Source organism: Streptomyces sp. NPDC102279, assembly GCF_044766365.1.
Classification (GTDB): domain Bacteria; phylum Actinomycetota; class Actinomycetes; order Streptomycetales; family Streptomycetaceae; genus Streptomyces.
In genome coordinates this window covers 172,181-224,447 of sequence record NZ_JBIWLU010000009.1, presented here as the reverse complement: position 1 = coordinate 224,447, position 52,267 = coordinate 172,181, and the positions used below count along the sequence as shown (strand labels likewise).

General features: G+C 70.1%; 44 protein-coding genes, 1 tRNA gene and 3 pseudogenes (1 of these 48 only partly in view). 28 read left to right on the top strand and 20 right to left on the bottom strand.

All coding sequences use genetic code 11. The annotated features are described in order from the left end of the window. Positions 1-145 precede the first annotated feature (145 nt). Complete coding sequence (aceE, locus tag ACIRQH_RS24320) at positions 146-2,893, bottom strand: pyruvate dehydrogenase (acetyl-transferring), homodimeric type (RefSeq protein ID WP_404226988.1); 2,748 nt, start codon at positions 2,891-2,893, stop codon at positions 146-148. A gap of 466 nt (positions 2,894-3,359) precedes the next feature. Between aceE and ACIRQH_RS24315 the strand changes: the two genes are divergently transcribed. From ACIRQH_RS24315 to ACIRQH_RS24290, 6 genes are all read left to right on the top strand, one after another. Further along, positions 3,360-3,788: a DUF3052 domain-containing protein gene (locus ACIRQH_RS24315; RefSeq protein ID WP_081217087.1), complete on the top strand. Its 429-nt coding sequence runs from the start codon at positions 3,360-3,362 to the stop codon at positions 3,786-3,788. A 212-nt stretch (positions 3,789-4,000) separates the two neighbouring features. Further along, a complete protein-coding gene (locus tag ACIRQH_RS24310; RefSeq protein ID WP_358818078.1) occupies positions 4,001-4,459 on the top strand; it encodes a peroxiredoxin in 459 nt (152 codons plus the stop codon). Positions 4,460-4,574: 115 nt separating this feature from the next. Continuing rightward, on the top strand, positions 4,575-5,150 hold the full coding sequence (locus ACIRQH_RS24305) for a TerD family protein (RefSeq protein WP_351427918.1): 576 nt from the start codon (positions 4,575-4,577) through the stop codon (positions 5,148-5,150). A gap of 100 nt (positions 5,151-5,250) precedes the next feature. Next, positions 5,251-5,826, top strand: a complete 576-nt coding sequence (locus ACIRQH_RS24300; RefSeq protein ID WP_081217084.1) for a TerD family protein — start codon at positions 5,251-5,253, stop codon at positions 5,824-5,826. Positions 5,827-5,959: 133 nt separating this feature from the next. Beyond that, positions 5,960-7,108 (top strand): DUF475 domain-containing protein, encoded by a 1,149-nt coding sequence (locus tag ACIRQH_RS24295; RefSeq protein ID WP_388864776.1) that lies wholly within the window; start codon positions 5,960-5,962, stop codon positions 7,106-7,108. Between the two features lie 122 nt (positions 7,109-7,230). After that, positions 7,231-7,968, top strand: coding sequence for a Tellurium resistance (locus ACIRQH_RS24290; protein ID WP_358818080.1), 738 nt, complete (start codon positions 7,231-7,233; stop codon positions 7,966-7,968). A gap of 43 nt (positions 7,969-8,011) precedes the next feature. On the opposite strand, the gene ACIRQH_RS24285 is transcribed toward ACIRQH_RS24290, so the two are convergent. Continuing rightward, positions 8,012-8,917 carry a TerD family protein gene (locus tag ACIRQH_RS24285; RefSeq protein WP_404226987.1) on the bottom strand — a complete coding sequence of 302 codons (906 nt, stop codon included), beginning with the start codon at positions 8,915-8,917 and terminating at the stop codon, positions 8,012-8,014. A gap of 194 nt (positions 8,918-9,111) precedes the next feature. Here ACIRQH_RS24285 and ACIRQH_RS24280 point away from each other — a divergent pair, with 194 nt between their 5' ends. Genes ACIRQH_RS24280 through ACIRQH_RS24270 form a run of 3 tightly spaced genes read left to right on the top strand, consistent with a single transcriptional unit; the run spans position 9,112 to position 13,711 of the window. Beyond that, the gene (locus ACIRQH_RS24280; RefSeq protein ID WP_358818082.1) at positions 9,112-10,281 is read left to right on the top strand and encodes an HpcH/HpaI aldolase/citrate lyase family protein; all 1,170 of its coding nucleotides are present in this window, start codon (positions 9,112-9,114) and stop codon (positions 10,279-10,281) included. 44 nt (positions 10,282-10,325) lie between these two features. After that, positions 10,326-12,875, top strand: a complete 2,550-nt coding sequence (locus ACIRQH_RS24275) for a phosphoribosyltransferase (RefSeq protein ID WP_404226986.1) — start codon at positions 10,326-10,328, stop codon at positions 12,873-12,875. A gap of 8 nt (positions 12,876-12,883) precedes the next feature. Continuing rightward, complete coding sequence (locus ACIRQH_RS24270; RefSeq protein ID WP_404227041.1) at positions 12,884-13,711, top strand: HAD family hydrolase; 828 nt, start codon at positions 12,884-12,886, stop codon at positions 13,709-13,711. Between the two features lie 205 nt (positions 13,712-13,916). Here the strand turns inward: ACIRQH_RS24270 and ACIRQH_RS24265 are convergent, their stop codons facing one another. Further along, positions 13,917-14,144: a zinc ribbon domain-containing protein gene (locus ACIRQH_RS24265; protein WP_388864782.1), complete on the bottom strand. Its 228-nt coding sequence runs from the start codon at positions 14,142-14,144 to the stop codon at positions 13,917-13,919. Between the two features lie 447 nt (positions 14,145-14,591). Between ACIRQH_RS24265 and ACIRQH_RS24260 the strand changes: the two genes are divergently transcribed. Further along, positions 14,592-16,559 carry a transglycosylase domain-containing protein gene (locus ACIRQH_RS24260; protein WP_404227040.1) on the top strand — a complete coding sequence of 656 codons (1,968 nt, stop codon included), beginning with the start codon at positions 14,592-14,594 and terminating at the stop codon, positions 16,557-16,559. A gap of 93 nt (positions 16,560-16,652) precedes the next feature. After that, the gene (locus tag ACIRQH_RS24255) at positions 16,653-17,954 is read left to right on the top strand and encodes a hypothetical protein (RefSeq protein WP_388864784.1); all 1,302 of its coding nucleotides are present in this window, start codon (positions 16,653-16,655) and stop codon (positions 17,952-17,954) included. Positions 17,955-18,255: 301 nt separating this feature from the next. On the opposite strand, the gene ACIRQH_RS24250 is transcribed toward ACIRQH_RS24255, so the two are convergent. Together ACIRQH_RS24250 and ACIRQH_RS24245 are read right to left on the bottom strand one after the other, a co-directional pair. Beyond that, positions 18,256-19,593, bottom strand: a complete 1,338-nt coding sequence (locus ACIRQH_RS24250) for a hypothetical protein (RefSeq protein WP_388864786.1) — start codon at positions 19,591-19,593, stop codon at positions 18,256-18,258. A gap of 422 nt (positions 19,594-20,015) precedes the next feature. Then, the gene (locus tag ACIRQH_RS24245) at positions 20,016-20,804 is read right to left on the bottom strand and encodes a DUF4097 family beta strand repeat-containing protein (RefSeq protein ID WP_388864788.1); all 789 of its coding nucleotides are present in this window, start codon (positions 20,802-20,804) and stop codon (positions 20,016-20,018) included. Positions 20,805-21,027: 223 nt separating this feature from the next. Here ACIRQH_RS24245 and ACIRQH_RS24240 point away from each other — a divergent pair. Next, positions 21,028-21,102, top strand: a tRNA-Val gene (locus ACIRQH_RS24240). Between the two features lie 92 nt (positions 21,103-21,194). Here the strand turns inward: ACIRQH_RS24240 and ACIRQH_RS24235 are convergent. Further along, on the bottom strand, positions 21,195-22,232 hold the full coding sequence (locus tag ACIRQH_RS24235; protein WP_404226985.1) for a tyrosine-type recombinase/integrase: 1,038 nt from the start codon (positions 22,230-22,232) through the stop codon (positions 21,195-21,197). A 504-nt stretch (positions 22,233-22,736) separates the two neighbouring features. Here ACIRQH_RS24235 and ACIRQH_RS24230 point away from each other — a divergent pair. The 4 genes from ACIRQH_RS24230 (at position 22,737) to ACIRQH_RS24215 (ending at position 25,243) form a co-directional block, all read left to right on the top strand. Beyond that, complete coding sequence (locus ACIRQH_RS24230) at positions 22,737-23,138, top strand: hypothetical protein (protein ID WP_389860867.1); 402 nt, start codon at positions 22,737-22,739, stop codon at positions 23,136-23,138. 492 nt (positions 23,139-23,630) lie between these two features. Then, on the top strand, positions 23,631-24,155 hold the full coding sequence (locus ACIRQH_RS24225) for a hypothetical protein (protein WP_404226984.1): 525 nt from the start codon (positions 23,631-23,633) through the stop codon (positions 24,153-24,155). Then, positions 24,152-24,643, top strand: a complete 492-nt coding sequence (locus tag ACIRQH_RS24220) for a hypothetical protein (RefSeq protein ID WP_404226983.1) — start codon at positions 24,152-24,154, stop codon at positions 24,641-24,643. The genes ACIRQH_RS24225 and ACIRQH_RS24220 overlap by 4 nt, the downstream gene beginning before the upstream one ends. Positions 24,644-24,961: 318 nt before the next feature. Further along, positions 24,962-25,243: a hypothetical protein gene (locus ACIRQH_RS24215; RefSeq protein WP_404226982.1), complete on the top strand. Its 282-nt coding sequence runs from the start codon at positions 24,962-24,964 to the stop codon at positions 25,241-25,243. Positions 25,244-25,890: 647 nt separating this feature from the next. On the opposite strand, the gene ACIRQH_RS24210 is transcribed toward ACIRQH_RS24215, so the two are convergent. Both ACIRQH_RS24210 and ACIRQH_RS24205 read right to left on the bottom strand, forming a co-directional pair. After that, positions 25,891-27,666: a pentapeptide repeat-containing protein gene (locus ACIRQH_RS24210; protein WP_404226981.1), complete on the bottom strand. Its 1,776-nt coding sequence runs from the start codon at positions 27,664-27,666 to the stop codon at positions 25,891-25,893. A gap of 701 nt (positions 27,667-28,367) precedes the next feature. After that, positions 28,368-28,820, bottom strand: a complete 453-nt coding sequence (locus ACIRQH_RS24205; RefSeq protein ID WP_404226980.1) for a hypothetical protein — start codon at positions 28,818-28,820, stop codon at positions 28,368-28,370. 523 nt (positions 28,821-29,343) lie between these two features. Between ACIRQH_RS24205 and ACIRQH_RS24200 the strand changes: the two genes are divergently transcribed. Both ACIRQH_RS24200 and lepB read left to right on the top strand, forming a co-directional pair. After that, a complete protein-coding gene (locus ACIRQH_RS24200) occupies positions 29,344-29,742 on the top strand; it encodes a hypothetical protein (protein ID WP_404226979.1) in 399 nt (132 codons plus the stop codon). Between the two features lie 113 nt (positions 29,743-29,855). Then, positions 29,856-30,746: pseudogene (gene lepB, locus ACIRQH_RS24195) on the top strand (signal peptidase I); the annotation flags it as partial. Between the two features lie 303 nt (positions 30,747-31,049). Here lepB and ACIRQH_RS24190 read toward each other — a convergent pair. Both ACIRQH_RS24190 and ACIRQH_RS24185 read right to left on the bottom strand, forming a co-directional pair. After that, a complete protein-coding gene (locus ACIRQH_RS24190; RefSeq protein WP_388864796.1) occupies positions 31,050-31,343 on the bottom strand; it encodes a DUF1330 domain-containing protein in 294 nt (97 codons plus the stop codon). A gap of 289 nt (positions 31,344-31,632) precedes the next feature. Further along, a complete protein-coding gene (locus ACIRQH_RS24185) occupies positions 31,633-32,193 on the bottom strand; it encodes a carboxymuconolactone decarboxylase family protein (RefSeq protein ID WP_388864798.1) in 561 nt (186 codons plus the stop codon). A gap of 69 nt (positions 32,194-32,262) precedes the next feature. Here ACIRQH_RS24185 and ACIRQH_RS24180 point away from each other — a divergent pair, with 69 nt between their 5' ends. Both ACIRQH_RS24180 and ACIRQH_RS24175 read left to right on the top strand, forming a co-directional pair. Continuing rightward, the gene (locus tag ACIRQH_RS24180) at positions 32,263-32,622 is read left to right on the top strand and encodes a winged helix-turn-helix transcriptional regulator (RefSeq protein ID WP_388929902.1); all 360 of its coding nucleotides are present in this window, start codon (positions 32,263-32,265) and stop codon (positions 32,620-32,622) included. Positions 32,623-32,659: 37 nt separating this feature from the next. Beyond that, a pseudogene (locus ACIRQH_RS24175) lies at positions 32,660-32,816 on the top strand (IS5/IS1182 family transposase); the annotation flags it as partial. A gap of 33 nt (positions 32,817-32,849) precedes the next feature. Here the strand turns inward: ACIRQH_RS24175 and ACIRQH_RS24170 are convergent. From ACIRQH_RS24170 to ACIRQH_RS24160, 3 genes and pseudogenes are all read right to left on the bottom strand, one after another. Further along, the gene (locus ACIRQH_RS24170; protein WP_404226978.1) at positions 32,850-34,148 is read right to left on the bottom strand and encodes an alpha/beta hydrolase family protein; all 1,299 of its coding nucleotides are present in this window, start codon (positions 34,146-34,148) and stop codon (positions 32,850-32,852) included. 236 nt (positions 34,149-34,384) lie between these two features. Beyond that, positions 34,385-34,667, bottom strand: a pseudogene (locus ACIRQH_RS24165) (MFS transporter); the annotation flags it as partial. Positions 34,668-34,811: 144 nt separating this feature from the next. Further along, positions 34,812-35,150 carry a hypothetical protein gene (locus ACIRQH_RS24160; protein WP_358822030.1) on the bottom strand — a complete coding sequence of 113 codons (339 nt, stop codon included), beginning with the start codon at positions 35,148-35,150 and terminating at the stop codon, positions 34,812-34,814. 171 nt (positions 35,151-35,321) lie between these two features. On the opposite strand from ACIRQH_RS24160, the gene ACIRQH_RS24155 reads away from it, so the two are divergent. The 3 genes from ACIRQH_RS24155 to ACIRQH_RS24145 are packed head-to-tail and all read left to right on the top strand — an operon-like array spanning position 35,322 to position 37,830. Continuing rightward, entirely contained in the window at positions 35,322-35,786 is a 465-nt protein-coding gene (locus ACIRQH_RS24155) for a MarR family transcriptional regulator (RefSeq protein ID WP_358822031.1), read from the top strand. Beyond that, a complete protein-coding gene (locus ACIRQH_RS24150) occupies positions 35,786-37,240 on the top strand; it encodes an MFS transporter (RefSeq protein WP_388865138.1) in 1,455 nt (484 codons plus the stop codon). The genes ACIRQH_RS24155 and ACIRQH_RS24150 overlap by 1 nt, the downstream gene beginning before the upstream one ends. A 2-nt stretch (positions 37,241-37,242) precedes the next feature. After that, positions 37,243-37,830 (top strand): hydrolase, encoded by a 588-nt coding sequence (locus tag ACIRQH_RS24145; RefSeq protein WP_358822033.1) that lies wholly within the window; start codon positions 37,243-37,245, stop codon positions 37,828-37,830. 89 nt (positions 37,831-37,919) lie between these two features. Here the strand turns inward: ACIRQH_RS24145 and ACIRQH_RS24140 are convergent, their stop codons facing one another. Then, positions 37,920-38,834 carry a ketopantoate reductase family protein gene (locus ACIRQH_RS24140; protein ID WP_404226977.1) on the bottom strand — a complete coding sequence of 305 codons (915 nt, stop codon included), beginning with the start codon at positions 38,832-38,834 and terminating at the stop codon, positions 37,920-37,922. A 145-nt stretch (positions 38,835-38,979) separates the two neighbouring features. Here ACIRQH_RS24140 and ACIRQH_RS24135 point away from each other — a divergent pair, with 145 nt between their 5' ends. After that, positions 38,980-39,210, top strand: a complete 231-nt coding sequence (locus ACIRQH_RS24135) for a DUF2277 domain-containing protein (protein WP_358822497.1) — start codon at positions 38,980-38,982, stop codon at positions 39,208-39,210. Positions 39,211-39,222: 12 nt separating this feature from the next. On the opposite strand, the gene ACIRQH_RS24130 is transcribed toward ACIRQH_RS24135, so the two are convergent. From ACIRQH_RS24130 to ACIRQH_RS24110, 5 genes are all read right to left on the bottom strand, one after another. Then, positions 39,223-39,855 (bottom strand): DedA family protein, encoded by a 633-nt coding sequence (locus ACIRQH_RS24130; RefSeq protein ID WP_388929898.1) that lies wholly within the window; start codon positions 39,853-39,855, stop codon positions 39,223-39,225. A gap of 248 nt (positions 39,856-40,103) precedes the next feature. Next, the gene (locus ACIRQH_RS24125; RefSeq protein ID WP_358822495.1) at positions 40,104-40,559 is read right to left on the bottom strand and encodes a DoxX family protein; all 456 of its coding nucleotides are present in this window, start codon (positions 40,557-40,559) and stop codon (positions 40,104-40,106) included. An 85-nt stretch (positions 40,560-40,644) separates the two neighbouring features. After that, the gene (locus tag ACIRQH_RS24120) at positions 40,645-42,594 is read right to left on the bottom strand and encodes an FAD/NAD(P)-binding protein (RefSeq protein WP_404226976.1); all 1,950 of its coding nucleotides are present in this window, start codon (positions 42,592-42,594) and stop codon (positions 40,645-40,647) included. Positions 42,595-42,774: 180 nt separating this feature from the next. Further along, positions 42,775-44,433, bottom strand: coding sequence for an alkaline phosphatase D family protein (locus ACIRQH_RS24115; protein ID WP_388864813.1), 1,659 nt, complete (start codon positions 44,431-44,433; stop codon positions 42,775-42,777). A 148-nt stretch (positions 44,434-44,581) separates the two neighbouring features. Next, positions 44,582-45,226, bottom strand: a complete 645-nt coding sequence (locus tag ACIRQH_RS24110) for an HNH endonuclease family protein (protein WP_355877195.1) — start codon at positions 45,224-45,226, stop codon at positions 44,582-44,584. Between the two features lie 573 nt (positions 45,227-45,799). Between ACIRQH_RS24110 and ACIRQH_RS24105 the strand changes: the two genes are divergently transcribed. Beyond that, positions 45,800-46,381 (top strand): TMEM165/GDT1 family protein, encoded by a 582-nt coding sequence (locus ACIRQH_RS24105; RefSeq protein WP_404226975.1) that lies wholly within the window; start codon positions 45,800-45,802, stop codon positions 46,379-46,381. 624 nt (positions 46,382-47,005) lie between these two features. Further along, positions 47,006-47,674: an HAD-IA family hydrolase gene (locus ACIRQH_RS24100; protein ID WP_388864816.1), complete on the top strand. Its 669-nt coding sequence runs from the start codon at positions 47,006-47,008 to the stop codon at positions 47,672-47,674. 189 nt (positions 47,675-47,863) lie between these two features. On the opposite strand, the gene ACIRQH_RS24095 is transcribed toward ACIRQH_RS24100, so the two are convergent. Next, positions 47,864-49,093 (bottom strand): peptidoglycan-binding protein, encoded by a 1,230-nt coding sequence (locus ACIRQH_RS24095; RefSeq protein ID WP_404226974.1) that lies wholly within the window; start codon positions 49,091-49,093, stop codon positions 47,864-47,866. A gap of 166 nt (positions 49,094-49,259) precedes the next feature. On the opposite strand from ACIRQH_RS24095, the gene ACIRQH_RS24090 reads away from it, so the two are divergent. Together ACIRQH_RS24090 and ACIRQH_RS24085 are read left to right on the top strand one after the other, a co-directional pair. Further along, entirely contained in the window at positions 49,260-51,497 is a 2,238-nt protein-coding gene (locus ACIRQH_RS24090) for a DHA2 family efflux MFS transporter permease subunit (RefSeq protein WP_404226973.1), read from the top strand. Positions 51,498-51,726: 229 nt separating this feature from the next. Then, on the top strand, positions 51,727-52,267 hold the 5' portion of the coding sequence (locus ACIRQH_RS24085; RefSeq protein ID WP_388864822.1) for a hypothetical protein. The gene runs 152 nt beyond the window's last position; 541 of the gene's 693 nt are visible here — the first part of the coding sequence; its start codon is at positions 51,727-51,729; its stop codon lies off the right edge, out of view.

Below are 52,267 nucleotides of genomic sequence, written 5' to 3'. Positions count from 1 at the left end.
GCCCGGGGGTGCTGGGGGGGGGGGCGGTGTGTGGGTCGCCCCCCCGGGGGGGGGCCTTTTTGTTGGGCGCGCCGCTCTGGGTACAAAAACGGGGGGGGGGGGGGGCGGCCCCCCCCCCCCCCGCCCCTCCCTTGCCCACGAACCCCTACGCGTCCCCGCCCGCTGCCCCCGGGTCCGCCGCCGCGACGTCGAGGAGCTGGTAGCGGTCGACGGCCTGCTTCAGGACCGACCGGTCCACCTTGCCCTCACGGGCCAGCTCGGTCAGCACCGCGACCACGATCGACTGAGCGTCGATGTGGAAGAACCGCCGGGCCGCGCCGCGCGTGTCCGCGAAGCCGAAGCCGTCCGCGCCGAGGGACTGGTAGGTGCCGGGCACCCAGCGCGCGATCTGGTCCGGAACCGAGCGCATCCAGTCCGAGACGGCCACGAACGGGCCCTGGGAGTCGGACAGCTTCCGCGTCACGTACGGGACGCGCTGCTCCTCCTCGGGGTGCAGCAGGTTGTGCCGCTCCACGTCGACGGCCTCGCGCCGCAGCTCGTTCCAGGAGGTCGCCGACCACACGTCGGCCCGGACGTTCCACTCCTCGGCGAGGATCCGCTGGGCCTCGACGGCCCACGGGACGGCGACACCGGAGGCGAGGATCTGCGCCGGGATCGTGCCCGATGTGCCCGCGGCGTAGCGGTGGATGCCCTTGAGGATGCCCTCGGCGTCCACGTTCTCCGGCTCGGCCGGGTGCTGGATCGGCTCGTTGTAGACGGTGAGGTAGTAGAAGACGTCCTCGCCGTGCGGGCGTTCCTCGGTCGAGCCGTACATGCGGCGCAGGCCGTCCTGCACGATGTGCGCGATCTCGAAGCCGAACGCCGGGTCGTAGGCGACACAGCCCGGGTTCGTCGAGGCGAGCAGCTGCGAGTGGCCGTCGGCGTGCTGCAGGCCCTCGCCGGTCAGCGTCGTCCGCCCGGCGGTCGCGCCCAGGACGAAACCGCGCGCCAACTGGTCGGCCATCTGCCAGAACTGGTCGCCGGTGCGCTGGAAACCGAACATCGAGTAGAAGACGTAGACCGGGATGAGCGGCTCGCCGTGGGTCGCGTACGCCGAGCCCGCCGCGATCAGCGAGGCCGTGCAGCCGGCCTCCGAGATGCCGTCGTGCAGCATCTGGCCGGTCGGCGACTCCTTGTAGGCGAGCAGCAGTTCACGGTCGACCGACTCGTACTGCTGGCCGAGCGGGTTGTAGATCTTCGCACTCGGGAAGAACGAGTCCATGCCGAAGGTGCGGTACTCGTCGGGCGCGATCAGCACGAACCGCTTGCCGATCTCCTTGTCCCGCATGAGGTCCTTGAGCAACCGCACAAAGGCCATGGTCGTCGCGATGGACTGCTGACCCGAGCCCTTCTTCACGCTCGCGTACGTCTTGTCCTCGGGCAGCGTCAGTGGCTTCGACCGCACGACACGCGTCGGGACGTACCCGCCGAGCCCCTTGCGGCGGTCGTGCATGTACTGGATCTCCTCCGAGTTCCGGCCCGGGTGGTAGTACGGCGGCGCGCCGTCCTCCAGCTCCTTGTCGGAGATCGGCAGGTGCAGCCGGTCGCGGAAGCCCTTGAGGTCGGCGACCGTCAGCTTCTTCATCTGGTGCGTGGCGTTGCGGCCCTCGAAGTTCGGCCCGAGCGTCCAGCCCTTGACCGTCTGCGCGAGGATCACGGTCGGCTGGCCCGCGTGCGTCTTGGCCGCCGAGAACGCCGCGTAGATCTTCTTGTGGTCGTGCCCGCCGCGGCCCAGGTGCAGGATCTGGTCGTCGGTCATGTTCTCGACCATGGCGCGCAGCCGGTGGTCGTCACCGAAGAAGTGGTCGCGGATGTACGCGCCCGTCTCCGTGGCGTACGTCTGGAACTGGCCGTCCGGCGTGGTGTTCAGCCGGTTGACCAGCACGCCGTCGCGGTCCTGAGCGAGCAGCGGGTCCCAGGTGCGGTCCCAGACCAGCTTGATCACGTTCCAGCCGGCGCCGCGGAACTGCGACTCCAGCTCCTGGACGATCTTGCCGTTGCCGCGCACCGGGCCGTCGAGGCGCTGGAGGTTGCAGTTGACGACGAAGGTCAGGTTGTCCAGGCCCTCGCGCGCCGCGATCGACAGCTGGCCGAGCGACTCCGGTTCGTCCATCTCGCCGTCGCCGAGGAACGCCCAGACGTGGGACTTGGAGGTGTCGGCGATGCCGCGCGCCTCCATGTAGCGGTTCATCCGCGCCTGGAAGATCGCGCCGAGCGGGCCGAGGCCCATCGAGACGGTCGGGAACTCCCAGAAGTCCGGCATCAGCCGCGGGTGCGGGTACGAGGACAACCCGTAGGGCGCCTTCGACTTCTCCTGGCGGAACGCGTCGAGCTGCTGCCCGGAGAGCCGGTCCAGGAGGAACGCACGGGCGTAGATGCCCGGCGAGGCGTGCCCCTGGAAGAAGATCTGGTCGCCGCCGTCGCCCTCGTCCTTGCCGCGGAAGAAGTGGTTGAAGCCGACGTCGTAGAGCGAGGCGGAGGAGGCGAAGGTCGCGATGTGGCCGCCCACGCCGATGCCGGGGCGCTGCGCCCGGGAGACCATCACGGCCGCGTTCCAGCGGGTCGCGTTCAGGACCTTGCGCTCGATCTCCTCGTTGCCGGGGAAGAACGGCTCGTCCTTGGTGGCGATCGTGTTGACGTAGTCCGTGCTGCGCATCTCGGGCACGGCCACGCGCTTCTCGCGGGCCCGCTCGATCAGCCGCAGCATCAGATAGCGGGCGCGCTCACGGCCGCGCTGGTCGACGGCGGCGTCGAGGGAGTCGAGCCACTCCTGAGTCTCCTCAGGGTCGAAGTCCGGGACCTGGCTGGGAAGGCCGCCAATGATGACCGGGTTGCGATCGGATCCGGAAGCCACGCTGTTCCTTCGCTGTCGGAGGGCTGTCTGCGGTGGGTTTCCCCTGTATCCGCACCGTTCCCCATCGTGTACCTCGGGAACGCGTACGTCATCTCTACTTAGGGGTAACCGAGAGGCTCATGCAGACCGCGGGACGGGCCCGACCAAAACGCAACGATACGCTCAGTACGTGACGCGTTCCGCAAAGCCGTTCGGTTCTCATAGGCTCCAAGGGTTCCGAAGTTCATAAATGGGGCAGAAGGGTGTGGTGCGCGTCACGCGGCCTGATGAAGGCCCACCGGGAGTTGCGTCGGCACTGCCAGGATCGTCACCGTTTCGGCGGTCTCGACGGCCGGGTACTTGCGCGATCCGCTCCGCCCGTGTGGACTACGGCCAATGCTTCGCGCACGCGCGTGGCTGAGACTCCCCCGAGCTCTGGACGAGCGGGGGGAGACCCCAATCCCGAAACATGATCAGGAGGCAAGCCGTGAGCGCGACCGCGGACCACGCGGAGGAGCGGACCAACCCGGCCGCCAGGCTGGGGTTCGAGCCCGGACAGGTGGTCCAGGAGATCGGCTTCGACGACGACGTTGACCACGAGCTCCGTGAAGGCATCGAATCGCTGATCGGCCAGGATCTGGTCGACGAGGACTACGACGACGTCGCTGACGTGGTGCTGTTGTGGTTCCGGGACGAGGACGGCGATCTCACGGACGCACTGGTGGACGTCATCGGTCTCCTTGAGGACGGCGGCATGATCTGGCTGCTGACTCCGAAGACCGGCAGGGACGGTTACGTCGAGCCCAGCGACATCAGCGATGCCGCACAGACAGCCGGCCTCTCCCAGACGAAGAGCATCTCCGTCGGCAAGGAGTGGTCGGGCACCCGCCTGGCCACCCCCAAGTCGAAGCGCTGAGCTGCAGCCCCGTCTGCAAGCAGAGCATCCGTGAGGCCCCCGCCGAGCCACCTCGGCGGGGGCCTCACGCTTGCCCCGGACCCGGGCGGCGTCCGTCAGTACGCCCCGCGGGCCACCCCGCGCGCACCCGGCGGGGCCGCACCGGAGCCGCGGCGATCACTGCGTACGCTGGTCGTCACCCGAACGGACCCTTGGAAGGGAAGCGAGTGAGCATGACCGTCGACGTCGGCACCAAGGCCCCGGACTTCGAGCTGAAGGACAACCACGGCGCCACCGTGAAGCTCTCCGACTTCCGTGGCGAGAAGAACGTGGTGCTGCTCTTCTACCCCTTCGCCTTCACCGGGGTGTGCACCGGCGAGCTGTGCTCCCTGCGTGACAGCCTGCCGCAGTTCACGGAGCGCGACACCCAGCTGCTCGCCGTCTCCAACGACTCCATCCACACCCTGCGCGTCTTCAGCGAGCAGGAGGGACTGGAGTACCCGCTGCTGTCGGACTTCTGGCCGCACGGCAACGTCTCGCGCGCGTACGGCGTCTTCGACGAGGACAAGGGCTGCGCGGTGCGCGGCACGTTCATCATCGACAAGGAGGGCGTGGTCCGCTGGACCGTCGTCAACGCCCTGCCCGACGCGCGGGACCTGAACGAGTACGTCAAGGCGCTCGACACCCTGTGATTCTTCGGTTCCAAGCCCTGCGGCGCACGGGAACCCGTCACTAGGATCGAATCGTTGATCCGATACCGACGCATCTACGGGGCATCACCGCCCCCGAACACCATTGGGAGGACTCGTGGGAGTCAGCCTCAGCAAGGGCGGCAATGTCTCGCTGTCGAAGGAAGCCCCAGGACTGACCGCGGTCATCGTGGGTCTGGGATGGGACGCCCGGACCACCACCGGCGTCGACTTCGACCTCGACGCCAGCGCCATCCTGACGAACGACGACGGCAAGGTCAGCAGTGACCAGAACTTCGTGTTCTTCAACAACCTGAAGAGCCCGGACGGCTCGGTCGAGCACACCGGCGACAACACCACCGGCGAGGGCGAGGGGGACGACGAGCAGATCAAGGTCAACCTCGCCACCGTCCCGGCCGAGGTCCAGAAGGTCGTGTTCCCGGTCTCGATCTACGACGCCGAGAACCGCCAGCAGTCCTTCGGCCAGGTCCGCAACGCCTACATCCGCGTGGTGAACCAGGCAGGTGGCGCCGAGATCGCGCGCTACGACCTCTCCGAGGACGCGTCGACGGAGACCGCGATGGTCTTCGGCGAGCTCTACCGCAACGGCGCGGAGTGGAAGTTCCGCGCCATCGGCCAGGGCTACGCCTCGGGCCTGCGCGGCATCGCGCAGGACTTCGGCGTCAACGTCTGAGCCCTCGGGCCTCAGCCGTACGGCCCGGCGCCGCACCTCTTCGGTGCGGCGCCGGGCCTGCTGTACCAAGTGAAGATCGACCTCGGGGAGGACCAGCATCATGGGTGTCACGCTCGCCAAGGGGGGCAATGTCTCCCTCTCGAAGGCCGCGCCGAACCTCACACAGGTGATGATCGGGCTCGGCTGGGACGCACGCTCCACCACCGGAGCCGACTTCGACCTCGACGCCAGCGCCCTGCTGTGCAACGGCGGCCGGGTGCTCGGGGACGAATGGTTCATCTTCTACAACCAGCTCAAGAGCCCGGACGGCTCCGTCGAGCACACCGGTGACAACCTCACGGGCGAGGGCGAGGGCGACGACGAGTCGATCCTGATCGACCTCTCCAAGGTCCCGGCCAACGTCGACAAGATCGTCTTCCCGGTCTCCATCCACGACGCGGACAACCGAGGGCAGACCTTCGGCCAGGTGAGCAACGCCTTCATCCGTGTCGTCAACCAGGCCGACGGCCAGGAGCTCGCCCGTTACGACCTGTCCGAGGACGCCTCGACGGAGACGGCGATGATCTTCGGCGAGGTCTACCGCTACAACGCCGAATGGAAGTTCCGCGCGGTCGGCCAGGGGTACGCGTCGGGGCTGCGAGGCATCGCCCTCGATTTCGGGGTGAATGTTTCCTAGGCCCGCCTGTATCGGTCGCAGGCCGCCCTCTACACTTCGTGGTCAACAGTAGGTAAAGACGAGTGCGGCGCGGGGGAGCCCTCCTCCGAGTGACCGCTGGGGGTGCCCCCACCACACGATGATTGGGTAGCCAGTGCTTCTGAAAACCTTCGGCTGGTCGTTCGCGATTACCGCGCTCGGTCTGGTCGCAGCGGTCTTCTACGGGGGGTGGACCGCCTTCGGCATCGTGGCGATCCTGGCCGTCCTGGAGATCTCGCTGTCCTTCGACAACGCGGTGGTCAACGCCGGAATCCTGAAGAAGATGAGTGCCTTCTGGCAGAAGATCTTCCTCACGGTCGGTGTCCTGATCGCCGTCTTCGGCATGCGCCTGGTGTTCCCCGTCGTCATCGTCGCCATCAGCGCCAAGATCGGCCCGATCGACGCGGTCGATCTCGCCCTGAACGACAAGGACCAGTACCAGCAGCTGGTGACCGACGCCCACCCGTCGATCGCCGCCTTCGGTGGCATGTTCCTGTTGATGATCTTCCTCGACTTCATCTTCGAGGACCGGGACATCCAGTGGCTGCGCTGGATCGAGCGGCCGCTGGCCAAGCTCGGCAAGGTCGACATGCTGTCGGTCTGCATCGCCCTGATCGTCCTGCTCGTCACCTCCTTCACCTTCGCGGTCCACGCCCACCAGCACGGCGGCGGCCACGTCGACAAGGCGCAGACGGTACTGGTCTCCGGCATCGCCGGCCTGATCACGTACATGGTCGTCGGCGGGCTCTCCGGCTACTTCGAGGACCGTCTCGAAGAGGAGGAGGAGCGCGTCCACGAGGAAGAGGAGGAGGCCGACCGGAGCGGCAAGAAGAAGCCGGCCGTCGTCCTCGCGGGCCAGGCCGCGTTCTTCATGTTCCTGTACCTGGAAGTGCTGGACGCGTCCTTCTCCTTCGACGGTGTCATCGGCGCCTTCGCCATCACCAACGACATCGTGTTGATGGCGCTCGGTCTCGGCATCGGCGCCATGTACGTCCGGTCGCTCACCGTCTACCTGGTCCGCCAGGGCACCCTCGACGACTACGTCTACCTGGAGCACGGCGCGCACTACGCGATCGGCGCCCTCTCGGTCATCCTCCTCGTCACCATCCAGTACGAGATCAACGAAGTCATCACCGGCCTCGTCGGCGTCGTCCTGATCGCCTGGTCCTTCTGGTCCTCCGTGCGCCGCAACAAGGCGCTCGCCGAGGCCGAGGGAAAAGCCCCGACCTCGGACGAGAAGGCTGAGGTCTCGTCCGGGGTGTGACACCCCTCCGCCATCCGGGGTGTGACACGCCCCCGGTTGAGGAACGCTCTGAGCGGGGCGGCCGTAGAGGACAGGTCCTCTACGGCCGCCCCGTCGCACACCGAGGAACGTGGGGGGCGGAAATGGGCATCTGGCAGGACCTGTGGCGGGGGCGCTCGGCGGACTTCGACTCCGGCAGCGCGGCCACCAACTCCATCGAGCTGACCAAGCGCAACCACACGGTCTCGCTCACCAAGCAGGGCGCGGCCACCGGCAACCTGCGCATCAACCTGTCCTGGCGGATGCGCACCTCCGACATCGGCGGGCCGCAACGCGAGAGCCTGCTGCGCCACCCCTTCCGCACCTTCAAACCGGAAGTGGTCCAGGCGCACACCCAGAGCATGGTGAACGTCGACCTCGACCTCGGGGTCATGTACGAGCTGACGGACGGCACCAAGGGCGTCGTCCAGCCGCTCGGCGGCTTCTTCGGCGAACTCAACGGCCCGCCGTTCGTCAAGCTCAGCGGCGACGACCGCTTCGGTTCGGGTTCGGGCGAGACGGCCTTCGTCAACCTCGACCACCGCGACGACATCAGGCGGCTGCTGGTCTTCGTCTACATCTACGACCAGACCCCGGCCTTCGACCGCACCCACGCCATCATCACGCTCTACCCGAGCAACGGCCCGCGCATCGAGATCGGCCTCGACGAACGTCATCCGCAGGCCCGCTCCTGCGCCGTCGTCATGATCGAGAACAACAAGGGCGAGGTGACCGTGCGCCGCGAGGTGAAGTTCGTCTACGGCTTCCAGGCCGAACTCGACCGGCTCTACGGCTGGGGCCTCCAGTGGGGCCGCGGCTACAAGTCGAAGGTCGAGCGGTAGGGCGCCCCGAGCCCCCTGCGGAGCCCGGCGGGCGGTGCCGGGCTCAGCGGCCGATGAACTGCGGCCCCTGCGGCGGCAGCCGGAAGTCCGGGTCCGGGCCCGAGCCCACGGCCTGCGGGAAGCCGTACGCGGGCGGCGCGGCGGGCGCCGTCTGGGGCTGCGGATAGCCGTAGGCGGACTGGCCGCCCTGCTGACCGGCCGGCTGCGGATATCCGTACGCCGGCTCCGTCAGGGCCGCCGCGGCCGGCTGCGGATAGCCGTACGCGGGCTGCTGCGGCACCGGGGCCGGCTGCTGGGGGAGTGGCGGGACCTGCTCGGGCGGCAGCGGCACCGAGGTCTCCGGAGTGCCGGCGGGCGCCGCCCAGGTGCTCGCCTCCGGAGCGGAACCGGCCGCGGCCGCCGCCTCGGACTCGTCCACCGAGATACCGAAATCGGTCGCGAGACCGACCAGACCGTTCGAGTAGCCCTCGCCGAGCGCCCGGAACTTCCAGCCCTCGCCGCGCCGGTACAGCTCGCCGCAGATCAGCGCGGTCTCCGCGCCGGTCTCCGGCCTGACGTCGAAGTACGCCAGCGGTTCACCGTCCCCGACGGCGGCGTCGTACAGCAGAATGCGCAGATCACGTACGCGATCGAAGGTGACGTCATCCGCCGATGCGACCAGGAGAATCTGTCCGACTCCGGACTCGACACCCGCCAGATCTGTCTGGATCGTGTCGGTGAGGCCCTCGGCGCCACGCTTCTTGCCGAGCCGCCACACCTTGCCCGACGGATGGCGGGGCTGGTTGTAGAAGACGAAGTCCTCGTCGGATCGCACACGACCGTCGGGGCCGAGGAGCAGCGCCGAGACATCGACATCGGGGACACCCTGCCCGGGCGTCCAGCACAGGACGGCGCGCACCGCTGTGGCGTCCAGCGGGACGTTCGACCCCTTCAGCATGGCGTGCGTCATACGGCCATCCTGCCCTCTCGGTCCTGGTCACGACAATGCGGGGTCGACCCGGAACCGGCGAGTGTTGGACACGGCCGAGTTACCTGAACTTCACGCCGGGTGGGAACCCCTGACATTGATCCATACGTACTATTACCGGCCACATCACATCCGGCCCAGCAGCCGCAGCCCACGAGCCGCCACGGGGGAGTCTCATGCGTCATTTCGGTCACATCACCCCGGAAGAGCGGCAGCGTCTCTTCCACCGGGAGCCCGGCGTCTTCACGGCCGACTCACCGGCCAGAGTGCTCGCCACCGCCCTCGGGGCGACGCTGTACAGCCCGGCCACCCGGCCGCTGCTCGCCGACGACATCGTCAAGCAGACCGCGCGGGGCGTGGTCTCCATGGTGCTGTGCCTGGAGGACTCGATCGACGACTCCGAGGTCGTGGGCGCCGAGGAGAACCTGGTCCGCCAGTTCGCCGACCTCGCCGCGCGCCCCGACGCCGGAGAGCCCCCGCTGCTGTTCGTGCGGGTCCGCCACCCCGAACAGATCCCCGACCTCGTGCAGCGCCTCGGCCCCGCCGTCCGGCTGCTGTCCGGATTCGTGATGCCGAAGTTCACCGAGGAACGCGGCATGCCGTTCCTGGAGGCCCTCGCCTCCGCCGAGGCGTCCAGCGGCCGGCGGCTCTTCGCCATGCCGGTCCTGGAGTCCCCCGAGCTGCTCTACCGGGAGTCGCGCGTGGAGACCCTGGAGGGCATCTCCCGCGCCGTCGACAAGTACCGCGACCGCGTCCTCGCCCTGCGCCTCGGCGTCACGGACTTCTGCTCCTCGTACGGACTGCGCCGGGCCCCCGACATGACGGCGTACGACGTGCAGGTGGTCGCCTCCGTGATCGCGGACGTGGTGAACATGCTGGGCCGGGCCGACGGAACCGGCTTCACCGTGACCGGACCTGTGTGGGAGTACTTCCGGGTCCAGGAGCGCATGTTCAAGCCGCAGCTGCGCCGCAGTCCCTTCCTGGAGGGGCAGGCGGAGGAACTGCGCGCGACACTGATCGAGCACGCCATGGACGGTCTGCTGCGCGAGATCGCTCTCGACCAGGCCAACGGCCTGATGGGCAAGACCTGCATCCACCCGTCGCACGTGCTGCCCGTGCACGCGCTGTCCGTGGTCAGTCACGAAGAGTTCAGTGACGCGCAGGACATCCTGCGACCGGAGCGCGGCGGCGGAGGCGTCCTGAGGTCGGCTTACACGAACAAGATGAACGAGGTGAAGCCGCATCGCGCCTGGGCGGAGCGCACCCTGCTGCGCGCCGAGGTCTTCGGGGTCGCCCACGAGGACATCGGCTTCGTCGAGCTGCTCACCGCCGGACTGCCGGAGTGAGGTCGCCCGGCCGGGCGACGCGGAAACCGATCACCGAGGACTCGATGAAGACCCCTGCGCAGGACCCGAACGACCCCGTACGCCCGAACGAGCCGGACGCACCGTGCCCGCCGTCCGCGGTGAGCGCCCCGGACGGCGCGCAGGGCCCGGGCGCCGTGCCTGACGCGCCCTGGACGGGCTCCTGGGTCGCCGAGCGGCTCGGTGTCGAGCTGGTCGGCGACGAGAGGCTCAGCGGGATGCTCGGCCTCGCACTGCGGCGCAACCCCAAGCGCGCCCACCTGCTCGTGTCGAACGTGCTGGGCAAGCACGTGCCGCAGTCGCCGTCCGTCGTGCACGGCCAGGGGGTCGCCCTGGGCCGGCGCGTACGCGACCTGCTGGGCACCGAGGAAGCCCGCGAGGCCGTCGTCCTCGGGTACGCCGAGACGGCCACCGGGCTCGGCCACTCGGTCGCCGACGGGGTGGGCGTCGCCCCCTACCTCCACTCCACCCGCCGCCCCGTCCCGGGTGTCGCGCGGGCCGGCGGTTTCGAGGAGGCCCACTCGCACGCCACCTCGCACCTGCTCCTCCCCGAACACCCGGACCTGCTCGCGGGCCCCGGACCGCTGATCCTCGTCGACGACGAGTTCTCCACCGGCAACACCGTCCTCAACACGATCCGCGACCTCCACGAGCGCTACCCGCGCGAGCGCTACGTCGTGGTGGCACTCGTCGACATGCGGTCGGAGGCGGACCTGGCCCGCTTCGACCGGTTCGCCGCCGGGATCGGCGCCCGCGTCGACCTGATCGCGGCCGCGTCGGGCACGGTGCGCCTGCCCGAGGGCGTCCTGGAGAAGGGGCAGGCGCTGGTCGCCGAGCACGAGCGGAGGGCGTCGGACGCCCCCGCCACGCAGAGCGCCGGCCGGGCCGTGCGCGTCGACCTCGGCTGGCCCCGCGGGCTCCCGGACGGCGGCCGGCACGGATTCACGCCGGGACAGCGAATACGCCTGGACGGCGCCCTGCCCGCCATGGCCGCCCGGCTCGCCGAAGCCCTGCCGGACGACGTCGGCCGCGTGCTGGTGCTCGGCTTCGAGGAACTGATGTACGCGCCGCTGCGGCTCGCCCGCGAGCTGGAGCAGGTGGTGCCCGCCGAGGTGCGCTTCTCCACGACGACCCGGTCCCCGGTCCTCGCGCTCGACGACCCCGGCTACGCGATCCGCAGCCGCATCGTGTTCCCGGCACACGACCACCCGGACGACGGGCCCGGCCCCCGCTTCGCCTACAACGTCGCGGGCGGCGGCTTCGACGCCGTCGTGGCGGTCGTCGACTCCACGGCCGACACCCCCGAACTGCACGCCCCCGACGGCCTGCTGGCCCGGCTCGCGGCGCACACCCCGAGCGTCCTGCTCGCCGTCGTCCCGTCGTACGTCCCCGCACGGCCGTCCACCGAAAGGCCCTCCATGCTGCCCGAGCCCCTCCGCGGCCCCGCCTTCTCCTCGTACGCCCCCGACGAGGTCGGCTGGCTGCTCCAGGACCTGTCGGACGTGACGCTGGAGGCGCCGACCGAGGAGCGCGAGGAGGCCATCCAGAGCGGCGGCGCCCACTACGCGGAGTCGCTGCCGGTGGAGTACCAGCCGAGCACCCAGTACCAGGAGCTGTTCCACGCGGCCCTCACCACCTCGGCCGCCCGGATCGCCGAGGCCGTCGGCGCGGTCACCGAGGTCGTCCTCGCCGAGCGCTCCCCGAGACCCGTCCTCGTCTCCCTGGCCCGCGCCGGCACACCCGTCGGCGTCCTGATGCGCCGCTGGGCCCAGCACCAGCACGGCCTGGACCTGCCGCACTACGCCGTCTCCATCGTCCGCGGCCGCGGCATCGACGCCAACGCGCTGCGCTGGCTCGCCGCCCACCACGACCCGGCCGACGTCGTGTTCGTCGACGGCTGGACGGGCAAGGGCGCCATCACCCGCGAACTCGCCGACGCCGTCAAGGAGTTCGAGCAGGCCGAGGGTGTCTCCGGCTTCGACCCGGAGATCGCCGTGCTCGCCGACCCCGGTTCGTGCGTACGGACGTACGGCACCCGCGAGGACTTCCTCATCCCCTCCGCCTGCCTCAACTCCACGGTCTCCGGGCTCATATCGCGAACGGTGCTGCGCTCCGACCTGGTCGGCGAACACGACTTCCACGGCGCGAAGTTCTACCGCGAACTCGCCGGATCCGACGTCTCCGTCGAGTTCCTGGACGTCGTCGCCGCCCACTTCCCCGACGTCGCCGAGTCCGCCCGCGACCGGGCGAAGGAACTGCTCGCCGCCGACCGCACCCCCACCTGGGAGGGCTGGGCCGCGGTCGAGCGCATCAGCGAGGAGTACGGCATCCACGACGTCAACCTCGTCAAGCCGGGCGTCGGCGAGACCACCCGGGTCCTGCTGCGCCGGGTGCCCTGGAAGATCCTGGCCCGCGCCGGAGCCGGCGCCGACCTCGACCACGTCCGGCTGCTCGCCGGACAGCGCGGGGTGCCCGTCGAGGAGGTCGGCGAACTCCCGTACACCTGCGTGGGGTTGATCCACCCGAAGTTCACGCGCGGCGCGACCGGTGCCGACGGCAAGGCGGTGACCGCCTGATGTCCGCTATGTCCGCGCCCAAGGTGCTCGTCGCCAGCGACCTCGACCGCACGCTCATCTACTCCTCGGCCGCCCTCGCCCTGACCATGCCGGACGCGCGGGCGCCCCGGCTGCTCTGCGTCGAGGTGCACGAGAGCAAGCCGCTGTCCTACATGACGGAGACGGCCGCCGGGCTGCTCACCGAACTCGGCGACCTCGCGCACTTCGTGCCCACCACGACCCGCACCCGCAAGCAGTACCAGCGCATCAACCTGCCCGGCCCGGCCCCCGAGTACGCGATCTGCGCCAACGGCGGACACCTGCTCGTCGACGGGGTCTCCGACCCCGACTGGCACCGGAGCGTCACCGACCGGCTCGCCTCCGAGTGCGCGCCGCTCGCGGAGATCCGGGAGCACCTCGCGAACACCGCGGACCCGCTGTGGGTGCGTAAGCACCGGATCGCCGAGGACCTGTTCGCCTACCTGGTGGTCGAGCGCGAACTCCTCCCCGAGCAGTGGGTGAAGGACCTGGCCGTCTGGGCGGAGAACCGCGGCTGGACGGTCTCGCTGCAGGGCCGCAAGATCTACGCCGTGCCGAAGCCGCTCACCAAGAGCGCGGCCGTACGGGAGGTCGCCCGCCGTACCGGCGCCGTCCTCACCCTGGCCGCCGGTGACTCGCTGCTCGACGCGGATCTGCTGCTCGTCGCGGACCGGGGCTGGCGTCCGGGCCACGGCGAACTCGCCGAAGCGGACTGGGCGGCACCGGCGATCACCGCGCTGCCCGAGCGGGGCGTCGCGGCGGGGGAGCGGATCCTCCGCGAGTTCGTGCACGCCTGCGCAGAACCCCAATTCGCCTGATACGTACGGGTGTGCCCCGGACCGTCCGGCCCGGGGCACACTCATGTCGTCGTCGGCTTCCCGAGGGGCCGGGTCGGCGCCCGGACCGTCGGCACTGCCCGGATCGCCCCGCTCTGGCAGGTTTGTCGAATCCGAACGTGCCGCGTCTCACACCATGGTGCACGCTTCGGGCATACCTGAAGATCTCCTGAGAAATCTCCCCGGATCAGCCGCAGCAACCTCCGCCGCAACACCCGCCTCCGCCGCCGCCCGCACCGGGCGCGGGGGCCGGCGCGGACGCCGAACCGCCGGTGGTGACGGCGACCGTCGACAGGAGTTTGACGGTGTCGTCGTGACCGGCCGGGCAGGCCGCCGGAGCGGCCGATTCGGCCATCGGACGGCTGAGTTCGAAGGTGTCGCCGCAGGTCCGGCAGCGGTACTCGTAGCGAGGCATGCCGACAGATTAGCCGGAACGGGCCTGCTTCCGGGGTGTCTCGCGGCCCTGGTTCCGCGCGGTCGCGCCAGCCCCCGACCGTCCGTCCGCGACCGGAACGAGGTCGATTCGTGCCCCGTCCGTCACTCGGCTCTCTTGGCCTCTGTGCTTTTTTGTCTGGTCGCTGATCGAAGCGATCCCTGAGGTCGCTGATAATTTAATAGCGCCGCGACGAGCCGCAAGGTCGGGGATGGGGGGCTCGCAGCCGCGTGAGCGGCCGCTGCATCTACCCGTGCGCGCAATTCAGAAGTGCGGAGGGAGACGCAGTCGTGACCCAGACTTGGCATCGCAACGATGCCCGGCATCCCTTGTCCTCGGGACGGCCACGCACCGGAGCGCGCCGTGGTTGACCCGATCGGATCGCACCGCGCCGGCGGCACCCGCCGCAAGCCTCCGCAGCCCTCCGCGATGTCCCGCCGGGCCGCCCGCCTCGCGCCCTTCGCCCGCCGCCTCAGGCCCGCCTACCCGCGACCGGGCCGGGTGGGCTGGCGACGCTGGCTGCCCTCCTGGCGCCAATGGCTCGGCGCCCTCGCGCTCTCCATCGGCCTGAGCGGCTCGCTGCTGGTCATCGCCTACGCGGCGACGGACATCCCGCAGAACCTCAACACGTACGCGACCCAGCAGGACAACGTCTACTTCTGGGCGGACGGCACCCCCATGGCCCGTACCGGCTGGGTGCGCCGCCAGGCCATGCCGCTCAAGGACATTCCCCCGGACGTCCGCTCGGCCGTCCTCGCGGCGGAGAACGAGAGCTTCTACTCCGACCCCGGGATCTCCGTCAAGGGCATCACCCGCGCCCTGGTGCGCACCGTCGGCCAGGGCGACACCCAGGGCGGCTCCACGATCACCCAGCAGTACGTCAAGAACGTCTACCTGAACCAGAACCGTTCGGTGAGCCGCAAGTTCACCGAGGCCATGATCTCCCTCAAGCTCGACAACAAGATGAGCAAGGACAAGATCCTTGAGGGCTACCTCAACACCAGCTGGTTCGGGCGCGGCACCTACGGCCTCCAGCGGGCCTCCCAGGCCTACTACGGCAAGGACGTGAGCCGCCTCAACGCCAGCGAGGGCGCCTTCCTCGCCTCGCTCCTCAAGGGAGCGGGCCTCTACGACCCCACCCTGAGCGAGGCCAACCACAAGCGGGCCGTGGAGCGCTGGTCCTGGATCCTCGACCGGATGGTCAAGACGGGCAAGCTGTCGGCCTCCGAGCGGGCCACGTACACGAAGTTCCCCGAACCGCTCAAGCAGGGCCGGGCGTTCGACACCGGAAAGCAGAGCGACTACCTCGTCGAGCTGGCGACGCAGTACGCGAAGAAGGCCGGCCACATCTCCGACCGGGACTTCGACCTCGGCGGCTACCAGATCTACACGACCTTCGACCGCAAGCGGGAGAAGGCACTCACCAGCACCGTCACGGCGGCCCGTGCGAAGGCGAAGAAGGACGACTCGGACAGCGCCAAGAACGCCCACTACGGCGCCGCCTCGATCGCCACCGACGGACGGATCCTCGCCGTCTACGGCGGACCCGACCACCGTACGCAGGGCTACAACGAGTCCAACGCGACCACCGTGCCCGCCGGTTCGGCCTTCCTGCCGTTCGTCTACGCGGCGGGGTTGGAGCACGGTGTCCACAAGACCCGCGAGGGCGCGGCCACACCGGTCACCCCCGAGTCCGTGTACGACGGCAACGACGGCGTCCCGGTCAGCACCCCGGAGGGCCCCTACTGGGACCGCAGCGGCAAGAAGGTCGCCGCCCACAACGACGGCAACAAGGACTACGGACAGGTCACGCTGCGGCAGGCACTCGCCTCGTCCGTGAACACCCCGTTCATGCAGCTCGGCATGGACACCGGCCTGGACAAGCTGCGGGCGACCGCCGAGGCGTCCGGCCTGCTCTCCTCCAGCATCGGACCGCAGGTACCCACACTGTCCCTGGGCAACTCCACGCCGAGCGCGATCCGCATGGCCAACTCGTACGCCACCTTCGCCGCGGGCGGGACGCACACCGAGCCGTACTCCGTGCGCCGCGTCACCCGCAACGGCTACCGCGTCACCCTGGACACCCCGGCGCCCCATCGCGCGATGCGCGCGGAGGTGGCCCGCGAGGTCACGGAGGCGCTCTCCGACTCCTTCCGCACCGCCCACCCGGGCGCGGCACCCGCGACGGCACAGGTGGCGGGCAAGAAGGGCACCACACAGGACGACAAGGCGGCCTGGTATGTCGGCACGAACCGCTCGGTCTCGACCGCGGTGGTCCTCTACCGCATCGACCTGTCCAAGAGCCTCGAACCGCTTCCCCTCGAAGGGATCGCCGGCACACCCCAGACCGACGTCCCGTACGGCATCTGGTCCGGCGCGATGAGCCCGCTGCGCTGACCCCGTCGGCCGGCCGTCCGGACCGGCCCCCTCCGACGGCCGCCGTCCGGCCGTGCCCCCTTCCTCAGACCCCCCTCGCAGAATGTGCCCCGTATGAACTCGAAGCACAGCCGGCGCCGACGCCGGGAGCCCGAACAGCCTTCTGCCGCCGCCTCGGCACGCCAGGGCTTCGCGGCCATGACGGCGTTCCTCGTCGTCACGTCCCTGACCGCCACCTACCTGGCCCTGAACACGGACAGCACCACACCGGCCGGCTCCACCCGCGCGCACGCCTCCGACGACGCCTCCAAGGCGAAGAAGGAGCCGGTGTGGGACGGCAGGACGAAGATCCTCGGCGACGGCTCCACGTCCTACACCGGCCCGCAGAAGGGCGAGTTGAAGGCCGTACCGCTCAAGCCCGGTGAGAAGCCGCCCCAGTTCGTCGTCTTCTCCTGGGACGGCGCCCTCCAGGGCGACGACAAGCTGTTCTCGCACTACCGGGAACTGGCCGAGCAGTACAACGCCCACATGACGTTCTTCCTGACCGGCATCTACCTGCTGCCCAAGGACAAGAAGACGCTCTACGAGCCTCCGATGCACGATCCGGGCGCGGCGGCCATCAGCTACCCGACCGACGAGCACATCCGCACCACGCTCGCCGAACTCGGCAAGGCGTGGAAGGCGGGCAACGAGATCGGCACCCACTTCAACGGCCACTTCTGCGGCGACAAGGGCGGCGGGGACTGGAGCGTCGAGGAGTGGGAGAGCGAGATCAACCAGTTCTTCTCCTTCGTCGAGAAGTGGAAGACCAACACCGGCTACTCCGATCTGCCGGCACTCCCCTTCGACCCGGCGAAAGCCATCAGCGGCGGGCGCGCGCCCTGCCTCGAAGGCCAGAAGAACCTGCTCAAGGCGATGAAGGCCACGGCGAAGAAGTACGACTGGCGCTACGACGCCAGCTCGGCCGGGGACTTCCAGATATGGCCCGCCAAGAAGGAGGGCGTCTGGGACTTCCCGCTCCAGATGCTTCCCTACGAGAACGGCAAGTACCAAGGCCTGTCCATGGACTTCAACTTCCTCTACAACCAGTCCGACGGGGAGACCGACGGAGATCCGGTCCAGTTCCCGCAGTGGGAGCAGGAGACCGTCAAGTCGTACATGTCTGGTTTCGATCGGGTCTACTACGGCAGCCGGGCACCGCTGTTCATCGGCAACCACTTCGAGGACTGGAACGGCGGCATCTACATGAAGTCCATCGACCAGGTCATCAAGAACGTGTGCCCGAAGAAGGGCGTTCGCTGTGTGTCCTTCCGTGAACTGACCGACTGGCTCGACGTGCAGAAGCCGGAGACCCTGGAGCGCCTGCGCAGCCTCGACCCGGCCCAGTCGCCGGACTGGTCGACGGTGGTGAAGTAGCTGGTCGCAGCGGCGCCCGCGGGCCGCCGCGGCGACTTGAACATCAACTTACCTCGGACATAAGGGACTCGGTTGCACTCCGGCCCAAGTCTTCGCCAACCCGACACAGTTGCGGGGAACCTGTAAAGGTCCACTCGGGGACGGCCACCGGGCGGTGACACCGGCCCGCCTTCCGGGCGGGACCGGGGCGGCCTGCGGACGGCCCGGCCTGCGCGCGTCACCGGCCCGGGTGACCAGGGCTTTCCCCGTATCGCCGTGGCCGGGGGCTGACAGGCGCCCCCCAGGTCCGGCCTCGGCCCCGTCAGACGCCGCCGCGCTCCTCGCGGATCTGGGAGACGACCCCCGCCACCGTCCGCCGCACGGCCTCCGTCTCGGTCAGGAAGTGCCAGTAGTCGGGGTGCCGCCCCTCCAGCGTGGCGACGGCCCGGTCGAGCCGCGCGACGGATTCGTCCAGGGGGCGCGCCTGTCGAGGATCCGGGGTGCTGCGCCCCGCCATGGCCAGCCGCTGCGCGTCCCGGATCGCGAAACGGGTCCGGTCGATCTCCGCCTGCGGATCCTTCTGCACGGCGTTCAGCCGCCGCAGCCGGTCACCCGCCGCCGAAACGGCCTCGTCCGTGTTGTTCAGCAGCGCGCGCACCGTCGCCAGCAGCGCCGTCGCGTCCGGCCAGCGCTGTGCGTCCCGCGCCGCCCGGGCCTCCTTCAGCTTCGCCTCGGCCTGCCGTACGTTCTCCTCGGCCGCCTCCGGCACATGCTGGAGGTCCTGCCAGCAGGCCGCGGAGAACCGCCGCCGCAGCTCGCTCAGCACCGGTTCCACCTGCCCCGCGCGGGTCGTCAGCGACTGGGCGCGGGTCCGCAGCGACACGAGCCGGTGGTCGATCTCCGCGGCCCGCTCGGGCAGCCGCTCCGCCTCCGCGCGTACCGCCCCGGCCTCCCGGGAGACCCGCTCGGCACGCTCCAGCGTCTCCGGCACACCGTGCTGCCCCGCACCCTGGTTGAGCCTGGTCAGCTCGGGGCCGAGCGTGGCGAGCCGGGCGGCGAGATCGTCGGCCCTGAGCCCCGACTGCCGTACCGCGTCCAGGGCGTTCGACGCGGCCAGGAGGGACTGCCGGGCGCGCTCGACGGCCGGGGCGAGCCGGGCGAGCTGGGTCTCGGCCTTGCCGAGCAGCGGCCCGAGACCCTGCTCGAACCGGTCGAGCTCGGTCTTCACCCGGCCCAGCTCGTCCTTGGCGGCCGTCAACTCGGTGCGGGCCCGGGCGGCGACCGACGCCTCCAGCTCGTCCCGGTCCAGATCGTGGGCGTCGACGGCGGTGATGTACTTCTGGCTCGCCTCGTCGATGCGCCGCCCCAGCGCCTCGAAGTCCGAGACCACGCGCCGGGCGGCCGGGGAGTCGTCCACGGCCGTGATCGTCTCGATCGAGATGCGCAGGTCGCGCTGGGCCGTGTCGAGCTCGTAGAACGCGGCGGCCGCGGCGTCCTTGGCCGCCTGTGCCTCGGCCCGCTGCCCCTCGGCCCGCCCGCCGAACCACCGCCGCGTCCCGCCCCCGGCGAAGGCCGCGGGCAGCACGAGGGCGGCGAGCAGAGGGAGGGAGACGAGGGTGAGCACGTCACGGGCGACGGCGTACGCACGCGGGGAGCGCACCGGGCGCTCCGCGGCGGGGCTTCTCCGGAGGGGAGGGAGGCGACGCGAGGAGGCCCCCGCGCGGCTGTCGCGCCGCCGGAGGGACGGAGAGCCGTCCACCCGCGCACCGTCGTCCAGGCCGGGGCCGGTCACGGAGCCCTCTGCCGGCGCACGGTCGTGCGGCTCGGGCAGGGAGCCGGCCACCGACGCACCTGGCTGCCGCCCGTGCGCTGGGCCGGCGTCCTCCGCCCGGTCGCGCTGCGCGGGCAGCGGCCCGGCGGGCGCGGGGCCCTGCCTGACGGGAAGGGGGTGGGCCGGCCGCGCTGGTCGCGCGAACGGCGCGTACGGCTGCGAAGGTGTCGCCGTCACATCCCTCTCCCGTGCTGTCATCCGCTTGCCCGGCTGTCATTCTCCCACCGGTTAGGGACGAACACACGGGCCGGTCAGTTCGCGGTTCGCACCGTGATCTTTCCATCACCCGTGTGAGCCGAGACACGGTGCGTGCTGGAGGCGTCACGCGGCACGTCCACGTGGACCGAGCCGTCGCCGCTCCCCGTCGTCACGCGGTAGCCGGCGTGGGGCAGCACGATCGACACGGAGCCGTCGGCGGTCCGGGAGTCCACCAGGTCGGGTACGGCGGCGAGTTCGAGCCGTACCGAGCCGTCCTCGGTACGGGCACGCACGCTCCGCGCGTCCACGCCGAGCGCCTGGATGGAGCCGTCGGCGCTGCGCAGGTCGAGCGGCCCCGAGGAGTCGCTGACCCGCACCGATCCGTCGGCCGTACGGATGGTCAGTGCCTCGGCGAAGCCCCGGGCGCTCACGCCGCCGTCCCCGTCCCGCACCGTCACGGCGACGCCGCGCGGCACGACGATCCGGTGGCGGGCGGAGCAGTCGGCGATCACGCCCGAGCACTTCATCCGCAGGACCAGCCGGTCGTCGTCCTTCATCGCCCAGGTCACCTTCGGGTCCCCGCCGACGGTGACGTGGCCCTGGAACCACCGGGTGACCTGGACCTCGTCCGACTTAGCGGAGTCCGACACCACGAGGTCGAGCGCGGAGTCGTCCGAGTCGACGGTCAGGGTCCGGCCGTGCAGCCCGAAGGAACGGTGCTCGGGGTCCTTGTCGTCCCCGGCGGACGCGCCGCACGCGGTGGCGGCCGCGAGCACCGCCACCACGACAGCCCCGACGCCGACGGCACGGCGGGTTCGTGTACGTGCAGGTGTACGGGCCATGGTGATCTCCCCCTGAAACGGTCTGCGAGTCGCTCCGCACCCTCGACCGGACCCGGTCCACGAAGCCACTTCGAAGGTATGGGGGCCCGCGTCCAGGGCCCATCCGGGCCGCTCCCGGATGGGAGGTGGGGATAACCCCCGGCCCGGCCCACGTCCGCCGCGTGCCACCGGATACGGGTTTGCGGGTCCGGCCCCCCGGCAATGTAGGCTGTCGACTCGTTCTGGGCGCGTAGCTCAGGGGTAGAGCGCCGCCCTTACAAGGCGGATGTCGGCGGTTCGAAACCGTCCGCGCCCACCAGTCTCAGGACACGACTAAGGCCCAGGTCAACCGGTGTGAAGCCGGGTGCCTGGGCCTTGATCTTTCTCGGTGACTTTTCGCCGCCGTGCCACTCACGTGCCAGATGGTCCGCGCGGGGGTCGCTTCACCTTCTTGATCTGACCGTCCACGTAGTCCGCGATCTGGTGGTCGCGGCCGTTGACGAGGTGCTGATAGATCAGCGCGGCCCGCACCGACGAGTGGCCCATGCGGTGCATCAGTTCACGGGTGGTGGCTCCGCCGGTCGCGGCGAGCGTGTTCCCGGTGTGCCGGAGATCGTGGAAGTGGACGTCACCGAGGCCGGCCGCGGCGAGGGCGCGGAGCCAAATACGTCGGAAGTTGTTCCGTCGGAGAACACCGCCACGGGCCCCGACGAAGACGAGCCCAGTCCGGCCGCCCTCTGCGTGCTCGGCCAGGTGCTGCGCCAGCTCGGGCACGATCGAGGCCGGGAACGCCACGGTGCGGACGCCCGCCGCGCTCTTGGGCGCCTTGACCGTGAGGCCTTCGGCTCGGGTCTCGGCGTACGAGCGGCGGACGGAGACGGTACGGGCCTCGAGGTCGATGTCCCGGCGCTGGAGAGCGGCCAGCTCACCGAAGCGGAGCGCGGCGAAGGCGGCCAGGAGGACCAGGGCGCGGCAGTGCGGCGGGACCGCGTCAGCGAGCCGGTACACCTCAGGCACGGAGAGGAACGGCCGCTCGGTGTGGGTGACCGTGCCCGCGCCCTTGACCCGGCACGGATTGCGTTCGATCAGCCCGTCATCCACGGCGGTGTTCATGACGGCCCGTAGGACTTGGTACGCCTTGGAGACGGTGGCCGGCCCAACCCCGGCGTCGAGGAGGTCGGTACGCCAGCGCCGTACCTGCGGAGTGGTGATCTCCCGGAGGGGGATCGTGCGGAACGTCGGCAGGATGTGCCGGTTGAGCACGCCGGCGTTGCGCTCTCGTGTGGTGGCCGCGTAGTCACGATCCTTGAACCACGACTGTGCGAAGTCACCGAACGCAATCTTCACGTCCGGGTTCGTCCAGTCACCGTCGAGGATCTTGGCCTCTTGCTTGACGAGCCAGCGGTCCGCATCTGTCTGCGTCGCGAACGTCGTGTCAGCCGTCCGCATCAGACCGTCGGGACCCCGGTAGCGGGCCTGGAAGCGGCCTGGACGGCAACGGGCCTCACGTGCGAAGCCACGACGGCAAGAGCCTGATCGCAGCGCGGTAGAACTTTCTCTACTTCATCAAGTGCCCGCGCGAGCGCGGGCTGGCCCTTGGGCTTTGGCCCCTCTGCGCCTTCGGCGCCGGGGCCAAGCCCTGGGCTGCAGCGAGTGCGGGCCCGAGTAGAGAACGGTAGACCCGCTGATAGGCCGGTTGGCTCCGAGACTTTAGGCAGCCACCATGGGGCGAGCCTCGAAGATCATGGCCCCAACGTCGTGCTTTAACGGGCAGGTCCACAGACTGCCCGACTCGCCGGAAGCTTAAGGGGCCATGATCACTCGCCCCATGGCAGCTCCCGCCCAAAGTCTCGAAGCCAACCTCTCGCCGTCGTCGCCCGCGGATCGCGGATGTCGGATTCCAGAGTGGGAACTTGCTTGCGGTTCCTCCCGGACCTGCGGTGATACTCGGCCATGAGCAGAATCGCCGAGGTCATCGTGTTGGCCAGCAGTGCAGAAGAGATCATGGAACCGCTGACCCGGCGAGACCCCAACCGTAAGTGGTCTGGACAATTCGCGGCTGCCGGGCATGGCTGGGTCGCCGAGTTCGTGCGACGGAGCAACTGGGTCGGACTGCTGGAAGACCTGGAGTCGCAGCCGTGGCCCTCCCCGCACTCCGTACAGGTGCTGATCCACGACGAGGAAGATGACTGCTTCGGCTTGTGGATGATGCACGACGGCCGACTGGTGGAAGTGCCGCTGCCGCGCACCAGTCGCTACTTCTGGCGAAACCACTACACGGGCGAAGTCGATGCAGATTGCCCCGGAATTCTCATGCGCACGGACAAGTCCGATGGCTCGCCCGAAGGGGGTTGAGTGCCGGCCGTCAAACTGCCCTGTCCAAGCAGGCCGCCCCGGGCTGCGGTACAGCAGTGAAGTACAGCAACCTCCGCACCCACGACCGACCGCCACCAGACCCAGGCAGTCGACTGGCGTGCCTGACAGACCTCAGTGACCGCCCCGCCCATAGTTCGCATCGGGAGGGTCAGATCTATCCTCCGCGATCCGATGACCCGGCGGCGTCATTACGACTCCACCGATCGGGACTCTGAGATTTCGTTTCAAGGCGGAAGGCATCAGCCCGAGCTTGTCGGACCCTCAAGTTCCCCTCAGGAATCCGATCATGGGATTGTCGCGTGCATGATCTCTGCATAGTGTCCAAGTACTCGATCGCCACGGGGGCGGTCCACCGAAAGGTGTCACATGGGCATCGGTTCAAGGCGCGCCATGACCAGCGCTGCCACCGCGTTGCTTCTCTGCTTCGCGACTGCGGGCACTGCTGCCGCTACGGAAGAGCCGTCCGACGACATGGCGATATCCGCTGACCAGACGACGGACATCAACGACCGTCAGGGGTGGGAGGATGAGACCGAGCAGCCGGTATTGGAGAAGACGCCCTACTACTGCGACGGCCCCTACTACTGGTACAGCATTACGTCGAAGAAGCACTACTTCATCCCGTCATGGTGGAACGGGACCAAGTACAAGGACGGTCCCGGCGGCACGATGAGCGTTTCGGTCACCAAGGCCGGCACGATCAGTGCGGACGTAACCGGCACCGTCGAAGCCCAGACGAACGCCATCATCGCCAAGGCCAAGACCTCGGTGAGCGTGCGCGTCGGCGCAAGCGCGACCATCACCACAGGACACAACTACTCCCACGACATCCACCGCAATAAGTACGGACACCTGCAGTACGGCTCGTGGGGGTACAAGGTCGCCTGGAAGAAATACCGACGCGTGGGATCCTGCGGAGTCGAGGAACTCGGTCACGGGACCGCGACACTGCCGACGTCGGAGACTGGATGGAAGTTCTGGGAGACTTCGTCATGACCTATTCGAATCCCCGGGTGTACCTTGCCGCGTGCGCCGTGGCAGCGTCGGCATTCCTGCTTGCGTCGTGCACCTCCAGCAGGGGTGAGGGGGAGGCCATCAGCGCTCCGCCGTCGCCGTCCATGCCGAGCAAGTCGCGGACGGCTACAGGGCCGTCCGAGAAGAAGCTCACCGCGCAGGCCCAGGCGGCCCTGGCCGCCGTCCACAGCGGGAAGCTGGTCGAGGCCGGAGTTGAGCGGGTAAACGACGGAATCCACACTGAGCCCACCCTGAGCGAGGGTAAGACTTACAGGCTCAACCTGGTTTGTTTCGGTAGTGGCAGCGCCCAGTTGACATTCGTACCGGTGAGCGCCGGCGCAGAGACCAGGGTGCCGTGTGATCAGTCAGTGGTCCAGCAACGGATCACGATACACAAGCGGGTACACATTGATGTCGACGGGGCCAAGGGATCGACTGGCATGATTGCCTGGCAGATAGACGCAATCTGATCCGGGCGTAGAGGAATGCCGCCCAGCAACGATGCTGGGCGGCATTCAGTGACCCTACGAATGATCGGAACCAAGCCCACCACCAAGGCAGGGGACCCTTTCTAACTTCAGGCTGAGTTGGAAATGGCTCAGGCCGTACAGCAGCGAACCGCAGCAGCCCAGCAACCGTCTGCGTCCGATGGTTTCCATTCAGAGCCCGGTAATGGCCGCCGCTGACCACTCTCGCTAGAGCTACGGCTCAGAAGGCGTAGCGTGGTTGGCGGTGAGGTCGTCGCTCCTAAAGAGGTGATCCTCGATGGTGGGTGAGATCATCCGTGGATGGCAGACGCGCAGCTACCCCCAGGATGGACGCTTCAGCGAATCCGCGACGTCTCCGGCGACCAAGGGGCTATCGCCCTAGACCCAACCCGGGCAGTGAAGTGGGTTGCCTCCGACCCTCACGAGGTACTGCACCCTGAGATCGTTCTCGGGTTCCACAGCCTGTGCATCGTGAAGCCTGTCGATGATGACGACTGGTACATGGGCAGCCTGAATGACGATGGCAGCATCGACTGTTGGACAGCCTACGACGATCTCTACGAGGCCCTACGCGGCCTGTAAAGGAATGCGGGCTGAGCGTCTAACTGCGTTACAACGACCTCGCACAGGGGCGCACAACCACGGACGCTCGCAGACAGTTCGTGCAGGTTACAGGTGGTCCGGCCGCAGGTCACAACAGTCGCTCTCATTGCTGCGGGCCAAAGCGGTCGCTCCGTTCAGGTGCGCGGCATGACCGACGACGCCCTGGCCTGTCCCGAGTGCAGCCAGCCCATGAAGTCTGGCGGTTTCGTCCTCTGCGGGCGGGAGGACGATGGCCGGCGGACCCGCCGGACATTGTGGAGGTGCAACAGTCGGCATGTCTGGTGGAACTGGGCCGACAGGCCGAATGAGCCTTTGGTCTGCCCTGTGCCGGAGCTCTTCAGCTGACATCCAACGTTGACATCAACGCCCCCGGACGGCGGCGACACTCAGCACCCGCGTGCGGCACCTGTGACCGAGGTGAGTCCCATCCGGGGCGAGAGGGGATCGAACTCCTAAAGCTGGTGTCGGGAGGCTCCTCCAGCGATCGGGCCCTCTGGTCAGAGATGCGGCACCGCAGTCATCGCTAGCCCTGCTGCGAAGGCCACTAAGCATGCGATTCCGACGGCAAGTCTCGCCGGTTGCCCATCCATGCGGCTCTTGCGGCCGGGGGCGTTACCGCAAGCCCACTACCGTTTGACGCGACAGCGGACGGCAAGTACTGCGAGGGCAAGGAGGGCAGGTTCGACGATGCGGGACAGCATCTCGACGTATGTTCCCGCAGTGGTCAAATCCTGGCTCGATGCCCGGAACACTACTGAGTTGATCACTACGCGCAAGGACCTCTCGAATCGCTGTGAGTTTATGCGCTGGCCGAACGGTCCGTTGGGATCGATGGGATCGGTCGTGCCACTCGTCATCGAAATGCTCTGGCCGGTCAGCCTGCCGGTGCTCTCGGACTTTGCGACTACCTTCGGTATGCCCCACAGCGTCATCACGAGCGCGGTTGCCGCCATGGCGCCCAACAGCCAGCCCAGAGCACGGGATGCGCGCATCCCGTAGCCCGATAGGGCCCAGTAAAGGGAGAGCAGCGTGCGCTCTGCCCGGGGCCGGTTTCGGTCGTGGCGGCGCATCTCCATCTCGCCGTAGTAGAAGTCTGCGGCGTCAGGCTCGTTCTTGCCGTCCTCGAAGGATTTGCGAAGTTGCCGGTATACCGAGGCCAACTCCGTCGGCTCCACGACCTTCACCCCGGTCGGCGCTGCCATCCATGCGCCCTGGCCCTGGGCAGCGCGCCAGTGCTGTTCCTCGGCCAGCGTCCGCCGTTTGGTCCATCGCACCGGTAAAAGCCCGCGTCGGCGTACGCCCGCGGGCGGAGGGGCAAGGAGGTACCCACCCTCCAGGCGTAGTTGGTCGAGGTGTACCGCGCCGGACAGCAGGCAGCGGGTCAGGTCTACGTTGTGGAGCACTACGTGGGCTGCATCCACGCCTCCAAGAGAGGCTACGTGCACTCTCGCATCGCTGCCAGCAAGAACCCCCTCTTCCAGAGCTTCTTGCGTTCGCTCTGTTCCGGTCCGATCTGTGAACGGGCCCGTCTGGGCAATGATGCTGAAGGGGTGGGCGAGGACGGCATCGGTGAGGTCCACGGTGGCGTACCGCAGACGCAGGGTCGCTTTTGCGGCCCATTCTGTCTGTGTGCACCAGATCCTCATCGTCGCTGCCTCGATGACGACCGGAGCCGTGAAGATCACCCGGGACAGATCCACGGCCTCTTCGCACACCAGGGGCCCCAGCCGTGAGGCGCATTCAAACGTAGCTCCGTCGAACCAGGCACAGCCGCGGACGTGGGCGCCCTGAAGCCCGACGCTCCCTATAAAGTGAGCCCCGTCGAACGCGGCGTTGCCGGAGAAGGCGGCAAGTCCGAACCTGGCGTGCCCTGAAAACCGCACTCTGTCGAAACGAACGTCGTCGGTGAACTGCGCCTGCCCGAACCACGCGTTGCTGTCGAAGGCCGCTTCGCGGAACTGGGCACCTCGGAATAGCGTCCGCTCAAACCTCGCATCCTCAGCGAACGTGGTTGCCACGAAACGGGCGGTGCCCAGGAACGTTGCCTGTTCAAAACTGGCCTCACCCTTGATATATGCGCCGCAGAAATCAACGTCACCGAGAAACCGCGCTCCGTCGAAACGGACAGTGCCGAGGACGACTTGCTGGGTATCGGGATCCCGAACGGCATCGAGGAGCAGGGCAAGAAGGCTCTCGGTGATGAAAGTGCCGCGGTGATCCAAATCGCTTCCAGGTCCCAGCTGCGCGAGGTAGGCGGCACGGTGATCGTCGCCGAGGTGGGCCAGACATCTACGGTACGGATCAACCCGGCGTCCAAGGCAGCGTTCACGAGTGTCGGCCGAAAGGGAGACGTGTCCACAACACGGCCAGGACGGCGTGACATCGGAGAGCAGAGGCGTCATATCAGAAGGAGACGGTCGGACACGGATGCAAGTTCCGCACTCGTCATAGCCAACCGCATCCGAGCTCTGGCGCAACGCGCTCTCAGCAAGACGGGTGTTGCGTTCCGCGAGAGGGTCCAGGCACTGCCCAACTCGTGCCAGATGCGTGCCAGACCGTGTGGGGAGCCAGGGGAGACCAGTCTGAGAGTGTCAGATGCCAACGCGGTTGCCCCGCAGGTCAATGGATCCAAGTGATGCCCCGTGAGTGTCTAACTGCGTGACAACACCGACAGACAGAGGCGGACGAGTGCGGACCGTCAGCGCAGGTAAGAGCCAGGCCAGCCCAAGTATGGGGCCCGCCCAAGCTTCGGGACGAAGCGGGTCTCGTGCCACAGGCGTGCCACATCGTGCGGTTAGCCACGGTCAACGACGGCTCGTAGCAGTCGAGAAGCACCGATTATCTGGGCTGCGGCTACAGCCGTAGTGACCTGGGCGGACAGGCAGAAGACCACGTCCGCCCTTACAAGGCGGATGTCGGCGGTTCGAAACCGTCCGCGCCCACCAGTCCAGGACGTGACGAGGCCCAGGTCAGCCAGCGTGAAGCCGGATGCCTGGGCCTTGATCTTTTTCGGCTGCTGGGGGCGGCAGTGCAACTCAGGTGCCAGACGGGTCGGGCGGAGGCCGCTTCGTCTTCTTGATCCGGCCGTCCTCGTAGTCGGCGATCAGGTCTGGAGGGGGCCTCCGGAGCCGTTGTTGTACGGCAGCGAAGTGCCGTCGATGTCGGGAGGGCCGCTGCGTCGTATCGCAGAGGCGATCGCGGAAACGGCGGCGGTGACGGCGAGGCTTCCCATCATGACCAGCCCCACGCCGACCCCGAAGAGGCCGCTGGCGTCGTCCGACCAGTCGGCATACGCGGCGGCGGTGAGCCCGGCCGTGGTGCCGAACACGGCGCCTGCGGTGTAGCTCCGGGATGCCGCCCAGTACACCGGTGCCAGGAGGGTCAGCCCCAGCCCGATCACCTGCCAGGCCTCGTAGGGACCGGTCGTCGAGCCGTCGGGGTGCACGTCACGATGCTGGTCCCAGCCCAGCCAGGCCGCCCACAGTGCTAGCGACAGCCCGGCCAGCAGAAGGATCGACACCAGCTGGAGAACAGGTTTCAGTGGTCTTTGAGGCATGACCCAAGAGTCTTCTCTCGTGCGATCACCGACCAGGGCGCACGTACTCAGTTCCGCCCGAGTACATCAGCCATGGACACATCGAGTACGCCACGGCTGTGCCCAGGTCGAATGTCCGGCAGCAGAGGGAGCCAAGCGATCTCGCTGTAGCCGCGACGGTGACACCGCCGGGCAGGACGGCGGTCCGGATCCGGGATCGGGCCCGGCAGTCCGGGAGCGTCGGTGAGGTGCACGTCCAGCAAGGTTCGGCAGCACTCTCTGCCGGGAACCGGCAGTGCCCTGGACCAGCGCATGTGTGAGGCTTCGGCCCGGGCAAAACACCTCCACACCGCGCAGAGTGGAGCCCAGCGACCCCTCAGGCGTTTCCGAGGAGCGGCCGAGTTCCAGCGGTCGGAGCTCGCGATCGTCGACGTGAAAGGGATGGGCGGCATTGAGAATTCCGAGGCCGCAGGCCCCCGGACACCGGTGGCATGCACTCTTCGCCGCGGTTTTCCTCGGTGTTGTCTGCCTCATGGGAATCCCGATGGCATACGAGTGGCAGCAGGCCGAGCTGCTCGACAACACCGGGATACGGGTCACTGCGGTCGTTCACCACGTCGTGCCTGCAGCCGGCCATGGCCAGCCGGTCAGGGCTGACATGGTCTACGCCCTGGCAGGCCACCGTCACAGCACCCGCAAAGTACTCAACGGCGGCTATCCACTGCCACGAAAGGGCGACCGAGTGTGCCTGGAGGCGTCGGGCGAGCAGCCTCGACTGGTCCGGCTGTGCGGTGACCGCTACCCGGATGGCGACGACCGCTTTCCCACCCTCGCGCTCACCGGCGTGGCCGCCACGATCGGACTGATCTACGTCATCGCGCGCTGGGTCGCCAAGAATCGCGAACTCCTCCAGCCTCGGGCCAAGACCGCTTCGCCGGGCTGACATCAGCGGCTGACACCGACCTGGGCCTCTTCAGCGGGTCGAATTCGCCCAGCAGCTTTACAAGACCCGCGGGAAGGCCTCCCGCAAGAAGGCCTTCCCGCCAGAACGCCGGCATGCCCACCCCGGCCCCTCGCGCGGAGAGCGCCGAGCGCCCAGCTCGGCCCGGGCCGGAGGTGAGGTGGGGCTCCGACAGTCCGGGAACTCCCGCTCGTTGTGCCTGTGGTGGGCCCGGTGTCGTGCGGGCGAGGGGCCACTTCGGACATGGTCGCCCGGCGTCGGGCGCAGGGGTGGGAGGCGTGGTTGTGGGAGATCTTGTCGCTGGCGCTCAGTCGAGATCCGGGGATGACGACACCGACGACGAGGTGGCGGTCGAGGGCCGGCGGAGAGTGCGCTCCTTCTGGAAGGAGTTGCCGATCCTCCTCGGCATCGCGTTGTTGCTGGCGCTGGTCATCAAGACGTTCTTCGTGCAGGCGTTCTCGATTCCTTCCGACTCGATGCAGAACACGCTGCAGACGGGCGACCGCGTGCTGGTCGACAAGCTGACGCCGTGGTTCGGATCCGAGCCGCAGCGCGGAGAGGTCGTCGTCTTCCATGACCCGGGTGGCTGGCTTCCTGGGAAGGCCGAGGAGCCGAACGCGGTGCAGAAGGTTCTCAGCTTCGTCGGCCTGATGCCGTCGGCGGACGAGAAGGACCTGATCAAGCGGGTGATCGCGGTCGGCGGCGACACCGTGGAATGCTCGGGAAGCGGTCCTGTGAAGGTCAACGGGAAGGCGATGGACGAACCGTTCATCCACCCCGGGAACACCCCCTGCGGTGACAACCCCTTCGGGCCGATCAAGGTGCCGGAAGGGAAGCTCTGGGTGATGGGTGACCACCGCCAGGACTCCTGGGACTCCCGGTACCACCAGGACCGGCCTGGCGGTGGCACCGTCGACGAGGACCAAGTCATCGGCCGGGCCTTCGTCGTCGTATGGCCGGTCAGCCGGTGGGCGTCGCTACCGGTGTCGCGGTAGGGAGCGTCGCGTGAGCGGAGCGGTTCCGCTCGGCCCCGGATGCGGGCAGCCCCTGAAGCGCTATGGCCTCGTGCTTTCCCGGCGTGAGCGTGACGGCCGGCGGATCTGTCGATCGCTGTTGAGGTGTGCCGACAGGCACGTCCGACGGATGTGGGTGGGGACGAACGTGGTGAAGGCCCAGGTCGACCGGTGTGGTGCCGGGACCTGGGCCTGTTCCTTGTCCGCGCTCGGGGCGCATCGGGCAGCCGACGGGCCAGCGGGGTCGCCAGGCCGGCCTGGACGTCGGTGCGCCGGTCAGTCGATGCCTTCGATGATGCGGAAGTCGCGCTCGACGCCGTCGGACAGGGCGACCAGCGCCTCCTGGTATGCCGCGCTCTCGCGTGCCGCGACCGCCTGTTCGAAGGTGTCGAACTCGATCAGGACGGTGCGCTCGGCGATGCCGGCGTCGTGGGCGACGACCCGACCGCCGCGGGCGAGCACCCGCCCGCCCCCGGACCGGACGGCCGGACCGGCCAGCTCGTTGTAGGCGGCCAGCTTCTCGGCGTCGGAAATGGTGCGGTAGACGCTGACCCAGTAGCCCTTGGCCATGGAAACCTCCTGTGTTCGGACAGACGTGCCAGGCTTCGAGTCGACACTCGGATCGATCGGCCCGGCGACGGATCACCGGGCATTTCGGAGGACGGTTCGCAAGGGACTGGCTGATGGTGGTGTGCTGTTGAGACGAGACGATGTCTCAGTCGGCTATGGAGCCCTGCCTGCGACTCGCGCCGATCGCTCGGTTCACCAGGCGCTTCTGTCTGGATGAAGTCGTGAACGATGTCCGCCCGAGCCGTCCTCGCTCTACATCTGGCCGGCTCGGCGTGACGTTGGAAAGGGCTCACCGTGCTGGGAACGGGGTGCCCCAGGGCTCTTCCTCCAGGAGGAGCCCGTTCGCCAGGTAGCTGATGGTTCGGTACCAGCCGGCCAGCACGAGGAACTCCAGGAGTTGGGCGTCTTCGTAGTGGACGCCCAGGGCATCCCAGGTGGGTTGTGAGAGCTGCGCTGTGTCGTGCAGTTCGTCGACGGCGTTGAGCAGGGCCGCATGACAAGGCGGCCACGCGGTGTCGGCCGCGACGTCGATGTCGGTGGTGGCCTGGAGCTGTTCCTGGCTCAGTCCGGCCTGCCGGGCGAGGGTCGCGGCGTGTGCCCCCCATTCGTAGCCGCAGCCGGAGCGTGCGGTCACCCGGGCGATGACGATCTCGCGGTCGATGGCGGGAAGAAGTCCGTGGCCCAGCAGGCCGGCCCCCAGGGCGAACATGCGTGAGGCCAGTTCCGGGTTGCGGTGCAGTACGCGGAACAGAGTGAGCGGCTCGTGTGTCACGCCGGGAGGCATCCAACGGCGCAGTGCCTGGTCGATGGGCGCGGTATATGGCGGGGTGAGCGGTTCGATGCGCGGCACGGGCACCTCCTGCTTCGGTTTTCGAAGCATCACTATGATGCTTTGAAAACCGAAGCGCAAGGAGTAGGCATGGAAGCCAGAACGCCTCGGCCGGGCTCACCCGTACGAGGGTCCAGCTCGGGGCGCCCGGTCATGGCTGCACTCGATCTGCTCGGACGGCGCTGGACACTGCGCATCCTGTGGGAACTGAGCCAAGCCCCCGCAGGCTTCCGGGAGTTGCAGCGCCGTTGTGAACGCATGTCATCGAGCGTGCTCAGCACCCGGCTGGGCGAGCTGACCGGCGCCCGCGTGCTCACTCTGCACGGCGACGCCTATCACCTCACCCGGCTCGGCGAGGACCTCGTCGAAGCGCTCAGCCCACTGAACGCGTGGAGTCGGCGATGGGCCGAGGAAATGGATACCGGCCCCGCAGGAGACGGGGAGAGCTGACGGCGCGCCGACGGCAGAACATCCACCCCCCACGTAGAAGTCCCAACAACAGGTCCGCGCCCGCGTCGAGACGCCTTCGCCCGGATGAAGACGTGGAAGATCCTGGGCGTGGTGAACGCCGTCTCGGAGGCGACGGCGTTCACCACGCCATGCTCGGCATCGCCCGACTGCACGACCTCGCTCTCGCGGGGTGAACGACCGGTCCGAAGAACATTGCGGGACAGGCCTCAGGCGATGCGGGTTACGTCGGGCAGGTCCGGTGTCGGGTTGTCGAGCAGGGGGCGGCTGCGGCGCTTCAGGGACCGGTCGAAGAAGGCGGTGAGGTAGGCGCGGCGCTCGCCGGTGTAGCCGGCCGGGTCGACGTCTCCGATCATGCCGGCCACGACGGCGGCCGGCGGGCTGCCGAAGCGGGCGGCCAGTTCGGGGATGAGTATCTCGAAGTCGCTGTAGGACTGGTGACGCGCCCGGGCGGTCCAGAAGTCGCGCTTCCAGCCCGGCGAGTTCTTCCACAGGGTGTGCCAGGCGGGCACGTGCGTGTGGGTGAACGCGAGCTCGGGCGTGTAGGAGCTGCCCGCCAGGAGGAAGGGCTGCCGCAGCCCCGTACGAGTGACGGGTGCGAACAGGGCCGGGTCGTCCGGGCCGTAACCGAGGGGACCTTCGAGGACCGCTCCGGCGCGGAACCGACGGTCCAGGCGCATCGCCTCGGCCGCGGCCGTGCCGCCCAGCGAGTGCCCGTAGACACCGACCGACGAGAGGTCGAGCGCCGCTCCGAGCCCTGTGGGAAGGGTGCGGCCCTCGGAGTCGGGGTTGCCGCCGCGGGCGAGCAGGTGCAGTTGGTCCAGTACGAAGCGCAGGTCCGCCACCCGGCAGTCCACGGCGGCCTTCGTGATCTGTGGTGACAGGTCACCGGCCAGAGCGGGGGCAGGGGTGATGACGCGGCCGTCCGGGAACTCGACGGCGAGCGCTTCGTAGGTGTGGTCGACGGCCACAACGGCGTAGCCGTGACTGGCCAGTTCGGCGGCGATGGTGGTGTCGAGGAAGCGCGGGTTGAGCCGGCCGGGTGTGTAGAGCACGACGGGCATCCGCTCGGCCGAGTGCGCGGTCGGTGCACCCACCGTCGTGTGCGTGCTGATCCGGGTCCAGTCGACCGCGTCCGAGGGGATGCCGAGGGACCCCGCGAAGGCGTCGAACGCCGGGACAAGTCCCTTTGTGGCATAGGGCGTTGCCGGTGCGTCGGCGTTCCGGCGTGCGGGATACCAGACGGTGGTCATCAGTTCTCGTGGCTGCGCCTCGCCCTCGGCCCAGAGGTCGTTCCGCCGGGTGTCGACGAGGTGCAGGTCCACCGTGCTCACCGGGTGCGGACCGGTGGGGGCGGGGAGGGCGCAGCGGAAGAGGCCACCGTCCGGTCCCGTCGCGGCGTTCGCGACGGAGGGCAGAGCGAGAGCGGCAACCGCGCCCGTGAGACCGCCGATGATCAAGCGGCGGGAAACGGGCCGACCTTGCGAGTCTGCGGAAGTCGGAATCATGAGTCGATCTTGTCAGGAGTGGTCACCTGCGATCAGGAATATCCCGATGGATGGCGATGAGGGGTGGGATGAGATGACTCAATTCGAGCTTGTCGAAAGGGGGTTGGATGTGAAGCAGGTGTGCGGTCAGGTCGTGGCGCATCGGTCGGGGGCACGCCGAGTTCACTTGGGCAGGCGGCCCGTCGGTGGGGGAGCGGGTCATCGGGTCGGTGACACCGTGTCGGGGACCTCTCGGTTCAGGCCGCGCTGTCCCGTAGTTCCGCCAGTCCCGCCGTGGTCAGGGTGCGTGCCGTGCGGTCGGGTTCGACGAGGACGACGGTGCACGGTGCACGGGGACGCGTGGGACGCGTGGGTGAGAGCCGTGGTGAAGCTGCCGTCGGCGAACTGGGCGAGTGAACCGCGTGGGGAACGGCCGACCGCGACGGTGCGGGCGCCCACACGGGCGGCGTGGTCCCCGACGCTGGTGAGGATCTGACCCGTGACGGGGACGCCGAGCCCGGCGACCCGGTCGAGATGGGAAAACTCCCGTCGCGCCGCGCGGAGTTACCTCGCCGCCGACCGTGAGTGCTGTCCTTCCCGCCTGCCCCCGGAGACGCGTGAGGCCCGGACCGGCCGAGTGTGCGGAGGGGGTCCGGGCCTGCGGAAGAGGCGGGCGGGGTCGGGTCAGACCTGCGCCACTCCGTCCCGCGCATGCTTCAGGCTCATCCGCGCCTCCACCTTCTCCGGGGGCGCGACCTCCGACCAGTAGCGGTGGCCGGAGACGAACACCGCGAGTTCGCGTTCGCGTTGGCGGAGCTTCTCGACCTCGGCCTGTTCGTCGGGGCTCCAGCCGGGGGAGGCGGGGCGTTCCACCTTGCGCCAGCCGCCGGTGTCGCTGAAGCCGTCCAGCGGTTCGACCGACCAGGGGAGTCGTTTCAGCAGGGCCAGCAGCTCGGCCCGGACCTGATGCAGCTCCTCCTGACCGGCCAGGAGGTCACTCGGAAACTCGTAGGTCTCAGCCACGCGGCAATGATACGTCTGTTCGATTTTATGGTGCGAGTTTCTTACGGGAGTTCACGCGAACGGGTGTTCCGTACTCCTCTGACCTGCGGGAAGAGGGGAGAGGGTTGGGTGCACAGGCAGGCTGTGCAGGTGGAACTGGACAGTCTTGACTGAATAATTTACGGTGGCGGAATGGCTCAGGACAGCACTCCTCCGTACGACCCGGGCGTCTCGGACTCCGCCGCCCGCGCCGCGCAGGATCTGCGGGTCGCGTTCAGTCTTCTCCGGCGGCGGATCCGTGAGGTCTCCGAGAAGCAGGACCTCACGCCCTCCCAGGTGTCCGCGCTCACCCTGGTGAGCAAAAGCGGTGCCGCCACCGCCAGCGCGCTCGCGGCGACGGAGGGAGTCCGGCCCCAGTCGATGGCCGCCACCCTCGCCGCCCTCGACCAGTACGGCCTCATCCAGCGCAACCCCGACCCCGGTGACGGCCGACGGCAGCTCATCACCCTCACGGAAGCGGGCCGCGAGCGGGTCGAAGGCACCCGGGAGGCCCGCTCCGCCTGGCTCGCCCACGCCTTCGAGGAGCGCTGCACCGAGCAGGAGCGGCAGACGGTCATCGCGGCGATGGCCCTGCTGGAACGGCTGACCCGTCCGTGATACCCACGCTCCGCACGCGGTTCCAGCAGCGCTTCACCCCGACCGGTGACGGCCGGCCGCCCGACCGGTTCGACCGCCGGCTGATCGCGCCGATGGTCCTCGGTTCCGTACTGAACCCGGTCAACTCCTCGATGATCGCGGTGGCGTTGGTGCCGATCGGCAGCGCGCTCGGCGCGCCGCCCTCGCAGACCGCGTGGCTGGTCTCCGGCCTCTACCTCGCCACCGCCGTCGGGCAGCCCGTCATCGGACGGCTCGTCGACATGTTCGGGCCGCGCCGCCTCTACCTCATCGGTACGGCCATGGTGGGCGTCGCCGGACTGCTCGGCTCCCTCGCCCCGAACCTCGGCGCGCTGGTCGCCGCCCGGGTCCTGCTCGGACTGGGCACCTCGGCCGCGTATCCCGCCGCGATGCACCTCACCCGCAGGGAGGCCGAGCGCACCGGACGGGACAGCCCGGCCGGCGTGCTCACCGCGCTCGCGGTCTCCGCGCAGACCGTCTCCGTCGTCGGCCCCACCCTCGGCGGACTGCTCATCGGCCTGGGCGGCTGGCGCACCATCTTCCTCGTCAACGTGCCGCTGTCGCTGGCCTGTCTGGTCCTCGGCGCCCTCCGGCTGCCCAAGGCCACCAAGGCCACCAAGGCCGCGGACGGAACGGCCGTCACGGGTGGTGGCGTGCCCGGTCCCGCCGCGCGCGGCATCGACCTCCCGGGCATGGCCCTCTTCGCGGCCCTGCTCGTCGCGCTCATGGTGTTCCTGATGAAGCCGCGGGCCGAGGACTGGTACCTGCCCGTCCTCGCCCTCCTCGCCGGCGCCGCGTTCGCGCGGCGGGAACTCCGGGTCCCCGAGCCGTTCATCGACCTGCGGGTCCTCGGCGGCAACGGACCCCTGTTGGCCACCTTCCTGCGCCAGTTCCTCAGCTACACCACCGCGTACGCCTTCCTGTACGGGTTCACGCAGTGGCTGGAGGAGGGGCGGGGACTGCACGCGGCCGCCGCCGGGCTCGTCCTGCTGCCGCTGTCGCTGAGCGGCCTGCTCGTCTCCGCGATCACCGGGCGACGGGAGGCCGTACGGGGCAAGCTGGTGGTCGGAAGCCTCGTCCAGATCGCCGGCTGCACGGCGATGCTGACCCTCCAGGCGGGCAGCGCGATGTGGCTGCTGGCGGCCGTCGGTGCCCTCATGGGCGTGCCGCAGGGCCTCAATGGCCTGGCCAACCAGAACGCCCTCTACCGGCAGGCCGACCCCGCCCGGATCGCCTCCGCGGCAGGCCTGTTGCGGACCTTCATGTACCTCGGCGCGATGGCCGCCTCCGCGGCCGACGCCGCCTTCTTCACGCACGGCGCCGACACCGGCGGCCTGCACCACCTGTCCCTCTTCATGCTCGCCGGAGCAGTGCTGCTCCTGGCGGTCACCGTGATCGACCGGTCACTTGGCACCCTCACCCCCCGAAAGGCCTGACCATGGCAGTCACCACACTCGACCCCCGAACCGCGCTCGTCGTCATCGACCTCCAGAACGGAATCGTCGGCAACCCGGGCGTCGCCCCGCACCCCGCCGCCGACATCGTGGAGCGCTCCGTCCGCCTCGCGGCCGCCTTCCGCGGCCACGGCCTCCCGGTCGTCCTCGTCCGGGTCACCGCCGCCGCCGACGGTTCGGACGCGGTGAGCGGTCGCATCGACGGGGGGAGCCGCGGCCGCAGCTTCCCCGAGGGCTGGGACGTCATCGTCGACGACCTGGCCGGGCACCCCGAGGACATCACCGTGACCAAGCGGAACTGGGGCGCCTTCTACGGCACCGACCTCGACCTTCAGCTGCGCCGCCGCGGGATCACCCAGATCGTGCTGACGGGCATCGCCACCAGCATCGGCGTGGAGTCCTCCGCCCGTGCCGCGCACGAGCACGGCTACCACGTCACCCTGGCCACCGACGCGATGACCGACCTCGACGCGGAGACGCACCGCAACAGCGTCGAGCGGATCTTCCCGCGCCTCGGCGAGACCGGCACCACCGACGAGATCCTCGAGGTGCTCGACAAGTCCCGCGTCTGAGCGGGGAGACCCGACGACAACGCAGGGCCCGGGCCGGAGTTCGCGAACTCCGGCCCGGGCCCTGCGTGTTCGGGGCAGGGGCGCGCGGCTCAGCCGGCCGAGCCGGAGGGCGGCGTCAGGTCCCGTACGAGACCGGACGCGACCGGCACCGGTACCCCGGCGCGCTCCGCGGCCCGAAGCAACGCGCCGCCGATGGCGTCGAGTTCGAGGGTGCGGCCGGTCTCCGCGTCGCGCTGCATCGACGACTTGGCACCCGGCGGGAACGCGTCGTAGCGGGCCAGGGCGGCCGCCGGATCGACCGGGGCGCCGGACGCCCGGCTGACCGCCGCCGTCTCCTCGACCAGGGCGGTCAACTCGTCCCGGTGCAGCGTGCGTACGTCACCCAGCGGCAGCCCGTAGCGCGTCGTCAGCAGCGCGAACGGCGCGAGGAACGACATCTTCGCCCACAGCGTCGCGGCCTCCTCGTCCTCGACCCGGACGCCCACCCCGGCCTCCGCCAGCGCGGCGGCGAGCGCGTCGACCCGGGAGCGGGACGCCGTCTCGGCGGTCAGGTCGACGTCGGCGAACGGACTGCCGTGCTCGATGACTCCCGGCGCGGTCCGCGTCGACTCCACGCGGATCACCGCGGGGGCCACCTGCTCGGGGCGGTAGCGCTCGCGCAGCAGGGCGGGGTGCTCGACGCCGTTCAGGAACGGGACGATCAGTCCCTCCTCGCCCAGCACCTTCGCCGGGACGCGCTCCAGCGCGGCGCCCAGGGACGTCGCCTTGACCGCGATCAGCAGCGCGTCGACCGGCTCCCGCAGCTCGGTGTCCGCGGACACCCGGGCCGTGAAGTCCCCGAACAGGGCGCTGCGCACCTCGATGCCGTCGGCTGCCAGGGCTCGCGCGGTGTTCTCCGGGGCCAGGCAGATCACCCGGTGGCCGGCGCGGGCCAACAGCGCCGCGAGGAGTCCGCCGACTCCTCCCGGACCCAGTACCGCCACGGTCAGCCGGTCGTTCGCCATGCGTCCTCGATCCTCCGTACGGGACCCGCGGAAAGCCGCGTGGTCGTGATCAGCACAATCCGCCGCACCGGCGGCGCTATTCCCCGGGCCTGCGGGTTTCCGCGGGGGGCCCACACGATCGCGCCGTCCGCGCGACACTGGACTCATGTGCCGCAGCATCAAGACACTCCGTCCCCCATCGATCCCCGAGGAAGCGACCGACGAGGAGATCCGCGCCGCCGCTCTGCAGTACGTGCGCAAGGTCTCCGGGTTCCGCGCCCCGGCCGCCCACAACCAGGAGGCCTTCGACCGCGCCGTCGAGGCGGTCGCCGCCGCGACCACCGGCCTTCTCGACAGCCTGGAGGTACGGGGCGTGCCGGCCCGGCGCGCCGGATAGCGGGCCGGACGCTCAGGCGCCGGTGCCCTGCTCGCGTACGGCGGGCTTGCGCACGAGGTAGGCCGCGCCCGCCCCGGCGATGAACAGCGCCCCGAACGAGACGCCCGTCGCCAGCCAGGTGGCGCCCAGCCACTGGCCGCCGAAGTAGCCGAGGCCCACGCTGTATCCGGCCCAGGCGACGCCCGCGAGCACCGACCAGGGCAGGAACTCGCGGATCCGGCGGTGGGCCGCGCCCGCGCCGAGCGAGACGACCGAGCGCCCGGCCGGTGCGAAACGGGCGACGACCACGAGCACACCGCGCGCCCCGCCGCCGCGGGCCAGCACGTCGCCGAGACGTTCCTGCGCCTGCGTGAGGCGGCGCGAGCGGGCGATGGCGCGGTCCAGACGTTCGCCGCCGCGCCAGGCGAGGCGGAACGCCACGACGTCGCCGAGCACCGAGGCCGTGGCCGCGCAGAGGGTCAGCACGAGCAGGTCGGGGACGGCATGCGGAACGGCGCCGGTGGCGGAGCCCGCCGCGGCCGTGGCAGCGGTGATCACCAGCACCCCGCTCGGCAGGACCGGCAGGAACACATCTAGGACGACGGACACGGCGACCGCCGCGTAGATCCATGGGCTGCCCGTCAGCGACCCCACACTATCCAGCACCGAAACACTCCCCCGGAATCCCCCGTAGGCACGGACCTTGCCGCGACGTCGCGGGGAGCGGCAGGGGCGGCCAGTAACAGCCATACAGCGTACGCCGCGGGCGGGGCCGGAGATCCACGGGGGCCGCATGTGTCGGTCACATCACGTTCACCTTCCCGCACGCTCCGGTCACGGCCGGACACGGCGGCGCCCGCCTCCCGTGACCGGGGGCGGGCGCTGTCGTGCGGGGTGGGCGCGGTGCCCGTGGGTCAGGCGGTGACGGGCTCCGAGGACCGCTGGTCCTCGACGGCCGCGGAGGTGCGGGCGGTGAGCAGCCGGTCGAGGCCGAGCGCGCCGGAGCCGGTGAAGACGAGCAGGAGCATGGCCCAGCAGAACAGCGCGGAGAGCTCGCCGCCGTTCTGGATCGGCCACAGGGCGGCCGACTGGTGCACGTCGAAGTAGGCGAACGCCATCGAGCCCGAGGCGACGAACGCGGCGGCGCGGGTGCCGAGGCCGAGGAGGACGAGAGCGCCGGCGACGAGCTGGATGACGGCGGCGTACCAGCCGGGCCAGGTGCCCGCGTCGACGGTGCCGCCGTCGGTGCCCGCGGCGCCGCCGAGCACGCCGAAGAGCGCGGCGGTGCCGTGCACGGCGAAGAGGAGGCCGACGACGATGCGGAACAGGGCTATGGCGTACGGCTGGGCGCTGTTGAGGCGTCCGGTCATGTGGGGAACTCCTTCGGTCTGATCCGGACCGCAGCGGGCCGGACCGTGGGGACGGAACCGAGTGAGCCACCTACGTTAGGTGAGCCTAATCTATGCTTGCAAGTTCAACATTCGGCCACGGCCGGGCCTCCGTCCGCGGTTCCGCTTCGGCCGTCGCCGCACGTAGCGCGGCTCGCGCCACCGCGTCGGCGTCCGAGAGCGTGACCGAATCCACTCCTGGTCTCGCGCCCGCCGCCGTCACCCAGTGCACGCCCTCCGTGGGCACCCCGAACGCGAACCGCCGCGCGTGCGAACGGCCCTGACGGTCCATCAGGCGGTACGGCCGCTCGGTCACGTCCAGGCCGCCGGTCTCGTAGCCGTCCACGGTGTGCGGGCGGCACTCTCCCGTCTTCAGCAGCCGGGCCAGGAGCTCGTCGCCCGTCCGCCGCACATCCGGTTCCGGTAGCCGTGCCTCCACGAGCGCAGTGGCGCGGACGACGGAGCCCGGAACGTCGGGTGAGTGCGCCACCCACGCGCCGTCCTCGGCCCGTACGTCGAGCCGCGGGCCGAGCACCTCCACCACACCCGCCTCGATCAGCGCGACCAGTTCCTCGACCCGGCGGCGGGGCGGGCCGATGGAGAGGAACGCGTTCAACGGCGTGTACCAGCGGTCCAGATGCGACCGGCGCGACTCTCCCGGCAGGCCGCCGTGGTCCACGATCCGCCGCAGCTCGTTGCGCAGGTCCCGCAGCACGTCCAGCGCCGCCTTCAACGGGCCGGCGACGTTCCCGAGCGCGGCCTGCGCGGCGTCCTCGCGCAGATGGCCGAGCAGCCACTCCCGCCAGTCCGCGCGACCGCCGAAGTCCCGTCCCGTGTACGGGCGCGAGACCTGGTCCCAGGACCAGCGCTCCGCCGCGCCCACCCCGAACTCGTCGAGCACGCGGGCCTCTTCGTCCGTGTGGTGCGGTGCGGCCAGGAAACGGCTCCGGAAGGCGGCGGCCCGGCCCGTGGGCGCCAACAGGCGCTCGTAGTAGACCGTCTCGACCTCCTTGGCGACCAGCGGCCATATCTCCCGCAGGAAGTCCGGCGCGTCACCGGAGTCCGCGCGTTTGCGGAACCCGCCGATCACCTCGTCCGTCAGGACGAGCGGAACGTGCCGCCCGTACGGGCCCTTCGCGTTGTCGCCGCGCGCCTGGTACGGGATGCCGCGCCGCGAACCGGCGTACACCCGCGGCTCGTCACCCGACGGCACATAGCGCAGCCCTTCGCCCGCCCGCACGAAGCGCCCGCCGCGGCCCTCCGTCAACAGCGCCATGTGGTCGAAGAAGTTGAGCCCGAGACCGCGCAGCAGGACCGGCTCACCCGGCGCGACGGAAGAGAGGTCGACGTCGGCGGGGTTGGCCGGCGGGACGTGCAGCAGTCCGTGCCGCGCCGCGTACACGGAGAGCCGCTGCTGCGCCGCGTCCGGGAGCACCGGCAGATGTCCCTGGGCGAGCACCACGGCGGCGAGGTCCGTGAGGGTGCGGCCGCTGGACAGGGCCAGCGTCTGACGGCCGCCCGGGCCGTCGGTGAGCCGCAGCGCCCGGGCCGCGTGGACCTCGACCCGCACCTCGGGCGGCGCCCCGCGCACCACCTCGCCGAACACCCACTCCAGATAGCGGCCGTACTGCGTGCGGGTCGGATACACGTCCGGGCCCAGCTCGCCGCCCGCCCAGGTGTGCAGGCTCGGCCCCGGCCGGATCGGCCCCGAACAGTCCACGCTCTCGTCGGTGAACAGGGTCACCTGCGAGGCCACGGTGTTCATCAGCAGATGCGGGGACTGCCCGGTGCGCCAGACCCGGCCGGGGCCGGGCGGAGACGGGTCGACGACATGGACCGTCAGCCGGGCGCCCGGCGCGAGGAGCTCGGGGGCGGACGCGCAGAGGCGCTCCAGGACGCTCGTGCCGCGCGGGCCCGCGCCGACGACGGCCACGGAGACCCGCGGGGACCCGGCGGGCGTCGGGAACCCCGCCGCGACGGGCGCGGCGGAGCACTGGGGGGAGGGCTCTGCAGACAAGGGTGTGACTCCCGGGCGTGGGGGCGCAGGACGGCGGACCGCCCACTGGAAGCGGACGGTCCGCCTCATCATGCCGCCGGGCGCTGTGCGAACCGAGCCCCGGAGCGCAGGATCCGCACCCGGTGTGGGATGCGTCACGATCATCGGGGACAAACGGCACAACAACCGTGCGAAAAAGCCCTATTGCGGGGCGAGTACGGACTCCTGCACCGTGCGCAGCCGGACACCGCCGGCCCTTGCGCCGCGCGGCTGCACCGCCTTCTCGAGGCGCAGCGAGGCCGAACGCCCCAGCAGGGTCAGCGTCATCAGCTGGTTGCCGAACCAGGGGCCGCCCGACCGGTTCCAGTCGACCGAGGGGTGCGCGCAGCGGCCGTGCCGGGCAAGGCGGTTGCCGAGCCCCCGCGCGAGACGGCTCCAGCCGAAGCGGAAGCCGAGCCGTATCTGCGGCGGGACGGAGTTGTGGACGGGGGAGCAGGTCAGCTGGACCACCCGGGCGGCCGGCTGCCGGGCCGACTCGGCCCAGACCGGCTCGGCGACATAGGCGTGGTGCACGTCCCCCGACAGCACGCACACGGTCGCGGGAGCGTGCTCCCCCGACCCCACGTCGGCGATCAGGTCCGCCAACTCCTCGAAGGATTCCGGGAACGCCGCCCAGTGCTCCAGGTCCGCCGTGCGCCGCAGCCGCTCGCCGAACCGCGCCCAGCGCGCGCCGCGCTCCCCGCGGCACAGCGCGGCGTCCCACGCCTCCGCCTGGTGGATCAGCGGCGGCAGCAGCCAGGGCAGTGACGTGCCGATCAGAAGGTGGTCGCGGCTCTCCGGCGCGTCCAGGGCCTGCTCGCGCAGCCACGCCGACTCCCCGGGGTCGAGCATCGCCCGGTCCTGCTCGTCCAGGACGCGGGCCGCGCGGCTGTCGACCATCAGGACCCGGGTCCGGCCGAAGTCGCGGCGGTAGCTCCAGCGGACCGAGGCCGGATCGGCGTCGGCCTGTGCGGCGAAGGCCCGCAGCACGTCCGTACCGTCGGGCGTCTCGCGCACCGCCGCGTACAGCGGGTTGTCCGCGAGTTCGTCGGGGGAGAGGTTGCCGAGGTGCTGGTGGACCCAGTACGACATCAGGCCGCTCAGGATCCGCTCGCGCCACCACGGGGTCGCGCGGATGTCCTTGAGCCAGGCGTCGCTGGTGTTCCAGTCGTCGATGACGTCGTGGTCGTCGAAGATCATGCAACTGGGCACGGTGGACAGCAGCCAGCGGATCTCGGGGTCGAGCCAGGACTCGTAGTAGAGCCGGGTGTACTCCTCGTAGTCCGCGACCTGGTGGCCCGGGGGGTCCGCCAGTCCCCGGCGGGAGGCTATCCACGCGCGGGTCGCGTCCGAGACCTCGTCCGCGTACACCTGGTCGCCCAACAGCAGCAGCACGTCCGGGCGTTCGCCGTCCGGGGCCGCGGCGATGCGGGCCGCGAGGGTGTCCAGCGCGTCGGGCCCGACCGGGTCCTTCTCGTCCGCGGGCGGCGCCGCCCAGCGGCAGGAGCCGAAGGTGACACGGACCGCCGCCTCGTCACCCGCGGAGGTGCGCACGACCGAGGGAGGGAAGGCGGAATCGGGCAGCGGCCAGACGGGCACGTCGTCGAGCAGCACCTCGTACGCGGTCACGGTGCCGGGCGTCAGCCCGCTCACCGGCACCAGCGCGTAGTGGTGGCCCGCGATCTGGAACGTCGGGGCCGATCCCGACGCCCCGTCCGCGCAGCGCACCTCGGCGGTGCACGGGCGGCTCGCCTCGACCCAGAAGGTCGCGGACGAGCCGTCGACGTACCTCAGCAGCGGCCCCAGGCACAGCTCGGCCATGATGATCACCCTCCTCCGTCGCCCCGTACGGTACGGAACGACGGAGGCCGGTGGCGAGGTTCCGGACACCGCGGCGATGCCGTGGGGGGGAGCGGTGCCCGGAGTTCACGGGGGTGGCGGGCGTCGTGGACGGCCCTGCCGGTAGGGGTCAGCAGCCGCTCAGGACTGAGCTCAGCTTGGACTTCTCCGCGGAGTCGACCTTGAGGTTGTAGTAGTACTTCACCTGCACCCAGGCCCGGACGTACGTGCAGGCGTACGAGCTGAGCGGGGGCATCCACTCGGCGGGGTCCTTGTCGCCCTTCGACTGGTTCACGTTGTCCGTGACGGCCAGGAGCTGCGGGCGGGTGACGTCGTTGGCGAAGCCCTGGCGCTGCGCGGTGGTCCAGGCACTGGCGCCCGAGTCCCAGGCCTCGGCGAGCGGCACGAGGTGGTCGATGTCGAGGTCGGACGCGGCGGTCCAGTTGGCGCCGTCGTAGACGGAGTGCCAGGACCCGCTGGTCGCCGTACAGGCCGAGTTGGTGACGACACTCGTACCGTCGCGCTTGAGGACGTACTCACGGGTGTCGCAGGTGCCGCTGATGGTGATCCAGGTGGGGAACAGGTCACGGTTGTATCCGGTGCGGTTCTCCGTCGCGACGGTGAGGGACGCGAGGTAGGTACGCGCGGTGGCCGCGCTGACCGGAGTGGGGAGGGCGGCGGAGGCTGTCGGGCCGTTGAAGACACCGGCCAGGGCTATCAGTCCGGTGGCGGCCGCGAGTATGCTCAGCCGTCGACGCGCGTAGACCTTTGGCATGCGAACTCCCTTGGGGTGTGGGGGCGTTGGACTGCGAGCGAACGAATGCTCGCGGGGGTGTGTTGCCGGGAGGTGAGTACGCGGTTAGAAGTTAGTGACGCGTGCATGACATAACAAGGTCTGTGGCGGATGTTTCGGCGAGGGCGCGTGCGGGCGCTCACGCTTTCCTGCGGGTATGGAGGGTTTGGCCTTCTCGTGCGGTGCTTGCGCGCCTCGGGGCTTCCCGGCGGTTTCCTCGGGGTGTTCCAGGTCGCGGGACCTTCGGCCCTGCGGGGCCCGTGCGCGGGTCGCGTACTATGAACGGCGCAGAAGGGGAGTAGCTCTTCGCCGGACCGTCGACATACTGCTCAGCTCGTCTGAGCCGGCGCCCGGAGGCAGACCTCGTTCACGAGGCCGGCCAGCGAGACCTTCGGCAAGCAGTGCACATGCCCGAGCCGGGCTTCCGGCAGGGGTTCTTCCGCTCGCGCCTCTCGGTGCGGGCGCCGCTGTGTGCTGCCGTGCCGAGGTGTCGCGCAGTCACAGCACGCGCAGTCGCAACACTCTCGGCGGGGCAGCCCGACCGATTGAGGAATTTTGATCAGCTTCAGCGTGATGGCGCTCGTCTTCGGCGTCGTCTTCCTTGCCGAGCTGCCGGACAAGACCGCCCTCGCCGGCCTCGTCCTCGGCACGCGCTACCGCGCCTCCTACGTCTTCGTCGGCATAGCCGCCGCGTTCGCCGTCCATGTGGCCCTCGCCGTCGCGGCGGGCAGCGTGCTGACCCTGCTGCCGCAGCAGATCGTCCACGCGGTCACCGGTGTGCTGTTCCTCGGTGGCGCGGCCGTGCTGCTGATGAAGAAGGACGAGGACGAGGGAGAGGTGCGCAAGCCGGAGAACCAGAGCTTCTGGAAGGTCTCCGGGGCGGGCTTCATGCTCATCCTCGTCGCCGAGTTCGGCGACCTCACCCAGATCATGACCGCGAACCTCGCGGCGCGGTACGACGACCCCCTGTCGGTGGGTCTCGGCGCCGTGCTGGCGCTGTGGACGGTCGGGGGTCTGGGCATCGTGGGCGGCAAGGCGCTGATGAAGCGGGTGCCCCTGTCGTTGATCACCAAGGTGGCGGCGTTGCTGATGGTGGGGCTGGGGGTCTGGAGCCTGTACGAGGCCGTGGCGGGCTGAGGTCGGCTGCGCGCCGGGCGGTGCGTGGTGCGGTTCGGCTGCGCGCCGGGCGGTGCGGGCGTCTCCGCCCGGGCACCGGTGGGTGGGTCGGGGCGGTGCCGGTACGTCCGCCCGTCGCCGCCGCGTCGGACGTGGGCCGAGAAGCGGGACCGGGCTCGATCCGGACGTGAGCGGCGGGCATCCGATGTACCGGCACGGCCCCTTCCGCCGGATGCCGACGGCGGGTCGTACGCGGCCGGTGCGCCGGGTCCCTCCGCTGGATCCCGTCCGCGCGACATCGCCCCGTTCCGGCGGAGAGGCTTCAGCTCCTCGGGCGTGAGGAGTCCGGCGTTCGAGGTGCGGGGTCCGGGGCCGGTCCCGGGTTCGGGCCGGGTGGGGGCGGAGAGGGCGAGCGGCGTCCTTCGGCCCGTGTCCTGCGGTCGTCCGGGAGGTGTCCTTTTGGGGGGTCGGGGGTTGACCCTGCGGGTGGGATGACATAAGAGCAGGTCAGGGGCGGTGGCGCCGAGGGGGACTCGTTTTGTATCGTGTAGGAACAAAGTGGCTCCCGCCCGCACCTCCCTGACCGGTGGGCGGGGCCGCCTTGTTCCCGGGGGATCCTTGAACCCCCTACCCGCACCTTGGAGCATGCCGATGACGACGGCCACGACCGTTCTGACCGCCCGCGCCCTCCTGCTCGACATGGACGGCACCCTCGTCAACTCGGACGTCGTCGTCGAGCGCTGCTGGCGCGGCTGGGCCGACCGGCACGGGCTGGACGGGGACGAGGTCATGAAGGTCGTCCACGGCCGACAGGGCTATGCCTCGATGGCCGTACTCCTGCCGAACCGGCCGATGGAACAGAACTACGCGGACAACACGCGGATGCTGGCCGAGGAGACCGCCGACATGGACGGCGTCGTCGAGATCCCGGGCGCCACCGAGTTCCTCGCCTCGCTCGCCGGCGTCCCCCACGCGCTCGTCACCTCCGCGGACGTCGCCCTCTCCAGCGGGCGGATGGCCGCCGCCGGTCTCGAACTTCCCGACGTACGGGTCACCGCCGAGTCGGTCGGAGCCAGCAAGCCGGATCCCGAGGGGTTCCTCAAGGGAGCGGCCGAGCTGGGCGTCGCGCCCGAGGACTGCATCGTGTTCGAGGACTCCGGGGCGGGGATCGCCGCGGGGCGGGCCGCCGGGATGCGGGTCGTCGGGGTCGGGCCCCGGGCCGGGTTCCACGCGCCGGACGTGCTCGTACGCGACCTCACCCAGGTGCGGGTCGAGTCCCTCGACGACGGGACCCTTCGCCTTCACATCGGCTGAGGCCGTCGGGGGAGGGTGTGCCGGGCGGCCGGGGCGGGTTCTTCGCCCCCTCCGCCCCTACCCGTCCCGACCCGGGGCTCCGCCCCGTACCCGCTTCTCAAGCGCCGGAGGCGGGATGTTCCTCCCGTACGGAAGGGGCGGTGCCTGACCGCACCGGACCGTGCCCGGCCGCCTGGGCCGAGACCCGGTTCACGGTTGGGACGTCTCCGACTCCAGGCTTGTGCGCGTCGCCGTGCCGTAGACGCCCGACGGGTCCGACGTGATGCCCCGCGCCCACTGGTACCAGCGCACGGCGTCTTCGAGGTGGCGGTCGAAGTGGCCGTCCGCGTCGCCCATGTACATCCTCAACTGGCTCATGCGCAGCTGGAGTTCGGTCACCTCGGGGCCGTCGTCGCCGCGTCGCAGGGTCTGCGCGGGGCCCAGGCCCTGCTGGCCCCCCGTGTCCGCGGCCGACCCCGTCGCGGTGTTCGTCGCGGTCGCAGGAGTGGAGGCGGGGGACGACGAGGCCGACGGTGACGGGGACGTCGAAGGGCTCGACCCGGACACCGACGGCGACGGGCTCGCGCTCAGGGACGACGCCGGTGCCGCCGGTGCCGACACCGTGGGCGACACGCTCGCCGACGGGGACACCGACGCCGCCTTCGGCGACACGTCCGGCACGCTCGCCCGTACGTCCTCCGGCAGCGCCCCGTCCCGCGCGGGAGTGTCGTACGAGAGCAGGCCGCCCGCGAAGCCCGCGGCCGCCACCATCGTCACCACGACGCCGGCCGCGGCCAGGATCCCGTTGCGCCGCCTGCGTCCCGGCCGGCCGGCCGCGGAGCCCGCCGCGCCGGGCTCCGCGGGACGCTCCTGGAACAGTCGTACGTCGGCGGCCCGCGGCTCCGACGGCAGCGCCTGCAGCCGCATGGTCGCGTCGGCCGGAAGGGCCGCGTCAGCCGGTACGGCCGCCAGCCGCATGGTGGACGCCGAGGGGTCCTCCCCGGCGGCGGGCGGCACGATCCCGGGCTCGCCGGGATGGCCGGCCCGGACTGCGGCGGTGGCGGCGTCCGTCGGTCGGGGCTGCGCACCGGCGCCGTTCACCGGTCCGGCGCCGCCGCCCGCTCCCATGTCCCCGGTGCCGGTGCCGGTGCCGGTGCCGGTGCCGATCCCGGCCCCGGTCGTCGCGGCGCCCGCCGACGGCGTTCCGGTCGGCTCCGGCCCCGGTGCGCCCCCCGGCACACCTCCGGCCGCACCGTCCTGGCTCAGCTCCACGTAAGGGCGTATGCGCAGTGGGTCGAAGTCCTCCGCCGCCGCGGCCTCCGCCGTGCGGGCGTCGCGGAGGGCGTCGGACGCACGCTGGGTGCAGCCGCAGGACGGAGTGCCGTCCGGTGCGCGGTGGGCCGCGCACCGGGGGCAGACATGCCCGGTCTCTTCAGTCACGTGTGGGTCCCTCCCCCTGAGAACTCCAGAGATTATCCGGAGATCCTTCACGCAACCTTCAACGAGCCCCCCGGAATCCAGGATTCCGGATGCCTCGACAGGCCATAACCGGACACACCGATCAGGATGGAGGGTGATCGAGACCCTCGGGGCGCAGGGAGGCCGAATGACCGGGGACGCGCACGGTTCGCAGACGCCCGCCGGCCGCGGCACGGACGGGCCGGACGCGCCGACCGGAGACACCGGCACAGGCGCCGGTGGCATGGGCGGGAGCGAGGGCGGCGGACAGGACGCCGGGACCGACTTCTCCGGTCCGATCGACCCGCACGAGTCCGTCGCGGTCAGCGAGTCCGCCGTGCGCCGCCGTACGGCGGCGGCCACGGACGCCCGCGACAGCGTGCACGGCAGTGTCATCGTCTCCATCGGCGCGCTGCTGCTCGGCATGCTGCTCGCCGCGCTGGACCAGACGATCGTGTCGACCGCGCTGCCGACCATCGTCAGCGACCTCGGCGGCCTGGAGCACCTGTCCTGGGTGGTCACGGCCTATCTGCTCGCGTCGACGGCGGCCACCCCGCTGTGGGGCAAGCTGGGCGACCAGTACGGCCGCAAACGACTGTTCCAGACGGCGATCGTGATCTTCCTGATCGGGTCGGCACTGTGCGGCATGGCGCAGAACATGGGCGAGCTGATCGGGTTCCGGGCGATGCAGGGACTCGGCGGCGGCGGCCTGATGGTGCTGTCGATGGCGATCGTCGGAGACCTCGTCCCCCCGCGTGAACGGGGCAAGTACCAGGGGCTGTTCGGTGCGGTCTTCGGTGCGACGAGTGTGCTCGGACCGCTGCTGGGCGGGGTGTTCACCCAGCACCTGAGCTGGCGTTGGGTCTTCTACATCAACCTGCCCGTCGGCGCCGTCGCGCTCGTGGTGATCGCCGCGGTGCTGCACATCCCGAAGAAGTCGGCCCGCCATGTCATCGACTACCTCGGCACGTTCCTGATCGCGGCCGTCGCCACCTGTCTGGTCCTGGTGGCCTCGCTGGGCGGCACCACCTGGGACTGGAACTCTCCGCAGATCATCGGCCTCGCGGTGCTCGGCGTGGTCCTCGGATTCGCGTTCGTCTCGGTGGAGCGGCGGGCGGCCGAACCCGTCCTTCCGCTCAAGCTCTTCCGCGTCCACACCTTCACGCTGTCGGCGATCATCAGCTTCATCGTCGGCTTCGCGATGTTCGGCGCGCTGACCTATCTGCCGACGTTTCTGCAAGTCGTGCAGGGTGTGACGCCGACGCTCTCGGGTGTGCACATGCTGCCGATGGTCTTCGGACTGCTGCTGTCGTCCACGGTCTCCGGGCAGATCGTCAGCCGGACCGGCCGCTGGAAGGTGTTCCCGGTGGCGGGCACCGGCATCACCGCCATCGGCCTGCTCCTGCTGCACCAGATGGACGAGAACAGCGGCACCGGCGAGATGAGCGCGTACTTCTTCGTCTTCGGCCTGGGCCTCGGCCTGGTCATGCAGGTCCTGGTGCTGATCGTGCAGAACGCGGTGCCGTACGAGGACCTGGGCGTCGCCACGTCCGGCGCGACGTTCTTCCGGTCCATCGGCGCCTCGTTCGGCGTGGCGATCTTCGGCACGGTCTTCGCGAGCCGTCTCGGCGACAAGCTGACGAAGGCCCTGGCGGGGCAGGAGTTGCCCCCGGGCATCACGACGGACTCGCTGAAGGCCGACCCGAAGGGGATCGGCGCCCTGCCCGCCGACGTGCAGCCACCGGTCCTGCACGCGTTCGCGACGTCGATCACCGACGTCTTCCTGTACGCCGCCCCGGTCGCCGTGGTCGGCTTCGCGCTGGCCTGGTTCCTGCGCGAGGACAAGCTGCGCGGCTCGGTCACGGCACCCGACGTCACGGAGACACTCGCCAGCAATCCCGTCGAGCGGTCGTCGTACGACGAGGTGTGCCGGGCGCTGTCCGTGCTCGGCACCCGGGAGGGACGGCGCCAGATCTACGAGGAGATCACCGAACGGGCGGGCTACGACCTGCTTCCGGCGGCGAGCTGGCTGCTGCTGCGGATCAAGAAGTACGGGTGGGCGGAGCCCGCCCTGCTCGCGGAGAAGAGCACCGTGCCGCTGGGCGTCGTGCTGGCCGGCAGCCGCCAGATCGAGGAGCGCGGGCTCGCCCGGCGCGAGGGCCTGGACCTGGTGCTGACCGACGAGGGACGCGCCGCCGCCAGGAAGCTGTCGCTGGCCCGCGAGGAGTCGCTCGCCGCGCTCCTCGGCGACTGGTGGAGTCCGGACCGGCCGACGGACCTCACCCAGCTGGTGGTGGAGTTGAACGAGGAGATGTGCGGCTCCGACGCGGAACGTCCGCACGAGGGCGGGACGACACCCGTCCGGCGCCTGGGCGAGCCCGCCTGAGGCCGTCCGGTCGTGGGGGTCGGGGGGCTCCGCGGACGGTGGAGCGGGTGAAGGAGCGCCGGGTACGAGGCGGGTGACGGGCCTGAGGTGAGGTCGACACAGGGGCGAGCGGGAGCGCGGGCCGGGGGCCCGGGCCCTACACGCCGTGACCGCGGCCGTTTGAGGAGCGACTTCCGGGCAACCCGGGTGAAGAACCGGCCCGTTGGGTCGAGAACCCCGGAAGGCATCCATGTCCACAGGCGTGATCATCGCTCTGATCGTGATCGTGGTGGCCGTTGCCGTCGTCGCGGCCGCCCTGACCCTACTCAACCGACGGCCGCCCGGCGGTCGTACCCTTCGGCGGCGCTTCGGACCGGAGTACGACCGTGCCGTCGACCGGCACGACGGTGACACCAAGGCCGCCGAGGCCGACCTCGCCGAGCGGGTGAAGCTGCACGGCGGACTGCGTGAGAAGGCCCTCGACCCCGCGGACCGCGACCGGTTCACGGCAGGCTGGGCCGCCGCGCAGGAGCGCTTCGTCGACTCCCCGAGCGAGGCGGTGGCCGAGGCCGACCGGCTGCTCGGCGACCTGGCCGGAGCACGCGGGTTCCCCGACGTGGAGCAGTACGAGGAGCAGGTCTCCGCTCTGTCCGTGCACCACGGACACCATGTCCACGGCTACCGCACGGTGCACCGGGCCGCGCTGGCCCGCACCGGCACCGGCCAGGACGCCACCGCCGACACCGAGCGGATGCGCGAGGCGATGCTGGAGGCCCGCGCCCTGTTCGAGG

Excerpts from the sequence above, each read along its gene's own strand:
- ACIRQH_RS24275 (WP_404226986.1), top strand. The coding sequence starts at position 10,326 with ATGAAGACCCCTGCGCAGGACCCGAACGACCCCGTACGCCCGAACGAG.
- ACIRQH_RS24200 (WP_404226979.1), top strand. The coding sequence starts at position 29,344 with ATGGCATACGAGTGGCAGCAGGCCGAGCTGCTCGACAACACCGGGATA.
- ACIRQH_RS24265 (WP_388864782.1), bottom strand. The coding sequence starts at position 14,144 with ATGCCTCGCTACGAGTACCGCTGCCGGACCTGCGGCGACACCTTCGAA.
- ACIRQH_RS24255 (WP_388864784.1), top strand. The coding sequence starts at position 16,653 with ATGAACTCGAAGCACAGCCGGCGCCGACGCCGGGAGCCCGAACAGCCT.
- ACIRQH_RS24100 (WP_388864816.1), top strand. The coding sequence starts at position 47,006 with ATGCCGATGACGACGGCCACGACCGTTCTGACCGCCCGCGCCCTCCTG.
- ACIRQH_RS24235 (WP_404226985.1), bottom strand. The coding sequence starts at position 22,232 with ATGCGGACGGCTGACACGACGTTCGCGACGCAGACAGATGCGGACCGC.
- ACIRQH_RS24155 (WP_358822031.1), top strand. The coding sequence starts at position 35,322 with ATGGCTCAGGACAGCACTCCTCCGTACGACCCGGGCGTCTCGGACTCC.
- ACIRQH_RS24260 (WP_404227040.1), top strand. The coding sequence starts at position 14,592 with ATGTCCCGCCGGGCCGCCCGCCTCGCGCCCTTCGCCCGCCGCCTCAGG.
- ACIRQH_RS24140 (WP_404226977.1), bottom strand. The coding sequence starts at position 38,834 with ATGGCGAACGACCGGCTGACCGTGGCGGTACTGGGTCCGGGAGGAGTC.
- ACIRQH_RS24245 (WP_388864788.1), bottom strand. The coding sequence starts at position 20,804 with ATGGCCCGTACACCTGCACGTACACGAACCCGCCGTGCCGTCGGCGTC.
- ACIRQH_RS24190 (WP_388864796.1), bottom strand. The coding sequence starts at position 31,343 with ATGGCCAAGGGCTACTGGGTCAGCGTCTACCGCACCATTTCCGACGCC.
- ACIRQH_RS24300 (WP_081217084.1), top strand. The coding sequence starts at position 5,251 with ATGGGTGTCACGCTCGCCAAGGGGGGCAATGTCTCCCTCTCGAAGGCC.
- ACIRQH_RS24125 (WP_358822495.1), bottom strand. The coding sequence starts at position 40,559 with ATGACCGGACGCCTCAACAGCGCCCAGCCGTACGCCATAGCCCTGTTC.
- ACIRQH_RS24115 (WP_388864813.1), bottom strand. The coding sequence starts at position 44,433 with ATGGCCGAGCTGTGCCTGGGGCCGCTGCTGAGGTACGTCGACGGCTCG.
- ACIRQH_RS24215 (WP_404226982.1), top strand. The coding sequence starts at position 24,962 with ATGGCAGACGCGCAGCTACCCCCAGGATGGACGCTTCAGCGAATCCGC.
- ACIRQH_RS24290 (WP_358818080.1), top strand. The coding sequence starts at position 7,231 with ATGGGCATCTGGCAGGACCTGTGGCGGGGGCGCTCGGCGGACTTCGAC.
- ACIRQH_RS24180 (WP_388929902.1), top strand. The coding sequence starts at position 32,263 with ATGGAAGCCAGAACGCCTCGGCCGGGCTCACCCGTACGAGGGTCCAGC.
- ACIRQH_RS24310 (WP_358818078.1), top strand. The coding sequence starts at position 4,001 with ATGACCGTCGACGTCGGCACCAAGGCCCCGGACTTCGAGCTGAAGGAC.
- ACIRQH_RS24280 (WP_358818082.1), top strand. The coding sequence starts at position 9,112 with ATGCGTCATTTCGGTCACATCACCCCGGAAGAGCGGCAGCGTCTCTTC.
- ACIRQH_RS24230 (WP_389860867.1), top strand. The coding sequence starts at position 22,737 with ATGAGCAGAATCGCCGAGGTCATCGTGTTGGCCAGCAGTGCAGAAGAG.
- ACIRQH_RS24270 (WP_404227041.1), top strand. The coding sequence starts at position 12,884 with ATGTCCGCGCCCAAGGTGCTCGTCGCCAGCGACCTCGACCGCACGCTC.
- ACIRQH_RS24090 (WP_404226973.1), top strand. The coding sequence starts at position 49,260 with ATGACCGGGGACGCGCACGGTTCGCAGACGCCCGCCGGCCGCGGCACG.
- ACIRQH_RS24110 (WP_355877195.1), bottom strand. The coding sequence starts at position 45,226 with ATGCCAAAGGTCTACGCGCGTCGACGGCTGAGCATACTCGCGGCCGCC.
- ACIRQH_RS24205 (WP_404226980.1), bottom strand. The coding sequence starts at position 28,820 with ATGCCTCAAAGACCACTGAAACCTGTTCTCCAGCTGGTGTCGATCCTT.
- ACIRQH_RS24170 (WP_404226978.1), bottom strand. The coding sequence starts at position 34,148 with ATGATTCCGACTTCCGCAGACTCGCAAGGTCGGCCCGTTTCCCGCCGC.
- ACIRQH_RS24210 (WP_404226981.1), bottom strand. The coding sequence starts at position 27,666 with ATGACGCCTCTGCTCTCCGATGTCACGCCGTCCTGGCCGTGTTGTGGA.
- ACIRQH_RS24145 (WP_358822033.1), top strand. The coding sequence starts at position 37,243 with ATGGCAGTCACCACACTCGACCCCCGAACCGCGCTCGTCGTCATCGAC.
- ACIRQH_RS24285 (WP_404226987.1), bottom strand. The coding sequence starts at position 8,917 with ATGACGCACGCCATGCTGAAGGGGTCGAACGTCCCGCTGGACGCCACA.
- ACIRQH_RS24225 (WP_404226984.1), top strand. The coding sequence starts at position 23,631 with ATGGCGATATCCGCTGACCAGACGACGGACATCAACGACCGTCAGGGG.
- ACIRQH_RS24135 (WP_358822497.1), top strand. The coding sequence starts at position 38,980 with ATGTGCCGCAGCATCAAGACACTCCGTCCCCCATCGATCCCCGAGGAA.
- ACIRQH_RS24220 (WP_404226983.1), top strand. The coding sequence starts at position 24,152 with ATGACCTATTCGAATCCCCGGGTGTACCTTGCCGCGTGCGCCGTGGCA.